The sequence below is a fragment of the Shewanella sp. A22 genome (genome assembly GCF_053850585.1).
In genome coordinates this window covers 1-42,723 of sequence record NZ_JBSQBN010000023.1, presented here as the reverse complement: position 1 = coordinate 42,723, position 42,723 = coordinate 1, and the positions used below count along the sequence as shown (strand labels likewise).

Annotated in this window: 38 protein-coding genes and 2 pseudogenes; 16 read left to right on the top strand and 24 right to left on the bottom strand. The window is 40.0% G+C overall.

The window, feature by feature from the left end; genetic code table 11:
• Positions 1-408: 408 nt before the first annotated feature.
• From ACWXWT_RS06455 to ACWXWT_RS06445, 3 genes are all read left to right on the top strand, one after another.
• Entirely contained in the window at positions 409-738 is a 330-nt protein-coding gene (locus tag ACWXWT_RS06455; RefSeq protein ID WP_456040796.1) for a hypothetical protein, read from the top strand.
• An 812-nt stretch (positions 739-1,550) separates the two neighbouring features.
• Positions 1,551-2,546, top strand: a complete 996-nt coding sequence (locus ACWXWT_RS06450) for an ABC transporter substrate-binding protein (RefSeq protein ID WP_456040795.1) — start codon at positions 1,551-1,553, stop codon at positions 2,544-2,546.
• A 3-nt stretch (positions 2,547-2,549) separates the two neighbouring features.
• The gene (locus ACWXWT_RS06445; protein ID WP_456040794.1) at positions 2,550-3,848 is read left to right on the top strand and encodes a diguanylate cyclase domain-containing protein; all 1,299 of its coding nucleotides are present in this window, start codon (positions 2,550-2,552) and stop codon (positions 3,846-3,848) included.
• Here the strand turns inward: ACWXWT_RS06445 and ACWXWT_RS06440 are convergent.
• The gene (locus ACWXWT_RS06440) at positions 3,839-4,426 is read right to left on the bottom strand and encodes a hypothetical protein (RefSeq protein WP_456040793.1); all 588 of its coding nucleotides are present in this window, start codon (positions 4,424-4,426) and stop codon (positions 3,839-3,841) included. The genes ACWXWT_RS06445 and ACWXWT_RS06440 overlap by 10 nt on opposite strands.
• Before the next feature lie 157 nt (positions 4,427-4,583).
• Between ACWXWT_RS06440 and ubiD the strand changes: the two genes are divergently transcribed.
• Positions 4,584-6,065, top strand: coding sequence for a 4-hydroxy-3-polyprenylbenzoate decarboxylase (gene ubiD, locus ACWXWT_RS06435; protein WP_456040792.1), 1,482 nt, complete (start codon positions 4,584-4,586; stop codon positions 6,063-6,065).
• 77 nt (positions 6,066-6,142) lie between these two features.
• Positions 6,143-6,841 carry an NAD(P)H-flavin reductase gene (fre, locus tag ACWXWT_RS06430; RefSeq protein ID WP_456040791.1) on the top strand — a complete coding sequence of 233 codons (699 nt, stop codon included), beginning with the start codon at positions 6,143-6,145 and terminating at the stop codon, positions 6,839-6,841.
• A gap of 181 nt (positions 6,842-7,022) precedes the next feature.
• On the opposite strand, the gene ACWXWT_RS06425 is transcribed toward fre, so the two are convergent.
• From ACWXWT_RS06425 to ACWXWT_RS06375, 11 genes are all read right to left on the bottom strand, one after another.
• Complete coding sequence (locus tag ACWXWT_RS06425) at positions 7,023-8,300, bottom strand: winged helix-turn-helix domain-containing protein (protein WP_456040790.1); 1,278 nt, start codon at positions 8,298-8,300, stop codon at positions 7,023-7,025.
• A gap of 169 nt (positions 8,301-8,469) precedes the next feature.
• Positions 8,470-9,321, bottom strand: a complete 852-nt coding sequence (locus tag ACWXWT_RS06420; RefSeq protein WP_456040789.1) for an ABC transporter permease — start codon at positions 9,319-9,321, stop codon at positions 8,470-8,472.
• A gap of 9 nt (positions 9,322-9,330) precedes the next feature.
• The gene (locus ACWXWT_RS06415) at positions 9,331-10,233 is read right to left on the bottom strand and encodes an ABC transporter ATP-binding protein (protein ID WP_456040788.1); all 903 of its coding nucleotides are present in this window, start codon (positions 10,231-10,233) and stop codon (positions 9,331-9,333) included.
• Between the two features lie 13 nt (positions 10,234-10,246).
• Positions 10,247-11,518: a nitrous oxide reductase family maturation protein NosD gene (nosD, locus tag ACWXWT_RS06410; protein ID WP_456040787.1), complete on the bottom strand. Its 1,272-nt coding sequence runs from the start codon at positions 11,516-11,518 to the stop codon at positions 10,247-10,249.
• 78 nt (positions 11,519-11,596) lie between these two features.
• Positions 11,597-12,112 (bottom strand): nitrous oxide reductase accessory protein NosL, encoded by a 516-nt coding sequence (locus ACWXWT_RS06405; RefSeq protein WP_456040786.1) that lies wholly within the window; start codon positions 12,110-12,112, stop codon positions 11,597-11,599.
• 94 nt (positions 12,113-12,206) lie between these two features.
• Entirely contained in the window at positions 12,207-13,154 is a 948-nt protein-coding gene (gene nrfD / locus ACWXWT_RS06400; RefSeq protein ID WP_456040785.1) for an NrfD/PsrC family molybdoenzyme membrane anchor subunit, read from the bottom strand.
• Position 13,155: 1 nt separating this feature from the next.
• Positions 13,156-13,863 carry a 4Fe-4S dicluster domain-containing protein gene (locus ACWXWT_RS06395; RefSeq protein WP_456040784.1) on the bottom strand — a complete coding sequence of 236 codons (708 nt, stop codon included), beginning with the start codon at positions 13,861-13,863 and terminating at the stop codon, positions 13,156-13,158.
• Between the two features lie 69 nt (positions 13,864-13,932).
• Positions 13,933-14,673, bottom strand: a complete 741-nt coding sequence (locus ACWXWT_RS06390; protein WP_456040783.1) for a tetratricopeptide repeat protein — start codon at positions 14,671-14,673, stop codon at positions 13,933-13,935.
• Between the two features lie 45 nt (positions 14,674-14,718).
• Complete coding sequence (locus tag ACWXWT_RS06385; RefSeq protein ID WP_456040782.1) at positions 14,719-15,504, bottom strand: FKBP-type peptidyl-prolyl cis-trans isomerase; 786 nt, start codon at positions 15,502-15,504, stop codon at positions 14,719-14,721.
• Positions 15,505-15,573: 69 nt separating this feature from the next.
• Positions 15,574-16,005, bottom strand: a complete 432-nt coding sequence (locus ACWXWT_RS06380) for a rhodanese-like domain-containing protein (protein WP_456040781.1) — start codon at positions 16,003-16,005, stop codon at positions 15,574-15,576.
• Positions 16,006-16,091: 86 nt separating this feature from the next.
• Positions 16,092-18,116 (bottom strand): cytochrome C, encoded by a 2,025-nt coding sequence (locus tag ACWXWT_RS06375; protein ID WP_456040780.1) that lies wholly within the window; start codon positions 18,114-18,116, stop codon positions 16,092-16,094.
• Positions 18,117-18,581: 465 nt separating this feature from the next.
• On the opposite strand from ACWXWT_RS06375, the gene ACWXWT_RS06370 reads away from it, so the two are divergent.
• From ACWXWT_RS06370 to ACWXWT_RS06355, 4 genes are all read left to right on the top strand, one after another.
• The gene (locus ACWXWT_RS06370; RefSeq protein ID WP_456040779.1) at positions 18,582-20,549 is read left to right on the top strand and encodes a heme lyase CcmF/NrfE family subunit; all 1,968 of its coding nucleotides are present in this window, start codon (positions 18,582-18,584) and stop codon (positions 20,547-20,549) included.
• Complete coding sequence (locus ACWXWT_RS06365; RefSeq protein WP_456040778.1) at positions 20,546-20,983, top strand: cytochrome c-type biogenesis protein; 438 nt, start codon at positions 20,546-20,548, stop codon at positions 20,981-20,983. Before ACWXWT_RS06370 ends, ACWXWT_RS06365 begins: the two co-directional genes overlap by 4 nt.
• Complete coding sequence (locus ACWXWT_RS06360; protein ID WP_456040777.1) at positions 20,976-21,560, top strand: TlpA family protein disulfide reductase; 585 nt, start codon at positions 20,976-20,978, stop codon at positions 21,558-21,560. The genes ACWXWT_RS06365 and ACWXWT_RS06360 overlap by 8 nt, the downstream gene beginning before the upstream one ends.
• A 160-nt stretch (positions 21,561-21,720) precedes the next feature.
• Positions 21,721-22,299, top strand: a complete 579-nt coding sequence (locus ACWXWT_RS06355) for a nucleoside triphosphate pyrophosphohydrolase family protein (protein WP_456040776.1) — start codon at positions 21,721-21,723, stop codon at positions 22,297-22,299.
• A 70-nt stretch (positions 22,300-22,369) separates the two neighbouring features.
• Here ACWXWT_RS06355 and ACWXWT_RS06350 read toward each other — a convergent pair whose 3' ends face one another.
• From ACWXWT_RS06350 to uvrD, 4 genes are all read right to left on the bottom strand, one after another.
• Positions 22,370-23,389 carry a hypothetical protein gene (locus tag ACWXWT_RS06350; RefSeq protein WP_456040775.1) on the bottom strand — a complete coding sequence of 340 codons (1,020 nt, stop codon included), beginning with the start codon at positions 23,387-23,389 and terminating at the stop codon, positions 22,370-22,372.
• Between the two features lie 280 nt (positions 23,390-23,669).
• The gene (locus ACWXWT_RS06345) at positions 23,670-24,212 is read right to left on the bottom strand and encodes an alpha/beta hydrolase-fold protein (protein ID WP_456040774.1); all 543 of its coding nucleotides are present in this window, start codon (positions 24,210-24,212) and stop codon (positions 23,670-23,672) included.
• Positions 24,213-24,245: 33 nt separating this feature from the next.
• Positions 24,246-25,106 (bottom strand): 4-hydroxybenzoate octaprenyltransferase, encoded by an 861-nt coding sequence (gene ubiA / locus ACWXWT_RS06340; protein WP_456040773.1) that lies wholly within the window; start codon positions 25,104-25,106, stop codon positions 24,246-24,248.
• 37 nt (positions 25,107-25,143) lie between these two features.
• Entirely contained in the window at positions 25,144-27,333 is a 2,190-nt protein-coding gene (gene uvrD / locus ACWXWT_RS06335; RefSeq protein WP_456040772.1) for a DNA helicase II, read from the bottom strand.
• A gap of 359 nt (positions 27,334-27,692) precedes the next feature.
• On the opposite strand from uvrD, the gene ACWXWT_RS06330 reads away from it, so the two are divergent.
• On the top strand, positions 27,693-28,565 hold the full coding sequence (locus tag ACWXWT_RS06330; RefSeq protein ID WP_456040771.1) for a LysR family transcriptional regulator: 873 nt from the start codon (positions 27,693-27,695) through the stop codon (positions 28,563-28,565).
• A 130-nt stretch (positions 28,566-28,695) separates the two neighbouring features.
• On the opposite strand, the gene ACWXWT_RS06325 is transcribed toward ACWXWT_RS06330, so the two are convergent.
• From ACWXWT_RS06325 to ACWXWT_RS06315, 3 genes are all read right to left on the bottom strand, one after another.
• The gene (locus ACWXWT_RS06325) at positions 28,696-29,634 is read right to left on the bottom strand and encodes an SPFH domain-containing protein (RefSeq protein WP_456040770.1); all 939 of its coding nucleotides are present in this window, start codon (positions 29,632-29,634) and stop codon (positions 28,696-28,698) included.
• A complete protein-coding gene (locus ACWXWT_RS06320) occupies positions 29,634-30,563 on the bottom strand; it encodes an SPFH domain-containing protein (protein WP_456040769.1) in 930 nt (309 codons plus the stop codon). The genes ACWXWT_RS06325 and ACWXWT_RS06320 overlap by 1 nt, the downstream gene beginning before the upstream one ends.
• Before the next feature lie 100 nt (positions 30,564-30,663).
• Positions 30,664-31,119: an NfeD family protein gene (locus ACWXWT_RS06315; protein WP_456040768.1), complete on the bottom strand. Its 456-nt coding sequence runs from the start codon at positions 31,117-31,119 to the stop codon at positions 30,664-30,666.
• 383 nt (positions 31,120-31,502) lie between these two features.
• Between ACWXWT_RS06315 and ACWXWT_RS06310 the strand changes: the two genes are divergently transcribed.
• Positions 31,503-32,255: an outer membrane protein OmpK gene (locus ACWXWT_RS06310; RefSeq protein WP_456040767.1), complete on the top strand. Its 753-nt coding sequence runs from the start codon at positions 31,503-31,505 to the stop codon at positions 32,253-32,255.
• 112 nt (positions 32,256-32,367) lie between these two features.
• Here the strand turns inward: ACWXWT_RS06310 and udp are convergent, their stop codons facing one another.
• Entirely contained in the window at positions 32,368-33,126 is a 759-nt protein-coding gene (gene udp / locus ACWXWT_RS06305) for a uridine phosphorylase (protein WP_456040766.1), read from the bottom strand.
• Between the two features lie 501 nt (positions 33,127-33,627).
• Complete coding sequence (locus ACWXWT_RS06300; protein WP_456040765.1) at positions 33,628-34,803, bottom strand: type III PLP-dependent enzyme; 1,176 nt, start codon at positions 34,801-34,803, stop codon at positions 33,628-33,630.
• A gap of 354 nt (positions 34,804-35,157) precedes the next feature.
• On the opposite strand from ACWXWT_RS06300, the gene ACWXWT_RS06295 reads away from it, so the two are divergent.
• A complete protein-coding gene (locus tag ACWXWT_RS06295) occupies positions 35,158-35,991 on the top strand; it encodes a mechanosensitive ion channel family protein (RefSeq protein ID WP_456040764.1) in 834 nt (277 codons plus the stop codon).
• 202 nt (positions 35,992-36,193) lie between these two features.
• Here ACWXWT_RS06295 and ACWXWT_RS06290 read toward each other — a convergent pair whose 3' ends face one another.
• Positions 36,194-37,168 carry a nucleoside hydrolase gene (locus ACWXWT_RS06290; protein ID WP_456040763.1) on the bottom strand — a complete coding sequence of 325 codons (975 nt, stop codon included), beginning with the start codon at positions 37,166-37,168 and terminating at the stop codon, positions 36,194-36,196.
• 466 nt (positions 37,169-37,634) lie between these two features.
• On the opposite strand from ACWXWT_RS06290, the gene ACWXWT_RS06285 reads away from it, so the two are divergent.
• Both ACWXWT_RS06285 and ACWXWT_RS06280 read left to right on the top strand, forming a co-directional pair.
• Entirely contained in the window at positions 37,635-38,051 is a 417-nt protein-coding gene (locus tag ACWXWT_RS06285; protein WP_456040762.1) for a hypothetical protein, read from the top strand.
• Positions 38,048-38,242: a helix-turn-helix transcriptional regulator gene (locus ACWXWT_RS06280; protein WP_456040761.1), complete on the top strand. Its 195-nt coding sequence runs from the start codon at positions 38,048-38,050 to the stop codon at positions 38,240-38,242. The genes ACWXWT_RS06285 and ACWXWT_RS06280 overlap by 4 nt, the downstream gene beginning before the upstream one ends.
• A gap of 52 nt (positions 38,243-38,294) precedes the next feature.
• On the opposite strand, the pseudogene ACWXWT_RS06275 reads toward ACWXWT_RS06280, so the two are convergent.
• A pseudogene (locus ACWXWT_RS06275) lies at positions 38,295-38,981 on the bottom strand (radical SAM protein); the annotation flags it as partial.
• A gap of 369 nt (positions 38,982-39,350) precedes the next feature.
• On the opposite strand from ACWXWT_RS06275, the pseudogene ACWXWT_RS06270 reads away from it, so the two are divergent.
• Positions 39,351-40,001, top strand: a pseudogene (locus tag ACWXWT_RS06270) (IS110-like element ISShfr7 family transposase); the annotation flags it as partial.
• Positions 40,002-40,559: 558 nt separating this feature from the next.
• On the opposite strand, the gene ACWXWT_RS06265 reads toward ACWXWT_RS06270, so the two are convergent.
• Positions 40,560-41,792 (bottom strand): hypothetical protein, encoded by a 1,233-nt coding sequence (locus ACWXWT_RS06265; RefSeq protein WP_456040760.1) that lies wholly within the window; start codon positions 41,790-41,792, stop codon positions 40,560-40,562.
• A 402-nt stretch (positions 41,793-42,194) separates the two neighbouring features.
• On the opposite strand from ACWXWT_RS06265, the gene ACWXWT_RS06260 reads away from it, so the two are divergent.
• Positions 42,195-42,723: IS1595 family transposase (locus tag ACWXWT_RS06260; RefSeq protein WP_456040759.1), on the top strand; the 529-nt coding region annotated here is incomplete at its 3' end.

Below are 42,723 nucleotides of genomic sequence, written 5' to 3'. Positions count from 1 at the left end.
CTCTCAGGTATTCCACTTCTGTGTTACATCGATTTAAAAGGCAACAACCATTTCTACATCAATGTGCCTTGAATTGAAAAACCTGAGAGACTCTGAACTGACCAGATATTTAATGGGATTGGTATAAGTTACTCAATATAATATTGATTTTAAGATGTCGTTAGCATCATAAAACAATAACAATTTTGTTGAGATATTTATCTCAAGCAGGACTTTGCATCATACTATGGACAGTTAACATTATGGCTAAAAACAGTCAGTCCATTGAAGCGATGGGGTCAGAAGATAATCAAAAAAACAATCCGATTTTACTTACAACATAAAATTGAATACCAGCGAGTCTTGATTAATTTTAATGGCAATACATCCAAATACTTAAATGCTCTTCAATTGTTTACTGATGAGTTAATGCGTTACATCAAGCAAACCATGACAACGCCATTAATCCCGAGCAATCTGTCACTCATGCTTCATACGTTAAAAACCTCTGCAGCAACATTGGGGTTTACTGAATTAGCGTGCTATACCAAAGAGAATGAAAACCAATTAATACATTACTCACCAGCTGAATTTAGCCAATTTGTTGAGCTACTATTAGAAAAACTCAACGCCACTCTCGCTCTAACAACATTCATTCCAATGTTAAAAGCAAGCTTAAAAGCGCAAAGCGAACATGTAGATATGCCACGGCTAGAAATTAACAACACATTTTTGATGATTTATACCAATCCTGATTAAAATAGGATCTATTTTAGGCTGCGTCACTAGGCCCAGTACAATGAAAATGGCTGTAGGTGTAGTCCTCTACATCAAAGTCATTTGAAGCCGTAATGGGGGTTGTGACACCGCCCCGAAGGGCGAATTTATCAGCGTGGTCCTCTTTGTTAGCCTTTCTTAACGTACGACTGCATGGATGCTGGAGGTAGAGCAACGCAGGAGCAGTTGCCGACGACTGCATGGATGCTGGAGGTAGAGCAACGCAGGAGCAGTTGCCGACGACTGCATGGATGCTGGAGGTAGAGCAACGCAGGAGCAGTTGCCGAGAATGACTAGGTCTTCAAAAGGCTGCCTTGAATACCTCACTGATAATTTTCGCTAAAAGAGCAAATTCTAATGCGGATTGGTATTACTGCAGGCTAATGGAAGAAGTCAGCCACAACAATATGAATGCCATAAATACTTTTATGAAAATAGCCAACACTCTTGAACTTATAGCGCCACAACATATCGCGTTATTAACACTTTCAATAAACCAATTATCATTCACGCAGCAGAAAAAATATTGGCAGAGATTTACCCCTTACTCATTCAATTACCGTCAATAGAATCTGAAAAAGATAACATCATCTAAATGGGTAAACACTCATCCAATCCCATTGGGCTTCAATTGATACTCACCCTTCCATAGATTAGTTTCGTCAGTTGTCATACCTTCGTACTATGATTATTAATGAATACGATTAAAACATGCGTTTTTTTTCTAATTTTTCATCCAAAAAAATATACGTTCACTACACTTGATATTATTAAATTCTTTATTGAAGTATTTTATGATCAAAGTGTTGAACATTTTTCTCTTGGCTTTTATGGTAATCAGCGTTGCCAGTTGTGATCTTGGAGCAAGCCAATCACTTGTCGTGTCCGCTCAAAAAGATCCCATCAAAATAGCGGTATCAGACACCCCACTTTCATCACCCTTTTTTATTGCACAACAGCAAAATTATTTTTCAAAAAATGGTTTAAATGTTGAGTTAGTGAGATTCGATAGCGGGGTAAAATGCTTTGAAGCGCTTAAGAATAATCAAGTTGATCTGGCAACGTCTTCAGAAACCGTTGTAATGTTCAATAGCTTTAAACCAACAAAATTTTCCGTTTTGGCGAGCTTTGTCGAATCAGATAATGATCTCAAACTACTGAGCTTAACCCCGCAGAAATATCATCAGCTAAATAATCTCGCGCACACTCGTGTAGGAATAGTAAAAAGTAGTGCTAGTGAGTTTTTTTTCGATAGTTTACTGATTATGTATAACAAAACTAAAGAGCCGATTGAACGCATATATTTACGTGCAGATCAGCTCATTCCAGCTTTATTGCAAAATGAAGTCGATATGATTTCAGCATGGGAACCATTCGGCTATTTATTAACACAACAAATGCCCTTAAACCCACAAGTGATTAATAGTCGAGGTTTAAATCTCTTGTCCTTTAATCTAATCGAACTTAAAGAGACGTCTTTATCAACAAAAGAAAAATTAGCTTTACTCAAAGCCATTAACGATGCGACAGAATTTATTCACAACCACTCTGAACAGGCTCAAGCACAAATCAGTAATACTTTACGTATTGATCCTTCACAGCTGCATTACTCCTGGAATGATTATACTTTTAGACTCTCTCTCAGTAATGCATTCTTTTCAAATATCCAAACTCAAAGCCAATGGGCCATCGACAACCAATTGGTGGCCGAAGAGAGCGGCTTAGATTTTAGGCAAATAGTCGATCGACAGCTGCTTGAAACATTCATGAATCTAGAGGCTGGATGGTAAGTTATGATGCTATCCAAACGCCTTAAACTCACTGCCTCACTTTGCTCACTGCTTACACTCATTGTTGGTTTATCATTGATACAAATTCATCATTATCAGCAAAAAATATATCGCCAACTTAATTATTCAATGAAACTACAAATCAGCATAGATAGTTTGCGAAGTCAGCTATGGCTTTACCAAGAATATACCGATGATAAAGGGTTATCCGCACTCAACAATAGCCAAGGCGAATTGGCCAAAGCTCTTTCTGAAGAGATAAACTGGGCTACAGAGCAAAAACAGATAATTGCTAATTTAAATCGATTTAATACTAATATCAGAGCATTAATTAATACCCAAAATAGTTTCTACAATAAGCAAGTCGATGTTTCGTCAACACTTACTGCTGAACGATTGTTTAATGCGAAATACAGTATGCTCATTGAAGAAATGACCGAAGAAATGTTTCATCTTCATCAATTATCCATTAAACAAGCAAGTCAAAAACAACAAACATTATTATATTTAGTGGGAGTCGTGCTGCTCATATTAGCGATTCTGGTTACAGCTTGGTCTTTTATGACACTGATTCGATTTAAAAAAGGATTCACTTCGCTCAACCAAGGTATGGAAGCGTTGGCGGCAGGAGATTTAACCAGTAAAATTAACTTCAATGATACCGATGAGTTATCGGCACTGGCTGACAATTTTAATAAGATGAAACAATCACTTGCTCAAATAACCATCAAAAAAGAAAAATTGAAACAAGAAGTTGATAGCCAAACCCGCAAACTGTTTGAACAGCAAGACAAGCTCATCTTCCTAGCCGAACATGACGATCTAACCGGTATTTACAATCGTCGAGCATTTATTAAGAAAATTGATTCTGCCATTGCCAGGGATTTACGCGGAATCAATCAAGCCGCATTATTATTTATTGACCTTAATAAATTTAAAAATATTAACGATACCTTAGGTCACAGCATTGGTGATGAAGTGATTATTACCATAGCAAGACGTTTGATGAAAAATTTACGGTCTACCGACATTCTAGGCCGATTAGGTGGAGATGAGTTTATTGTTTGGCTCGATATGCTCAGTGAACCTATTGATATTGAACAAAAAATACATCAATTATTAGCCACAATTAAACAACCTATAATTATCGAGCAACACACCTTGCAGGTTGGAGCGAGCATCGGCATTAGTTTATTACCTAAAAACGGCCTAAATAGCCGAGAGCTTATCAGCGCTGCAGATACCGCGATGTATCAAGCTAAAGCCGATAATAGCATTGAGTTTTGTTACTATCATGGCTGATCTGCTTTAACCACTTTATAGGTTTGAGTGTTCCAATCAAAATAATATTCGACACCTTGCCATTCATAAACAGTACCGTTGTCACGTTGAATGACTTTGGCATTTTCAGGTAAATGACGTAAACCCGGAGCATATTGAATACTGGTTGTAGTACGCTGTGGCGGTGCAACCACAACAGTGTCAACAAGCTCAACTTGCCGTGGCCGGTACTCTGTACCCAACTGACTTTGATAAGGATAAAAACCATAACGACGTCTACGATAATCATTATTTCCCCATGCCAAGCCATATCGCCAGTTGTGACTATTGCTCCAACTAAACCCAATGCTTGGCCCCCAACGCTGATTAACTCCCCAGCCTTGATCCCAACTGACTCCCCAACGCCAAGGATCGATATTTCGATAATAAGTATTATGTTGACGATGATGATTATGTTGTGAGCCAACAGAATGAGAAACACGATGAGAAGACGGAATAGATAATGGTGGCTGAGCATTAGCAAAACTCACCATCGTTAAGCCCGTAATCCCGCCAAGCCCTAGAATTGATAATAAAGCGCACTGTTTATTTATCCGCATAAGTCACCCCACAACATGGTATTCAAACATCAGTTTACGCTAAGCAAGGCCAAAGTCGATATCAACAATATAGGTCTATCAAATGGCTTAACCCTATATTAGAAAAATGCTATAGTGCGCCTCATAACGGTTTGGATTTGATTTACAGGCGGTAAGCATGAGTTTTAAAGATTTACGCAGCTTCATCGATCATTTAGAAGTAAATGGCGAATTAAAGCGCATTAAACACCCTGTTGATCCTCACTTAGAAATGACGGAGATCGCTGATCGTGTTTTACGATCAGGTGGCCCCGCTTTGCTATTTGAAAATCCAACCAATAATACTATGCCTGTACTTGTAAACCTGTTTGGCACACCTAAGCGTGTTGCGATGGCCTTGGGTAAAGACGACCCAATGGCACTACGTGAAGTTGGTGAGTTACTCGCATTTTTAAAAGAACCAGAACCACCTAGCGGCTTTAAAGACGCCATAGCTAAAATCCCCATGTTTAAACAGGCATTGAATATGCCGCCTAAAACAGTGCGCAATGCACCTTGTCAGCAAGTAGTTAAAACCGGCGATGAAGTTGACTTGACCTCATTGCCAATCCAACATTGTTGGCCTGGAGATGTTGCTCCCTTAGTGACTTGGGGATTAACAATCACCAAAGGACCTCGTCAGAAAAGACAAAACTTAGGTATTTATCGCCAACAATTATTAGGCAAAAATAAACTTATTATGCGCTGGCTTGATCACCGTGGCGGCGCTTTAGATTTTAAAGATTTTAAACAGCTTAATCCAGGTGAGCGTTATCCTGTCGTGGTTGCATTAGGTAGCGATCCTGTGACCATTTTAGGTGCAGTCACTCCCGTACCTGATTCAATGAGTGAATATGCTTTTGCTGGCTTATTGCGCGGTGAGCGCACTGAAGTCTGTAAAGCGATTAGCTGCGATCTGGAAGTACCAGCCACCAGCGAAATTATCCTTGAAGGCTATATAGACCCTGACGAAACCGCAGTAGAAGGCCCATATGGCGATCACACCGGTTACTATAACGAAACCGACTCATTTCCAGTATTTACCGTCACGCATTTAACTCATCGTAAAGACGCCATATACCATAGTACCTATACCGGCCGTCCACCCGATGAACCAGCAATGTTGGGGGTGGCGTTAAACGAAGTATTTGTGCCTATTTTACGTAAGCAGTACCCAGAAATTATTGATTTTTACCTGCCACCAGAAGGCTGTTCTTATCGCATGGCAGTGATTTCAATTCGTAAGCAATATCCCGGCCATGCTAAGCGCGTCATGATGGGTGCTTGGTCATTCTTACGTCAGTTCATGTATACCAAATTTATCGTTGTCGTTGATGAGGATGTTAATTGTCGTGATTGGCAAGATGTTATTTGGGCCATTACCACTCGAATGGATCCTATTCGCGATACCATGATGGTTGATAACACCCCTATCGACTACCTAGACTTTGCCTCGCCTGTTGCCGGTTTAGGCTCAAAAATGGGCTTAGATGCCACTAATAAATGGCCAGGTGAAACCACACGAGAATGGGGAACCCCTATTGTAATGGACCCTGAAGTTAAACAAAAAGTCGATCAAATCTGGGATGATCTCGGCATAGACGATATACCAACATTATAATCACAATGATCTAATTAGGCGCAAGTCGCTCTATTTAACTCATTGATAAAAATAAAAAAGGCCTTAAAGGACGTTAGATGAAAACCATTCGTTGTCAGATTGAAAAAATCACCCCGTTTAATGACGCTGTGTATCAGGTGTTCCTTAAACCCGAAGCAGCTTTCGATTTTAAAGCAGGCCAGTACTTATCTGTGGTCATGGGTGAAAAAGACAAACGTCCTTTCTCTATCGCTTCAGCCCCAAATGCTGCCTTAATTGAATTACACATTGGTGCAGCGGTCAGCGAAAGCTATCCAATGCAAGTTGTGGAACGCCTACAAACCTCAAGTTATATCGATATCGAAGCGCCAGCAGGCGACGCGTATCTTCGAAGTGAGAGTCATAAGCCACGTATCTTAATTGCCGGCGGTACAGGTTTCTCATACATAAAAAGTATTGTTGAAGCACAAATAGCTAACGGTGAAACCGTAAGTACTAAATTATATTGGGGCTGTCGCAACCAAGAAGCCATGTATTATCAAGATATTGCTCGTCAATGGAACGACGACTACTCATGGTTAGAATTTATTCCTGTAATTGAACTTGCAGATGATAAATGGACAGGTAAACAAGCTAATTTACTCGAACAAATTAAGCAGGATTTTGTCAGCTTAAACGGTTATGACATTTATATTGCGGGTCGCTTTGACATGGTTGGTGCTGCTCGTGAGCTGTTCCGCGAACTTGGTGTTGAAGAAGACCATTTATATGGTGATGCATTCGCATTTATTAAGTAAACACATAGAGTGTAATACTACATTTACTGGCTAGTTGGCTAAACTGACCAAACTATAAATCGGATGATAATCTTTCATCCGATTTTTTATTATTGTTAATCGATAGCAGCCTAATACCAATTCCAATAATTATTTGGTCATTCAACAGAAATGAAATAACTAATGACATTGGTATAGCATATTAAAACTGCACTCTTTCATAACGACTCCACGCAACTAAATCGCCCATGAATGGCATAATCCATACTGCTGTATTTTCAGTGGTATGAACCCTAAAAAAGACAAGCTCTTCCTCTTGAATATCCATGCGTTTCACTTCACGATAAAAACGCATTGCCGATTCGGTCACATGCTCGGGCTTAATGAATTCTTTTTGATCGATCTTGGTAAAAAACACATCGACATCTACATCGCCAATTGATTGTTGATATTGATTAAATGTCCCACGGGTTTTTAATTTGATCGGTGTCGTTATACAGTCTTCATCAGTAATGCATGTCGTGGTGTATATCTGGCCAGTATTTTCACCTTGATACACTAATGAAATGCTTAAATCAGCGCGTATGAGCTTTTGCCCCGCGATAGGAAAATATACATCTGCATGGTAATGATGCTCGACAATATCTCCGACATCCCCTTCTGGAATAAGCACCCGATTATAACGAATTCGAGTCTCCATTTTTTTAGATAATGGGATAAAACTTTCCATGTTAATTCCTGCGGGTTCAGGGGTTAACATAGTGATATTAATAATGCCTTGGCCATCACAATCATTCAAAGCATATCCAGGACAAGTCGCAAATGAATAAGAACGGCCATTCGTCAGCGCAAAACCGCTAAACCCCTTTAAACCGTGAAGTCGATTTGTTTTTGGTGCAATGTGCTTCTGCCATTTAGATTCATGCAACTGATCCGTGTCATTTTTATAGAACACTTTCGCACTTTCACGAATACCACCAATATTGAGCTCAATTTCTTTATCACTTTTCCATTGCGATGTATTTTTCAGCACTTGGTGGTATTCACAGCCATACCAAAAAATAATGAGTATCCCAAGCAAAACCAATGCACCAGCAATTTTAACCAACAAGCTCACGTCAAAAAAAGCGGCGCGGATCGTGTCACTGTCACTCAGAGAAACAACTTTTACATGGCTTTGCTCACTGATATGGAGCTGATAACCACGCCTTGCGACCGCTTTTAGTTGAATTTCTTGAAAGGGTTCTAATTTACGTCTTAAAGTACTAATGCATTGGGTGAGTGACGTTGGTGCAACGACTCTGTCAGGCCAACCAGCTTCTAACAATTCTTCTTTGGTGTAAATTTTACAATCAAAATCAAGCAGTTTGGTGAGGACAGCATATTCGGAAAAAGTGAGCGGAATTTTCTCATGGTTTAGATGATTAATCAGTTGTTTGGCTGAAGTATCAAGTGATAAATAATGAGTAATTTTTAACACCGTATGCACCTAAAATAATTAACATGAGACCAATTTAATTGTTACAAAATGATACCGTTAAAAACAATATTATAATGTGATAACAAACTCAATCTGATACATTTAAATTACTTTATTACAATAACTTATGTTTACATTGATTCGATGACACCTTCAAAATGAAATGTTCTTATAGGCATTTACGACTAAATATTTGCTGCCCCACTATCAATAGAAGCGACACCCATAATAGTAATCCACAATAAAGCCCTGCGATTGGCATCTGAGCAATACTTAACATGCTAGTACTGCCTCTGTGTTGCACCACATCACCTTGAGATAATATGTCTGGTAATACGACACCACTCATAATGGCCCTAAATAAATCGCTAGGATTGAGTAAAATTAATACTTGAAAAACTGTATTTGAAACGCCTTGTAAATCAGCCACCATGAAGGTGAGTAAAACAAGATCGTATACCAGCACAATCATTACCCACATAAATAACAGCACCGCTATCGCTTTGGCTTTCTCAACCACCAGCAAACTCACTATATAGCCCAACAACACAAAGCATAACGTCAGCAATATACTGCTCAATATTAAGTGAATAAAAGCCACGACAACGTCTTGTATCGGGAAGGCCGTCAACGTCCAAACAGAAATAGCGGTCAGAGAAAAAGCAAAACCTATTGTACAACTGAGCACCCAAAGATGGCCGAGTAACTTACCGAATAAGATGTGTAGACGTGTAACAGGATAAGATAATAGTAGTAACAAAGTGCCTGATTCTTCTTCACCAATAAAGCTATCGTAACTCAATAATATTGCAGTCAATGGTAAAATATACACGCACATTGAACTCAAACTGGCCATGAGTAATGGTAAATCAGCCACAATTAATTCACCTGAAACGGCGGAACCCGCAAAAGTGATAAGCAGTGATAAACATGTCAGCATTAAACCAATAAACAAAAACCATCGATTGCGGAAGTTATCTTTTATTTCTTTTAGTGCAATGGCAAGAACCGCTGTAAACATCACTGCCCCTTATGCCGCTATATGTTGATGAAGCTTCATGAAGTGATGATAAATATCACTTAAATCAGGTTCTTCAATTGAAAAATTATAAGCTCCACTATGCGATGTGAGGTACTTAATAATCCTCGGCTTATCCACTTGATGAACCCATAACTGATTATTAATTGCCAACCTTGATAAAAAATCGTCATGGGCAATGGCATCAAGGATATCAACTCCAGTAAAATGCACCTTAAGATCTGCGGCCTGACGTAATTCCTCTAACCGACCACTTGCTAGCTTTTTACCATTAGCCATAATAAATGCCCGATCGATATTATCTTCAACCACGGCAAGCTCATGAGTGCATACAACAATAGCGCAGCCTTGTCGTTTAAGTTCGGCAATTTTTTGATACATAAATAACGACGCTTGAGGATCAAGCCCTACTGTAGGCTCATCAAGTAATAAAACATCAGGCGCAGACAAAATGGCCTGTGCAAAGCCTAAGCGTTGTTTCATGCCTTTAGAATAGGTTCTAACAGGCTTATTTTGCGCTTGCCCCAAACCAAAGTCTTCAAGCACCCTAACCACCTGATTTTTAGCAACGCCTTTCAATGAAGCAAAATATTCCAGTACTTCTTTTCCGGTTAACTTTTCGTAAAGCGAAATATTTTCAGGTAAATAACCCAAGTTAATTTTCCGGTGGTGCTTTTCATGTTTAAGCACCTTTCCTAACATCGAAATCTCACCAGAAGTGGCAGGAACAATTCCAAGCAACATTTTGATTAAACTAGATTTACCTGCACCGTTATGACCGAGTAAAGCCAATGTTTCGCCAGCATTAACAGTGAAACTAATATCATCAACGGCCAAAAAGTCGCGGTATTGTTTAACTAAATGAGTGACTAAAATTGCTGGGGTATCTTGCATATAATGATTACCTTTAAAATTCATCCGCTTGGGATGGGTTCATCATAGGGAAACTGTCGATGACCCCGGCTTCAGGCATAATATTAAATTGTTGTTGTGTCCACCGAAGTAGCTGCGCGACTGGACTTTTTAATAGAAATTGCGCCTCTGGATAAAGCCAATACAAACGATCTAACTGATCACTTGGCTGGTAAACCTGCTCACTAATACCATTGCCCGTCAGATCCCAACCAATAAAACTACTCCAATAATTCCCCTGACGCTCATAACTCCACTCGACAAGGCTTTCACCAACATATTTAACCTGAATCTGGTTATTTATAAATTGATTACGGTAAATCTTATTACCTTCACCGCCCATCGCCATATAAATACCCACCTCACTATTAGAAAAATCATTACCAAACACGGCATTATCACGTGCACCGTAAATAAACATGCCACGGCCTTCACCTCCCGCAACTTTCGCGTGTGAATTAACAATGTTATTGACTCGGTTTGCAGATACTTCGGAGTGATTAGTCATATTCAGTAACACGCCAAAACTTTGAGCTGATTCAACTAGATTATGATGTAAGTTGATTTTCTCAGAACTCATTAGTGCAAAACCACCATCAACATCTTTTGCATAATTATTAAATGCTTCATCATGAGCGGTATACATATAGTGCAAGCCATATTGCTGGTTAACAAAGTCATTACCGCTCACCAAACTATACTTACCTGACTCAAGATAAATGCCATCCCTAACATGTTTAATCTCGTTGAATTGAATGATGGCATTATCGACCCGCTTTAAGTGAATACCATCACCTCTGTCTAAAATATGTCCTTGGCTGCTTCCAGTAATCACATTGTTTTTAATTGATAAAAAATCACCATTATCGGCTCGAATACCAAAGCTTGGCCCCAGTAATTCGTTATTTTCAATCAACACATTGCTAATGTCGTCGTTAATTAATATTGCGGCATTTAGCGCATATTGGTCTGCCCCCCAATTGACAATTTTTAACGATCGCAGCTTAACATCTGAGCTTGCTATCGTTATTGCGCTGCCTAAACCTAATGCGTCGATTTCTGCGCCGGGCTTACCAATAATACTGAGCGGTTTATCTATGATGAATTGCCCCTGATAAACAGCGCGATGCAAGACTAATGTGTCATAAGAATGCGCTTGCTGAATTTTCAGTTGTAAGCCTAGTGGATCTTTCACCGGTATTTCAGCTGCAGTACTTGGCAGAGTGAGTATGGCCAAAAAAATAGATAACAAAATCGTAAATCTCATTGTCATACCACTCTATTCAAACCTTATCGTACACAATGAAAGTGACCTTATAAAAAGCCGCTTTATTTGAGACGATCATTAATGATTCATGCCTTTTTCGTGCGACATTCCTTCACCTAATACTTCAAGTGAAATCTCATCATATGCCAACACTGCACCACCAAATTCATTCGCAAAATGTTGCGCTGCATCAGCACTACTAAATGCGCCAACTGAAGGCCCCATAACACCTTTACGATTCGAACCATAAACATACCAAGCCTTTGTTCCATCAATAAAGGAGTCATCATTAGGCATCTCCCATGATGTTTTTGCCATATCATGTACATAAACTTGACTTACTTGTCTTTGATTCTCTGGTTGTAAAATAAAATTGAACATGTCTCTAGTTGAGCAAAACTTGGGGATTACATCACTATCTTTTAAAAATACCTCACCTTTAGGACCAGGGTATTTTGTGATCATCATGCCACACATATGACAACGGTCATGATCGTCAATAGCCTGAGAGTCATGCATTGTTAGCCCATCATGTTGTGGGCCACAAGCAAATAACATTGGTATAAACAACAGTAAAAAATAAATTCTATTCATATAATTCACACTTAACAGTAAACAATCACATTGATAGAGCTCCCCCTTAAAGCACCGGGGGAGTCAATTAGTAAAGGGCAGCCCTCAAAACTGATTAAATACCGTAAGTTTGCCCCGCATATAAGATGAACAAACGTAGACACATCATGCCACTAATGACACATACGCCCGATAAGTAAAACGCTTTGGCTGAATGGCTAAAGGTTTTACCTGTGGCAAAGTTAAGTAAGATGGGGCCTAAAAAACCAACCCCAATAACCCCAACCCAGAACAAGTTAGCCCATACACCACTAGTAAAAGCAGAAAATGCAGATTGCGCACCTTCATTACCCGTCGCAAGCGACATGGCTATCATCACAATAAATAAAATTTCAGTAATCATGATCGGCCATTCAGCACCGTGTAACAGCGTTAACTCACTACTGTGTAAGTCTTCTTTGAACACTAAAACCGACACCATTTTTGATGCAGCTGCACCCGCAGAAACTCCTGATACGATAAATAATGCAGGTAACACAGCAGTATTGATCAATGGGAAACGAATGAGTGCTGAAATTAAGAAGCCTGTATATGCACAAACCGACATAGCAAGAATCAACGTTAATAATTCTAATGGACGTCGAATTGGCTTCAACATACTAATAAGTGGTAATAGTCCCCTTAACCCCTTAATAGCTTTTATGTCATCTTCAAAGGCATAAAGACACAACACCGCAGTTAATGGGATATAAGCACAAAGTGCGATAACACCAAGCGACATTACTGAGGTGAAATTATAAAACACCAAAATACGCCAGAAGAACAGAGGGTTAGTTAAATCTAGCACTAGACATAACATACCTAAACTTATCGTAACAAACGAAATTAATGCGGCAGACTTATACAAAGGTGTGTTAGCGGTTTGGCCTTTAATAAACCGAATCGCTAACGCAACAACTAAAGCTCCGCCAGAGATCCCTGCTAGAAATAAGTACACTGCAATAGGCCATGGCCACGCTATCCCTTGGGATAACCCCATGGTGAACTCCATTGAACCGTCCATCTTATACCCCCAATTTAACGACTGGTATGTAACGTAAACTCGGCTCAGTACCAAACTGAGGTTTCATACGAACCGAGTCTTTGACTGCCAATAATTTATTCACATATGAATTTGGATCGTTAATATCACCAAAAATCAATGCGTCATATTTACATTGCTGTACACATGCTGGTAACTCGCCTTTTGATAACTTGCTACTTAAGCAAAAATCACAGTGATCAGCGACATTAGTATCTTCATTGATGAAACGAGCATTATAAGGACAGGCGCCAATACAATATTTACAACCGGCACACTTACTCTTATCCATAGTCACAATCCCAGTTTTAGGATCTCTATGCGCAGCACCCGTTGGGCATACACTGACACATGGTGCATTTTTACACTGCTGACAAGAAACACGTACAAACTTGCGTTCGCAGTTACATTTGTCTTTACCACAGTGTGGGCAAGCTTTACCTTCTACTCCACCCGATTGATGCTCCATCAAACACTTTGACTTACCCACAGGTAAGCTGTTTGCTGTATTACAAGCCAGCTTGCACTCTCCACAGCCAGTACATTTGTTTTGATCAAACACCATGACATAATGAGGCTTATTCGTATTAGAACTGTCATCTTCAACTGAGGTACAACCCATCGGACCCCAAATTAAAGAAGCAGCACCAACACCTTTTAGAAACCTCCGTCTCTCTATATTCTCACTCACAACACCCTCCCTATATCAGCCTTGACTGACAGGTATTTATTGGTTCGGCTGTAAATTCAAATGACGAAATTATCGATTCACTTCGTCCAATTGAAATTCGGCTTTTATAATTGCATTAGTAATAGATTGTCGATTAAAAGGTTGAGATTGGTTTGTTAGTAAAATCCGCCAATGCTTGATGGCTATTGCATACTGACCATTTAAGTAAGCGTTTGTTGCAAGTAGCATTCGAGTATGAAGTTCGTCATTTTGGATAGACAAAGCGGTATCAATCACATGCTTTGTTTCAGGCCCGAATGTGCGAGCATCACGGTAATACATTGATGTTGCTTTCATCCCTAAGAGTTCAGCGTCGTTGCCAACCAAAGAAATAAGCTGGGTTAACGTGTCGACCGAGCTAGCATATAAGCCACCTTCGGCATAAGACTGCGCTAACGCCATAAGTGCCATTTCATCTTGTGGTTGTTGCTCAACTTGCCTCCGTCCTTTCGTGATGTTGGCAGCAACAAGATAATCCACATTGTCATCAACTCTACCTTTGTCCCAACCTTGAAAATGTCCTCCACTGGCATAAATTGATATCGAAAAGATCAACACGATGACTGACATCCCAAAAGGATAATAAGCGGTAGCAAGACCATTGAACTCATCAAGTTCAACGTTGACAGCCTTGCTAACCCCTTTAGTCACTCTGCTATTATTTTTCACCACAGTACGGCTCAAATTACGGTTGTATGCACTGTGATGAAGCCAGAAGAGTCCGATAAATATACTCAGACATATTGCAATACCTAAGGCCAGAATATTCATAAGTGTCTCTTCTTTTAATTGAATAAGTTGTTACATTAACTGGGGCTATTTACCCGCCATTGCGTGATTCATCATGCCTTCCATTCCCATACCACTCAGTCCCATTCCTTTGGATTTTTCACTTGGTTTTTCGGACAGAACTAATTCAACCTCAAACACTAAAGCTGTTTCACCTGGAATATTACCCGCCCCTTTTGCGCCGTAAGCCAACGCTGATGGAATGGTGAATCGAAAAGTTGAACCAACAGGCATAAGACGCAAACCTTCTTCCCAACCGTCAATTGCCGTTAACAATGCAAAACGCACAGGCTCAGTGGTTTCTTCAAAGACAGTTCCATCAATCAATGAACCTTTGTATTTAACTGTCACTACATCTTCAGCCTTAGGTTTAATACCATCACCAAGGACTAACACTTCATATTGCAAACCAGTGCCTGTCACTTTTACACCTGATTTATCTTTGTTTTTCGCCAAATAATTTTCGCTAGCCTTACGACTGGCTAACACCATTTTTTCAACTTTTTGAGTGTTTAATACATTCAGTAATTCACTTCGCTCATTCAAGTAAGTGATGACGTCCTCATCAGTTATTTTTTGCTGATCTTTTAACGCATCAATCACCCCATCAATAACGTCTTGAACGTCGACTTTTGCACCTAACTCTGTTTGATTAAAAATTTGGTTTGATAAATAATTACCTACCGAAGCGCCTATACTATAAGACTGTTTTTCAACATCATTCTCCAAACCATCACTCGCAACACTGCTAGCTGATAGCACTAACGAAATACACGTCGCAATGGTTAACGCACTTTTGTTAAGATTTTTCATAAAGTATTCTCACATTATTGAGTTCACCTATCAGTAAATTACCAATAGCTATTAATCTGAAATAAAAGGTTATGGTTTCTCTGTTGGCCTACCCGATAAGCGCCACCCATAAATGCCCTCACTCATATGCCTAACGCCGGTATAACCGATTTTCACCGTTTCTCTGGCTGCCATTGCGCTGGAAGTGCATAAAGGATTTGCACAGTAGAAAATCATTACGGCATCTTTATTTTTTGGAAGTAGTTTTTTCCAATTTTTAACGTTGAAATAAATGGCACCCGGAATGTATCCTTCTGCCCATAACTCCATCGTGTTTACATCAAAAAAATAAACACCCTCTTTGCCTATTAACGACTCAGCCTCACGCATTGAAATCGGGTTAAGCTGAATGTCATACACTGGAGCAAGAGTCATCTCTCCGCCGCCGCCAGCGAATACTGGTGTGTTCATTACGATTAACAACGATACTGAAATCAAAATGGTACTAAGTCGTTTTTTCATTGCATTCTCTCTACATATCTTGTCATCACAGTAATGCCGGAATATCGGTAAATGGCTTCCCGCTGTTGCGGGAAGCCATTATTGATTTATATACTGTTTTTATTGATAATTGCTTGAGCCTGAGTGACATACGTCATCGCAGCATCGATACGTTTTTGGCTATAGCGAGCACCATGTACCCCCCAAGAGCCGTCTTTCTTAAGAAGCGTTACAGCATCTTGAGCTTTATCAGTAAGTAGCAACACTTGTGATTTAGCTTCAACAGATAACTTAGTGACTTCTAGCAGTTTATCGATACCATCGAGCGCAACCACAACCTGCGCGTAGGTGTCTTTAATCGGTGTTTGCCACTTCATCACTTCACCATAAATCTCTTGTTGATCTTCGTAATGTAAGCTTGGATCAAGTTCAGATTGGAACTGACTATGACAACCTTTGCCATTAACAACGTTATCATCTGAGATTGAAGTGCGAGCACATGACCACATTAAGTCTAAGTAGTTATTACCATTTGCATTTTTAGCAACAGTCCAACCTTTAGTACTTGATACACGAGGTTCACCTTCAGGCGGGTTAAGAGTCTTATTCGTTGGATCTATTTCAATCTTCCACATATGAGACTTACGTACCGCATCGAAGCCAGCTTGGTCAGGGAACTGCATAGCAGTAAAGTTTTCACAGCTCCCCATGTTCGGCATATGACAACTAGTACAGGTTTGTTCGCTATGAGACTTAGTGTTCTCTACGATTTCAGCTTGTGCAGCATGACAATCCGTACACTCTGTCTTCATTTTTGGTTTGGTATAACCCGATTTCCAATCGTTGCTTGTGACTTCATGTGGATCATGACAAGTAGAACAACGCATGCCTTTTTCATAGTGCATAGACGCGAACATTTGTGAACCTTCGGTTCCACATGATGGACATGAGGACTTCATTTTCACACCAAATGCATATTCTAACTTTTCTTGACCTTTCTCTGTTTTAGCTAAATCAGGTACAAAATTAAAACGTTGATGGCAACGCTCACAGTTAGAAGGCATTCCACCGCCATTCCCCCCGTCTAAATGACCACCAGCACCATGACACTCTTCACAGGCAATGCCTCTAGAAATAGTATGTTCTTGTAGTGTTTTAGGGTCGCCTAAGGCGGCAAAGTATTCATCTTTAGATTGGAAATCAAACTTGAAGCTATGGCACACTTCACAATAAGAACTTGCTGGCTGGAACAGCATTTCTTTTTCGTATTTAGCGCCGTATGAGCTCATGCCTATTTGATGAGAACCACTTGCGCCAAAAGCTTTACCGTCGTTAGTGGCAGGAAACTCTGGGATAACAGCATTGATTTTTGCCGCCATGGCTGGGGTTAACCATTCAGCCCAACCACGTGAAAATTGGTTACCACCAGCAACCATTTTACCGGTGCCTTCAATAAGTAAACCATCACGAATATGGTATGTACCACGAACAAGATAGCTGTCAATAAAACCGTATTTAGTGCGAGGTGTACCGATTGTTGCATAAATAGCATCTGGGGTAATACCATCAGCGAGAATGGACGTGTCTTTAGTACCGTACATTGGTTTTTTAAGATCATTGTCCACTTCTGGATGCTCACCAGGGAACCGAACTGTTTTCGCATGACGAGAACGACTCCATGCTTCATATTGAACAGCATGACATTCACCACATTTTTCTGGACCCACAAACTTATTCGGATAATCGAGAATGGATTTCGCACCTAAACGATATTGAACCGCACTTGGGCGGCCTACCATTTCACTATATACAGGGCTGTTACCAGTATCGAGATATTCTTCACCCCGGTCACTTACATGGTACTCACCAATTAAATTACCTTCTTCATGATATTTAAATAAAGGGTGATTTTGAAAAAGGAAATCAAATAATTCTTTTTCCTGAACAATATAATCTTGTAGCGTTTTAACACCTTTAGTTTTTTCAACACCATTAGAATGTTCAATTACTTCTAATGCGGTATGCCCCATCGACTTTTCACTTGTTGCCTTTCCGCCTGCATTAACAGTACCTACAGCGCCAAGACAAAGCAGCACGCTGAGTGCAGCCAGCTTGTATTTACCCTGTTTCATTGTCCCACTCCTCATCATCATTACTCTATTTTTCTCCGCTAAACCTGGCAGTTCAGCGAACGATATAATTAATTTGAGCAAGAGACATTCTAAAGGCAAAAACGGGACTAACCATGCGCAAGATCACATAGAAAAACGACTCACAAATAACAAAACATAAAACAACACAAATCCAATACTTACAATAACTTAAAGTTCGACTCAGATTATTTTTTATATAAAAACACGCTTTTTTTAGTTATAAAAAAAACTAAAAATATATTTATTAATATAAAAAAACATCCTCTTTAAATAATTGAAATACTAACAAGATCAGCCTCACAGAAAATAGAGTCCAACAAATATAAGGTTTATTTTACTTTATTAATTAATTTTTTTAACTATCAACTTTAGCGACTCAACAGGCCAAAACCTATGAGTAAAAACTAACACCCAACATCATTAATATAATTAGGTATAAATAAGATGATCCCAGAAATTGGACATTTTCTGATAATAATAGCCACAAGCCTTTCATTATTATTGGCCACCATTCCATTATTAGGGTTATATAAAAAAAACCGATATTTAATCAGCTATTACCGTCCATTAAGTAATATGATGTTATTAGCTTTCTCGGCTGCAGTTACCTGCCTAACCCTTAGTTTTATTTTTAATGACTTCTCTGTTGCTTATGTGGCAAACCACTCTAATACTCAACTGGCCACCTTCTATAAAATTGCCGCTGTTTGGGGAAGCCATGAAGGATCAATGCTTTTTTGGGTCAGTGCTATTGCATTTTGGACGGCCTTAATCGCCAATAGAAAGACAGAGAATAATGAGGCTTTTTTTGTCCGTATCATATCGGTATTAGCCTTGGTCATTTTGGGGTTTAGTTTATTTATCATTTTTACATCAAACCCCTTTGTGAGGCTTTTACCTGACTTTCCAATTGAAGGCAGAGACTTAAATCCGATATTACAAAACATCGGTTTAATTATTCACCCGCCGCTGTTGTTCCTCGGTTATGTCGGCTTAACGGTTTGCTTTGCAAGTTCAGTTTCTGCTTTGCTCGGAAAACAATTCACCCAACAACAAGCACAATATATGCGCCCTTGGGCCATTATGGCATGGGTGTTTCTAACCGGTGGCAATGCATTTGGTTCTTGGTGGGCTTATAACGAACTTGGCTGGGGGGGGTGGTGGTTTTGGGATCCTGTAGAAAATGCTTCATTTATTCCATGGCTGGTGTCAACCGCTTTAGTACATTCAGTAACCGTGACTCAACGCTTAGGACAATGTAAAAGATTCACGTTATTCTTAGCGATATTGGCTTTTTCACTTAGCTTACTTGGCACCTTTATCGTTCGTTCTGGCGTTGTACAATCCGTACATGCTTTTGCTGCTGATCCTACCCGTGGTATGTCAATTCTCTTTCTGCTTGTGGTGTTATCGGGGGGAGCGTTAGCGTTATTTGCTAGCCGTAGTGCTTATATTACTGCAACAGACAGCTTCAATCCCTTTTCCAAAAACACACTTATATTACTTGGTAATCTATTGTTAGTGGTAGCCGGACTGTCGGTGCTACTAGGCAGCTACTATCCAATTATTTATAACGTCATAACTCACAACACAATCTCAGTCGGGACACCTTATTTCAACAGTATTTTTGTGCCCATTATTTTCATGCTGAGTTTCCTAATGGGATTAGCACCTTTAATAAGTTGGCAACAAGAAAAATTACCCAGCCTAAAACGTCCACTGATTTTACTATTGGTTTGTGTTGCATTAGTGATACTTATCAGCATCAATTCAGAGCGTACTAATGCATGGTTTTGCTTTGGATTACTGGCCACAATATGGATTATGGCTTGTACTTGCCTCGCGCTTTATCAACACCTTAAAAGCAAAACAAAAAACACTCAATCATACCGCTTTTTTGGCATGTGCTTAGCGCACTTTGGCATTGCAATAGCAATTCTTGCGGGTACTGTTGTCTCTCATTTTGAACAAGAAGAAGTCCTAAGTATGGGGCCTGGCCAAGGCAGGGCGTTGGCTGGATATATCTTTGTATTTGAGCAAACCCAGCAGATATCGACAACAAGCTTTGATGCTCTACAAGCCAATATCCGTATTATGGATTTAAACGAAAAAACCGTGGGTTATGTTTATCCTCAACGTCAAACTTTTAAAACGAATGGTATGCAAACCACTGCCGCTAGCGTTTACTCTACGCCGTTTCAAGATTTATATGTATCAATGGGTGCCAAGTTAAATGAGACTGAATACTTAATCCGTATCAGCTATAAACCGATGGTGAGTTGGCTTTGGATTGGTGCAATATTAATGATGTTTGGTGGTATTTTTATCGTATTAACAAGCCACCATCGACAACTCTCCACATCGTTAAATACCGCACCATCGACTTTCACTTTACAGGACCCCATCTCATGAATTTAAGAGTCATGATGATAACAATATTACTGTGTGTGTTCATTCCGTCAGTACTTGCTAATACCGCAATGTATAACCCAGAAGAAAAGCGAAAATTGGGTTTTGAAATTGCCCAAGAACTTCGCTGCCCTTCTTCTGATAACCGCAGTCTTTTTGATTCACAAACACAAATTGCAAATGAGTTGAAAGGCCATATTTTTAAACAATTAGATGAAGGTCAATCTAAACAGCAAATCATTGACTTTATGGTGGCTCGCTTTGGTGAAAGGATCCGTTACAACCCAAGCATCAATAGCGGCACATTAGCGTTATGGCTTATACCTTTTATGTTAATTATGCTATCCATTGTCGGCGGTATTTGCTGGGTAATGACACAACACAAACGGCAATCAGCTAACAAACACTCTGAAATAGACGAGAAAAATTATGAATAAATTGCTTTCTTTAACACTGTTAATCCTTACCGCCAGTATTCATTTAAATACGTCTGCGTCAGCGGTGGATGTTAGAGTATATAAAACTGGTGATCCTATAGAAAAACCGTTGATAATGTCGCGCTTTGTTGAACTGCATCATGCTAGAAAAATTGCTGATATACACTTTATGGATCAACAGAGAAATAAAGTAGATTTGCAGCAATATCACGGCAAATTAGTCATGGTAAATTTGTGGGCAACATGGTGCGCCCCCTGCGCTAAAGAAATACCAGCTATGCAGGAGATACAGCAACGCAATAAAGATAAAGATTTTGTCCTTTTACCCATATCTATCGATGAAGATACCAATGCAATTGCCCCTTTCTTTAAAGAACACGGTATTACAGGTTATGAGACATGGCTAGACCCTGAAAAAAACATCGACTACATCATGCCTGCAGATTTAATTCCCGCCAGCTTCATTTTGGATGGGAAGGGTAATCTGGTTGGTTTTGTTCGGGGTTATATTGATTGGACCGACGAGGGTATACAGCCTTTTTTAGACGGACTTATTGTTAAGTATGCCAAACGGTAATTGTATCGCTCGAGACCATGTTCAGCGAGGGTTCAATTCCAACAGTGCTAGAGTTATGTCATATTAATAACGGCGATCGAAGGTCGCCGTTATGCTTGTAGAACCCGCCTTTATTCATTACCATTATCACCAGTTTTCCATTTCCTAGGCTTATTTTTTAATGAAGTTATCTGTTTTAAACCAAACGATTTTTAATCACTTATATCGCGACATTTTTGAGTTTCGCAGCACCTTTGATTTACCGGTTAACGACAGTGCTAGCCTAGACAGCAAAGCTGATACATTACACACCTCTTTAATTATTGAAGAAATGACCGAGTTGGCAGAAGCGGACTCTCGTATTGAGCAAGCAGATGCCATCGTAGACTCAGTGTATGTATTAATGGGCCGTTTAGTACACCTAGGCGCTTCTCAAGTGAGCGATCGCATCGAGATAAGCTATCTTATCGATTTACTATTAAACGTGGCTAAAAACCGCAAAATCGACTTCATAAAATGTTGGGATGAAGTCCACTCAAGTAATATGAGTAAAGTGTGCCGTAATCAACAAGAGTTAGATGAAACCATCGCCCATTATGCTAAACAAGGTGTTGAGATAGTCGGTAGCACTAAAGGTGAGTTTATTATTGCTAAGTGCGCTAAAGATGTCGATATGGCCGGTAAGGTAGTTCGCCAAGGTAAAGTATTAAAATCTGTTTACTATCGCCCTGCGGACTTAACCACATTAGTGCGAGATTAATGTAACTAAAGTCAATTACCCCAAAATGCGCTAATGACTTAACAGCGCATTTTTTTATGGGTATTTCTGGCTACGCAGCTTCGCGTGCTTTCTCTATATCAAGCGCCTCAATTACCCCCTGTGGATTATCCACACTCAAATGTACCGTTTTCATTGGTTCAGGTAATTGCCCCATCCCACCATGATAAATGGTAGCCTTAGTCAGCGTGATGGTCATATTACTATGACCTCGCCCAATCGCGAGGGTTTCAGCTTGATCTTTAGCAAATGCTGTGGGTTCATGGCTAACAACACAATCAATATCGGCGACATCTATGACCATAAACCCCCACAGAGAATTATTAATTACCAAGTTATTCCTAATTAAATACATAGAGTAATGACGCGAAATCCGATGATTAGCAACGATAGACATTAATGAGTAGGTAATAATGCTCGCACCAATAATGGCAATCCATTCACTCCAAGGCATGATTAATACGTAACTAATATAGGCTGCGAAAATACAACCAAAAATCATAAAGCACACATGCCACCTTTTAGCACTAACAAGGTTTATATTGGCGATAACTTGTGGATGTTTGCGTGAAAACCATGGGATAGAGTAAAACCAGTTAGTCGCTTCGCTGGCCAAAATAAGCGCGACGGTTAAGCTTTTCTCCTCACCATCTCGATAGGTTTCAACTGCACCCACTCGAGGGTCGCCGGTGAGCTTTCTTACCTTCAGTAATCCTCGCACAACACTCACAATCAAATACAGCTCTATAATCAACAATATTGCAATAATGGGATAACGTAACCATGCAACAAACTCAAAATAATGCGCGATATCTGCAGGAAAACTAAATCGTGCCACTAAGCTACTTAAACTGAAAATAACAATGATTTTCCACAACTTTTGCTCACCAATTTTGATAACGCAATACCAATACAAAAGCGGTAACAAGACAAAATATGCGGCCGAAATAATGCCTAAAGATAACGCCTCAGCATCGGTAGTCAACGACAGAGGCGTCAGTTTCACACCCATAATAAAACAACACAACATCAACGCCAAAAAGACTAATCGATACTTAACCTTGGCTCTCATCTAATACTTATCCTTGTAAATGTTATTCATTATATCAATACGATTGGGACATAATCTTGAAGATACAAAATGTTAACATATCAGAAAAAATGAGTGTCACGGCAATTAATGGGGGCAAAAGTGTTATTAAATATTGCTGTGAATAGGTATCACGATAGATTGCGTTTGAACAACCACGTCAACCGATGAGTGCAGCAGTTGGGAAAGCCATTGAATGATCGGCCTCGGGGATGACCAGTAACTTAAGTACTAAATCACCAGATTGCACCGAGTAACCCGCCTAGCGAATTGCCCACAAAGGTGTTTTGTTGGGTATCGACCCGATAGTTTTTTCAACGAAGGGCATAACAACCTGACTGATATACGCAACGTGTCGCCTGGCCTCGCCAGTGGGTAGTTTCCAACTCGCATCGTGACTTGGGGTATAGTCGCGGATCCGACTCGCCGAACCTTTGCTAGGCCTCTGATAGCCTATGGCGACTAAAATGGCTTGCTGCATCATGTTACTGTTCATTGGGAATCGCGTCGCACCAGACACAACTTGCAAGCTATACATGGAGTCGGTCATATAGATTACAGGGTAACGATGGTTACTATTGTGGCGGTAATCTTTAGGCAGTTTGATCATCACTTGATAATGGCGATCGCCATCTTTAAGCACAAATTGGCGGGTACGAGGAATATTGACTACTGCAGCGGTGGAATGCTCATCGACAGCGTTGCTTGTTAAGTCAGCCAGTACAGCATCATTGCTAGCTGACGCACTGGCTAGAGATAACCCACAACACATTATCGCACCGATTAACCTATAAATTGTTTTCATGCATCCCTGCCCTGTGGTAATAAACCACAAATGTTAAATCATATAATCCAGTGATAGCGCAATAAACAGTATCATCCCAGCCCAATTATTATTTAAAAAAGCGGTAAAACAAGATGCTCGTTCACGGCCGTAAATTAACTTTTGCTGGTATATAGCAAACGCAACAAAACCAATCATACCTAAACCATAAATGACACCACGTTCAGCCACCTGCCCCGCCATAAAAAAACACCCTAGTGCTGCAAGCTGGAATAAACCAATAATCTGCCTGTCATAGCGACCAAATAAAATAGCGGTCGATTTAATACCCACTTTGAGATCATCATCGCGATCTACCATGGCATACATGGTATCGTAGGCTACCGTCCAACACCAATTGGCCATAAACAACCACCATGCTTCAGCGGGCACCTCACCAAGCTGTGCAGCATAAGCCATGGGGATTGACCAACTCCAAACAATACCTAAGAACATTTGCGGCATGTTCGTTACCCGTTTCATAAACGGGTACATCACGGTCAAGACAATTCCCACAACCGACATTTTAACGACTAGTGGGTTAAGCAATAACACTAAACTAAAAGCTGCAAGCCCTAATAGTACGAATAGACTCAATGCCTCTTTAACCGACACCTCACCAGACACCAACGGCCGCATACTTGTGCGCTCAACATGAGCATCTAATTTACGGTCGGCAAAGTCATTAATAATGCAACCATTTGCACGCATAATCACCACGCCCACAATAAATATCAGCAACACTTTTGTATCAGGCAACCCTTGGGCCGCTAACACCAACGCCATTAAACATGGCCATAATAAAAGTAAGGTACCAATGGGTCTATCAATCCGCATTAATCTTGCATATGCACACAACTTTTCTTGCAATGACATTGGTGTCGCATCTCCATGATTTAACTGGTGGAACAGATTAACAACGCTCTAATTTTGCTAGCGATACCAACAGCCATTTACTGCCAAAATCGTGAAAATTAACTTGTACACGTCCTTTCTCTCCTGAGCCTTCAAAGCTAGTCACAACACCTTCACCAAACTTAAAATGTTTCACTTTAGAACCTACTTTATGTCCCGTGTCATTAAAACCATGCGGTTTCTTAGTGGCAACCGCCGCTGCAGCACGAGCGGGGAAACGTTGACTAATTGACGGTGTTACCTGTGCACGGATCCTAATTTGTTCAACGAACTTTTCTGGGATCTCGTTAATAAAACGAGATGGACTGGCATAATCTTCACGACCATAAATACGGCGAGACTCAGCATAACTGATGTATAATTTCTGCATTGCACGAGTCATACCGACATAACATAAACGGCGTTCTTCGTCTAAACGATCGCCTTCATCCAATGCCATCTTGCTCGGGAATAATCCTTCTTCAACGCCCGCCATAAACACCATTGGAAACTCAAGTCCTTTAGCCGAATGCAAGGTCATTAATTGCACTGCATCAGTAAAGGCATCTGCTTGCCCTTCGCCAGCTTCTAATGCTGCATGGGACAAAAAGGCATTAAGCTCACCCATGTCTTCAAGCTCTTCGGGCATTTCAAAACTGCGTGCTGCTGTAACCAGCTCATTTAAGTTTTCAATTCGCGCTTGGGCTTTTTCGCCTTTTTCAGCCTCGTACATGGTACGCAAGCCTGAACGCTCAATCACACTATCGGCCATTCGATACAACAACATATCGGCCGTATCTGTCCGCATCGAAATAATCAGTTCCATAAAGCCATTGATGGCATTAGCCGCACGGCCAGCCAGTACTTTTTCTTCGATTAACTTGACGCAGGCTTGCCAAAGCGTCAGTTGATGCTGTCTGGCGGTTGAGCGCACAATATCCAAAGTACGGTCGCCAATACCACGGGCAGGAGTGTTCACTACACGCTCAAATGCGGCATCATCATCTTTATTATTGATAAGGCGCATATAACCCATTGCGTCTTTAATTTCTTGACGCTCGAAGAAACGCAAACCACCGTAAATACGATACGCTAACCCTTTGTGCAAAAAGGCTTCTTCTAATACTCGCGATTGCGCATTTGAACGATACAAAATAGCGCATTCACTCAAACTACCGCCTTTTTCATGCCAATCACTAATGCGGCCAACAATAAACTTGGCTTCGTCCATCTCGTTAAAGGCACAGTAAACAGAAATCGGCTCACCATCTTTATCTTCGGTCCACAACTCTTTACCCAAACGCTCTGGGTTATTGGCTATCACGGCATTAGATGCATTCAAAATATTGGCAGTTGAACGGTAATTTTGTTCCAAACGAATTGTGGTTGCACCAGAAAAATCTTTTAAGAAACGGTGTAAGTTTTCTATTTGCGCACCACGCCAACCGTAAATAGATTGATCGTCATCACCCACAATCATCACATTGGCGGTATTGCCCGCTAACACACGGATCCACGCATATTGAATCGCGTTAGTATCTTGAAACTCGTCAACCAAAATGTGACGAAAACGCTCTTGATAATGCGCGAGTAAATGCGGTTTATTGAGCCATAACTCATGTGCACGTAGTAGAATTTCAGCAAAATCGACCAACCCAGCACGATCACAAGACTCTTGATAGATTTTATAAATATTCAGTAAGTTTTGCTCAATAGGAAAACTGCCCGCATCAATGTGCTTAGGGCGAAGACCTTGATCTTTTTTACCATTAATATAGCCCTGCGCTTGACGAGGAGGGTACTGTTTTTCGTCTAAGTTAAGGCTTTTAAGGATACGCTTGAGTAACCGTAATTGGTCGTCAGAATCAATAATCTGGAAACTTTGTGGCAAGTTGGCGTCTTGGTAATGGGTACGTAATAACCGATGAGCTAAACCATGGAAAGTACCAATCCACATCCGCCCCATATTAGTGCCTACAACCTTTTCGACCCGCTCACGCATTTCGGCGGCGGCTTTATTGGTAAAGGTTACGGCTAAAATTGAATAAGGACTTTGTTGTTCTACTTGCATTAACCACGCAATACGATGGGTTAATACGCGAGTTTTACCGCTGCCGGCTCCCGCTAACACCAACATATTTGAAAGTGGCGCGCCGACGGCCTCACGCTGCTTGTCGTTTAGGCCATCTAATAATGATGATACGTCCATTCTTCCTCCCAGAAATCTGCGAGGCATTATATATCAAATAGCGAAGGTCTGTTTACCTTTCGTGGGCCAAAGCGAGTCTCAATAACCAAGTTTATGTCTTAATCTAACGGTTATACCCAGCAATTGACACCACGGAGAATAACAAAAGTAAAACACAATGAACGGATCATTTTGCTAGGTTTAAGTTTCATTTGAGTCTTCGTTTTGATGAACGCATGACCAGATACTAAATGCGATTGATATCATGTTGAAAATGGATAAAACAAATTGAAATATTGTCGCGGCCTAGTAAGCCGTAAATTGACAAAGGAGTACACGAAAATTACTATACAACAAGATTAGTTACTTAGGTTGTCATATTGAATATCAAAGATTTAGAGCTGTTTATGGCTGTCGCAAAGTTAGGTAGCTTCTCTAAAGCGGCTCAATCGCTTGATACTCGCCGAGCATTGGTGAGCCGCCGTATCGCCGATTTAGAAAAACAACTCGGTGCACCACTATTTACCCGAACAACCAGAGCGATGACATTAACCACTTCTGGGCAGCGTTATTTAGCTCAAATTACCCCACTGGTTAGCCAATTAAATCATGCGGGAGAGGTGTTTAAACATCGTCATGATGATGTACAAGGTAAGCTTAGAATTGGCTTACAACCCTTTGTAGACAAACTAATGGATAAGCACATCGCTAATTTTATTCACGCCTATCCTCAAGTGCAGTTAGAAGTGTTTATTGTGCCAGGTCAAGTTCAAGATATTAAACGCTTAAACATAGATTGTATGCTCAATGCTGGTGAAGTGGGTAAAGGTAATATATGCGCTGAAAAACTCATGACATTTGAACGAAAAATGTATGCCAGTAGCCTTTACCTTGAAAAAACGTCGTTAATCGAAACAATTGATGATTTACATTTCCACTCACTGCTGGGGTATCGCTCTGCAGATGGGGTGTTAGAAGACAAATGGGTATTTCAACATGCCGAAATCAGTGCAAACCATAAAGTCATTTGCAGTGATTACAACTCCTTGTATCACTTTTGCTTAGGCGGTGCAGGCATCACTTTATTGCCACAAGTCATTGCTGTTGCTGCCGTTGAGAGCCAACAATTAATCAATGTGTTACCCGAACTCAGTGCAGGCTTTAAAGATATTAATCTCCTCTATCCAGCAGATGCGCCCTTATCCGCTGTCGCAAAAGTGTTTGTCGAATACCTTACTCAAACTGTCAAATAGCATACTAAAGCGTAAAAAAATAGGCCAGCAATACTGACCCATTTTGCTAACCTCAATTTGAGTAAAATGGCGTTCAGCGAACCAAGATTTCACTGACCCCACCCAAGTTGAGGTTACTTACACTGCAAGTTTATTTCTTATCTTCTTTTAAACCAATGCTGTCCATCCAGTATTCAAAATTGACCAGATTACCAGGTAATACAATACGACTGTCTTTCTTACTTAAGCCATCAAGCTGTTTCATGTATTGTTCACCTAACTGCATACGCAATGCGCTTTGCCCGCCTTCAGATGAAATAACAACGGCTAAACGCTCTATTGACTCAGATGTGGCTTTGGCTAAAGTTAGAATCTCTTGCGCCTTACCTTCGGCCTCATTAATTCGGCGCTGCATTTCACCTTCTGAGCGATTGATGGTTTCAGCCATTACACCTTCAGAACGGTTAATTTTACTTTGCTTATCACCTTCACTTTTTGCCAGTAATGCCCTACGTTCACGCTCAGCATTCACCTGCATTTCCATCGCATTTTTGACGGTTTCTGGCGGAGTGATATTTTTAATTTCGTAACGATGAACCCGTATACCCCACATCGAACCCGCTTCATCGAGCACCTCAACCACTTTGGCTGAAATTAAATCACGCTCTTCAAAAGTACGGTCAAGATCTAGTGTGCCGATAACCGAACGAGTAGTCGTTTGTGCCAACTGAATTGCCGCATAACGGTAGTCAGTAATGCCATAACTGGCTTTAACGGGATCGGTTACCGAAATATAGATAACACCATCAACTTCCACATTCACCTCATCACTTGAGAAACACTCTTGCGGTGGCACATCTATTGTTTCTTCTTTCAAGTCATGAATATAAGCCACTTTATCGATAAAAGGGATTAATGCATGAAAACCTGCATCCAAGGTGCTGTGATATTTGCCTAAACGTTCAACGATATAGGCAGATTTAGTCGGAACCAGACGAATAGACTGAAATAATTTAAGTACAAAAATGGCAAAAATTGCCCCCCAAATCACCATAACAATAAAATCGGTATCAATTCCGTTAATCGACATTAGCGTGCTCCTTTGGCTGATGAGTTGGTTACGGCATGAGTCACTTGTTCCATACCTTCAAAAAAGCCTTCTAGTTTTGCCATTTCAGCAGGCACCACAGAAACTTGAGACTCAGATAAAATCTTACCAACTTGACCAATAAACTGCTCTTTAAGCAACATATTCATCGCGTCATTACCACCATTAATCGTCAATGCTTTACAAATCATTTCCATGCCTTCAGCTTTGGCATTAGCAACAATGGAAATCTCTTGCCCAGTACCAACCGCCTCATTAATACGCTTTTGTTTTTGTCCTTCAGATAAATTAATCGCTTCTTGACGCTCACCTTGTGACATATTAATCATCGCGGCTTTTTCCGCATTGGCTAAGGTAATTTCTGCACGTTTACGACGCTCGGCTTCCATTTGTTTTTCTAAGGTGTGAATAACATTGCGCGATGGCGTAATATTTTTAATTTCGTAACGTAACACCTTAATACCCCAAGGATCAGAGGCTTTATCAATTTCACGTACGATAGACTCATTCAAACTGTCACGCTCAGAAAATGTTTGCGATAAGGTTAACTTACCAATTTCAGAACGCATTGTTGTTTGAGCAAGGTTAACAGCAGCACGGCGATAATTTTCAATCCCATAACTGGCTAACTTACCATCCATCACTTTTAAATAAACTAAACCATCAACTTCGAGTTGGGTATTATCTTTTGAAATACAACTTTGCGGCGGTACATCGAGCACCTCTTCACGAGTGTCATGCCGATAAGCAACACGGTCAACAAAAGGAACAAGAAAATGAAAACCCGGCTGGAGCACTGTACGGAATTTACCTAAACGTTCAATAACATGCACTTCACGCATTGGTACAATCAACATAAGTTTGAACAAAATAAACATTACAAATAAAAAAACGATTGTTAACACAAACATATCTACTCCCTTTTACCTTGACATTCCTGATAATGCTTAGCAGCGATAACCACTAAGCCATTGAATTTGCTAAGCAAATATTAATAAACACGGGTTATATTCAATCAATGATAGGTTCAACAACAAACGCAATATTATCCCGACAAATAATCCTGACCTTGGTGCCCTCTTCTATCACAGTACCATCGCCTAACGCTGTCCAGTCGGAACCCAGACAGCTAATTCTCCCGGTCTGTTGTCCTGGCCCAATGGCTTGTTTTACGATGGCGACTTGATTATAAAGATCAACTTCTTCATCGGTATTATCTACATGGGAATCACCACCAACTAGGCGCTGGGTCACATGGCGAAAGCTCAGTAATAGCACCATTGACACCATAAACCATAATGTCAGACTTTGTACTAGCCCATCAATAATGCCAACGGCCAGTGCTGAAGCAACAAGAACACATGCTGCGCCAAGTAAAATAACAATACCACCTGGAATAATAATTTCCGATATCATCAGTAACAGTCCAATGACTAGCCAGATGGTAATAGGATTTGAAAGCTCCATATTCTCCCCCATAAATGAGAATGACCTTAAATTCACTATAACAGCTTTATCGATTAATGCGACATATTATGTCACTTATCATCATACACAATACGTAAACGAATAAATACTCGATAATACTAAAATATCAATTAGTTAGTATTCTGAGTCTTACCACATTGCCATTGTTAATAGCGATAAAATCAGATATTTCTGTGAACAAAACGCTGAAATCTGCTGTGCCACCATTGTTTTTATTGTACTACGTCTCATTTTTGAATATATTGCGCCCCATTGTGCACGATCGGGAATAATAAGTGCGAAAGTATCATCCCAGTGAGCGTAAAATTTACAATACACTTGTCATTATGACGTCATAGCCAACTTCACCAACCGGAAGAAAAATGAAAAAAATCTGCCTTTTAGCCACACTTGTCCTTTCACCAAACGTTTTTGCTGACGATTTAGTTCAATGGTGGGATGTTAGCGCGACTGTCCTGCATGGCGAAAACTATGACTTAGCGCCCTCAGAAAGACAAACAACCATCACCCTTGAAACAGCAGGTGGCTGGAAATACGGCGATTGGTTTATGTTTCAAGATTTTATCAACTTTAATGGTAACAATAATGGTGTTGATAGCACGACTTATGGCGAAATATCACCTCGGTTTAGTGCGAGTAAAATATTGGGGCAACCCGTTAGCTTTGGGGCAATAAAAGACGTCTCTTTAGCCTTCACCTACGAAGAGGGCGAAGGCCCAGTTAAAAGCATGCTTTATGGTATCGGCCTCGACTTTGACGTGCCATTATTTAGTTATTTACAACTGAACACTTACCGTCGTGATGCAATAAGCAGCGGTAACATCAGCGATGGTTGGCAGTTTACCCCAGTGTTTAGAATTGACATGCCTGTGGGCAATGCCAATATTGTTATCGATGGCTTTATCGATTGGGTATTCTCTGCTGATAACAACGGCTATGATGAAAACTTACACTTTAACCCACAAATTAAATACGATTTGGGCAAGAGCTTGTTTGGCGATCACAAACAAAACAAATTGTTAGTGGGTTTTGAATATGACTATTGGCAAAGTAAATACGGTGTGGCGGGTATCGACCAAAACACTTACTCAATCATTGCACAATATCACTTTTAATCGACACGGCTATTCATTCAAATTAGCTAACAAAAAAGGTGCCTAAGCACCTTTTTTAATGATTATATTTCAATACAACCACTTATAATAACGCGATTGTTAACATGTTAATTTACGCTAGCAATTTTTTCGCTGCTGCAACAACAATAGACACTGCATTTACTTCAGTTTTCTTCATTGTCGCTTCATCAGGAATTTCTTGCTCTGTACGGTTAACAATAACGCCAGCCACACACGCAGCACGCCAACCTTGAGTCGCACACATTGTAAATAACGTAGCCGATTCCATTTCATAGTTCAGAACGCCCATTGACTGCCACTCTTTCATAGAGCCAACATAACGCTGAGTAATGCGACCAGAAACAGTATCGTAACGCTCTTGACCTGGATAGAAGGTATCTGAAGACGCGGTAATACCGATATGAGGCTCTAGCCCCGCATCACGACAAGCTGCAACCATAGCGGTAGTACAATCAAAATCTGCTGCGGCTGGGAACTCAAGCGGAGCAAAATGTAAGCTGGCACCGTCTAAACGTACAGATGCATTAGTCACAATAACATCACCAACATTGACATGTGGCTGAATTGAACCTGTCGTTCCTACGCGTAAGAACGTTCTTACACCAAGTTGAGCTAACTCTTCAACCGCAATAGAAGTTGATGGTCCACCAATACCCGTTGAACAAACAACAACGGGTTTACTGTCAATATAAGCTAAATAGATAGTGTATTCACGATGGCTAGCTAAGAACGTAGCATTATCCATTAACTCTGCAATACGCTTAACACGCTCTGGATCACCAGGAACGATTGCCAAGGTAGCGCCGTCTAACATTTTTTTAGTCAATCCTAAGTGAAATACATCGGACATTATGAAAACCCCTTTCAGTTTTGAATATTAAATTCTTATAACCCAGACTTTAACCTAGTCTTTAGGGGGATAAGGTTAACTTGATCACATATAAATTCATAATAGTTAATATTCTTTCGTTAAATTATTACTAATACATGTCCAAATCCCGCCAAATACATGTGTTTTAGCATAGTTTAAGGTCAATAAAAACAACAAACTATTTATCTAAATCAAAAATGGTTAACGTGATTTACATCAAATTAACTATCCAAGAATGTCCCTTCGTAAATGACTAGAAAGCAAAAAGGACGCTAAGCGTCCTTTTGTAACTCGATGAGCACTTAACCTCAATTCAGGTTAAGAGGTGATATGAGTAAGCTAAAATAACAACTGTGGCCGATTCCATATCAAAAAATGTGATTTAGTTTACTAACAAGGCACATTCTCTGATCACTCGCAGCGCCCATTGCAAGCCAATACCATTAGCGAAGCAATAACCGTTTACCGAGCCGAGCAATATTACAGGTAGTAATCTTTCAATGGTGGAAAACCATTAAAACATACCGCTGAATATGTTGTAGTATAAGCACCTGCCGTTAACCAATACATGCGATCGCCAATGGCCAAATCTACCGGTAAACCATAACTGTAATGCTCATACATAATGTCAGCACTGTCACATGTTGGGCCAGCAATAACGCATTTATCTAACTCACCTGTACGTTTAGTATAGATAGGAAACTTAATTGCTTCGTCCATGGTTTCGATTAAACCAGAGAACTTACCCACATCGGTAAATACCCAACGCTCTAATGCTGTGTGTGACTTGCGTGAAATCAATACGACTTCTGATACAAGTACACCTGCATTTGAAAGCAATGAACGACCAGGCTCTAAAATAATTTCGGGTAATTCGTCACCAAAATCTTCTTCTAAGAAATGTTTAATCTGTTGTGCATAAACACCTAGCTCATTGGTTCTATCCATATAGTTGGCGGGAAAACCACCACCTAAATTAATCATTTTAAGAACAATACCGTGCTCTTCTTTTAAACGGTCATAAATACTTTTTACTTTACCAATAGCAGAATCCCAAGCACCAATATCACGCTGTTGTGAACCCACATGGAACGAAATACCATGGGGTTGTAAACCTAACTCTTTGGCTAATACTAATAAGTCGTAAGCCATTTCATTTTGGCAACCAAACTTACGCGACAAAGGCCAATCAGCAGTATGTGTCCCCTCAGTTAAAATACGCACATACACTTTTGCACCTGGTGCTTCTTCGGCAAGCATTCGTAAATCGGCTTCAGAGTCTGAGGCGAACATACGTACGCCTTGCTGGTAGAAAGAGCGAACATCTACACGCTTTTTAATCGTATTACCGTAACTGACACGGTCAGTCGACACACCAATGGATGTCACCATTTCAAGTTCGTAAATTGATGCAATATCAAAGTTTGAACCTTTGTCACGCAGCAAGGTTAACACTTCTTTAGCCGGATTTGCCTTTACCGCATAATATACATTTGCAAAAGGAAAATTCTTAACCATGTCATCGTATTGTTTTGCAATAATTTGGGTGTCAATAACAACAAATGGCGTTGGCTTATCTTTAGCAAATGCCTCAATGCGGTCAAACGTATCCTTGTCATAATAGTCTGCTACATCAATCGATTGAAATTGGCTCATTAGGCCGGTGCCTCCAGTTAGTAGGGTAATAAAAATGCGTTTATACGTTTAAAAAAAGCATGCGCAGTAAACGATATTTTTCACTAATACGCAACGAATTTTTATGCAAAAAGTATACTTTTTTATTCCTAAAAAAATATCAAGAATGTTGAACTCTCAATCCAATATATCCGTCACCATTTTAATGTGTTTTTCTTTATCGAAAGTATAGACATTAGTAAGAAAAAAGCGCGCTAATTTAACAAGATTTAGTCTAAAGAGATATTAACTCAAGAGGCTGATTTCCCTCTCAGTGTGAAAAGTTGTTATCATCCAAGCCGATAACAATTCAAACGCGTTAATGAGGAACAAAGAATGAACGAGCCCAGTTTAGAGCAAGAACTCCAGCAACTGCAGAATGTCTATAACGTCATCACTGAGTTTGTTATCCAATATAGCTTTCAAATCGCTGGGGCGATTATTATATTTTTATTGGGGCTTTGGGTTGCCAATAAAACCGCCAATATTGTGGCTGTTCAACTTAAAAAACATAATATTGATATCACCTTAAGTAACTTTGCGACTAACTTAGTTAAAATCATCATTATTGTAATGGTCGCAATAATCTGTTTAGGTAAGCTGGGGATCAGTGTAACCCCTATGGTAGCAGCCATTGGCGCAGCTTCACTCGGTGCAGGTTTAGCATTACAAGGTATGCTTTCTAACTATGCTGCTGGCATCACCATTATTGTCACTCGACCTTTTGTGGTGGGTAATACGATTGAAATTAAAGATGTTAGCGGTGTTGTTGAAGTCATTAAACTCGGCCAAACCATTCTCACTAATGAAGAAGGTGAGCAAATTAGCATACCCAATAAGCATATTGTTGGGGAAATTCTACATAACTCATTCGCTTATAAACTGGTTGAGAGCAAATTTAATATTGATTATCAAACAGATGCCGACCATGTAATCCAACTCGTTAATGAAGTACTGTCTAGCGCACCGGCCATTTATCAAGACAAAAAACCATTAGTAGGCATCAATGGATTTAACCCCATTGGTATAGAGATAGGCGTACGTTACTGGGTACCAACAACACGCTATTTTGAGGAGAAATATCAAACCAATTTAGCTATTATTAAAGCACTTAACACAGCCAAAATCGTTATCCCTTGCCCAGTAAAAGAAATTCATTTACAGCACTAATATTTGTAACGCTAATAATCCAATCCTAACGATTCTGTCCACCATAGCTCAGCCGCGTATGGTGAACAGAACATAAAACAACAATAAAACAAGTTGCACAAACAAATTGGTATAACGAGCTAAAGGCGTGACGATGTCATACGGCTAATCCACAAAAAATATCATCACGCCGCCACAATCTAGCCATAAACAAACGCAGCTATTATTTCAAACTGATTGCATAATCAATAATGCTGCTTCGATATAATGCCAATAACTCGGCATCTTTCACCGCGACAGCAACCTTTTGTAATGCTTTATCCGACCAATCATCATGGGGGTAAATGCGGCTATCACATTTTTGAATGGTCATTCCTTGCGCAGGACCATCAGTAACGACTCGAATAGGCCCTTCCCTAAGAGTGAACAAAGCAGGATTAATCACATAAGCAATAGCAGAGGGATCATGTACATGGCAGGCCTCTAAGCCCACTTTTTCGCTGTAAAATCTCAAATAAAAACGACTAATATCCCAAATAAATTTCCCAACCTCACCAGCGTCATCACGCAGTTGATCAAGATACTCGCGGGTGAAGAAGCTTTGTTCAGTCACATCTAAACCAATCACAACGACATGCCATGAGGCTGTTAACACGATGTCAGCTGCATGGGGATCATCATGGATATTCGCTTCAGCAAATGGGGTCACATTACCATGATGATTATTTTCGCCAAATGCGCCACCCATGATAACGACCTTTTTAACAAGATTAACAATGGTGGGATCTGCCTGAAGCGCTAGCGCAAGGTTCGTTAGCGGACCAATGGCAACTAAGGTTATTTCATCAGGCTCAGCCTTTACGGCATCGATTATGTATTGATATGCAGGCCTACGATCAGCTTGGCCTTCGACCTTTGCTGGCACATTTACATCACCAAATCCACCTTCACCGTGCACTGCGACTGTTGGCCCCACAGGAGGACGAACTAACGGTTGGCTCGCTCCTGTGACAATATCGGCCTGCAATTTATATTTCTGTTTAAGATACAGGGCGTTATGAGTTGCATTTTCGATTGTCACATTGCCATAGACAGTCGTGATAGCCTTTAGCTCAATATCTGGATGCGCTTGGGCAAACAGAATCGCAAATACATCATCAATACCGGGATCTGTGTCTAAAATAATTTTGGTTGTCATGGGATTACTATCCTGCTCAATTGAAGGTGAGTCAATTCATTGCAATATTTATAGAATATTCCACGACTATACAAAAAAAATGATGATGTAAGTGTGATAAGTCGTCAAACTTCTCTCTGTAAGTGAGCATATTAATACACTTAAATGGGTGCGTGCTATGACGCATGCACCCATTATCGTTGGCCAAAATTAAGAAAGTGACGTATTTGTAGAGCAAATATCATACTCACCTATAACTCAGTCGAATGGTCACTTCGGGCAGTAAATCAAATTAAATCAAACAGAGGCTGAAAATAATCAACAGCAAAGCAAAATAATTCATTCACCCAATCATTTTTATATACCCCATTAATTACAACAGCCAACAAAAGTAAAGCTTACTTGACAATCTAATTGATACATCATAACCTAAAGTCAAGTTTGTTTTACATTATGACGGATAATCACGACTTTTGGAGTATTAAACATGTCACCTCAGGCGCACAATAAAGATTGGAGAACAACCAATACACATAATACTGCTCGCTTAGCTAAGTGGACCTTAGCATGGGTGATCACGATGGCCATCGCTAACTTTGGGCCACAATTGATTTGGCAACAAGATGTCATCACGATCACGGCAATTGCCAGCAACTTCATAATTGGTATCGGAATGATTCTGGCCAATAGGCGTCAACTACTTGGACTCGATGAACTGCAGCAAAAAATTCAATTAAATGCGATGGGGCTCAGTCTGGGAGTGGGATTAATTGTTGGCTTGAGCTATTCAAATTTAGACACAACAAACTTGATAACGGGTCATGCTGAAATCTCGCATGTAGTGATTATCATGGGACTAACCTATTTAGTCGGGATAATATTAGGACATAGGAAGTACCAATGAAGAATCGATTAAAAGTACTCAGAGCGGAGCATGGGCTCACCCAAGCACAATTAGCTGACTTACTTGCTGTGTCTAGACAGACTGTCAATGCAATTGAAACCGGTAAGTTTGATCCCAGTTTAACATTGGCCTTTAAAGCCGCACGATTATTTAAATTACCAATCGAATGTATCTTTGAAGACGAGCCATAAAAAACATAACGGTTACTGAGCGAGTCGATTAATTCAACTGATGTTTATTGAATTATAAGCCTCGTTGCCACTCTTGTCGCAACGGGATTATACCGTTTAATCCCTGTTCAACTTGGGCTATCAAAGCGAACTTATCTTTACCCAGCACCCCCTTTAGCACGAGGTAATTTGAGGCGTGATCAGAACGAAAAATAGTTTTATTCAAGTCAAGGTGGCTCAATAACGTGTGCATTTCTGCCAGTAAACCCGTTTGGTCTGGCAATAAAAACTCACCATCAAATGCACTATCCATTCGCGCAGTACCCAGGGGTAAGGTTACCACCAGTGTAGATAAATAATCGGGTTGAGCAGCATTCATTAATTCCGCAGATGCGATCGCATGTTGACGCGATAATGCTACCCCACCCAAGCCAATGAGAATCATCACAGAGGACTTTATACCAGCTTGGCTAATTTTGTTTAGCGCAGCTAAAGATGAGGCATACGTTTCGCCTTTTTTAATCCGATCTAATACTTCATCATCCCCACTTTCACAGCCAATATACAAAATGGATAAACCCATCTGTCGCAATTGCGTCAATTGCTCGACCGTTTTATTGGTTAGATTGCGCGGTAAACAATAGCTACTAATCCGAGTCACATGGGGCAGATACGTATTAATTAATTCGCAAATAGCTTTTAAACGATTAAAGGGTAACGTCATAGCATCGCCATCAGCCAAAAAAACACGACTAAATGGATAAGAATTGAAGCAGCCTAGGTCTGGTTAATTTCTTACGAAGCACTTCCCTCCCCGCATAGTTATGCGCAATAAGATGAAATGTGCTTTACCTAAATCAATTCCTATAACACGAGAGTTAGACATGATGATCACCTCTTCTTGTATGACCATATTAAAGTTTGATAAAAAATTAAGGTTGTCATGAGTGGTAACAACGCAATAGTTTGATAATTTATCTGAGGACGAATGTCATTTCTTGATAATAAAGTTTGATCATTTTCAAGCTCACTTTTGGACTGAAACTTTTTAGAAAAAAGGCTCTAAAGGTAGGTCTTGGGATTAATAGATGTATGGAATTCAAGTAACGTTTACACTGACCCCACTAAATTACGTCGTAGAATGAAGATTGTCCGTCACGGCGCTATGCTCAAAGGTCATGTGGTTAACACTAATAGCCAATACAACTTACCTGCCACGGAGTTAAATCTAAAAAATATTTCAGCAAGAAAAAAACTACGCGAGCAATATCAAGATCCTATCGTGCAGCGCAACATTGATTTAGACATGGCACTACTGGATTGTTATGCAAAGGAACTCGCACAGGTTGAATGGTTCATCGAAAAACAAGCCAAAAACCATAACCCCGTCTATTTAGAACTACTGAAAACAGTACCAGGTATTGGTAAGATTTTGTCACTGACAATCCTCTATGAAATCGGTGATATCAGTCGATTTGAGTCAGTACAAAAGTTTGCTTCATACTCTCGATTGGTCAAATGCAAAGCAGAATCAGCGGGTAAAACCTATGGCACCAATGGCAATAAAATCGGTAATGCTCATTTGAAATGGACATTCTCAGAAGCAGCGGTGCTGTACCTACGTGGTAATGACAAAGCACGTAACTACCTTAATCGATTACAAAAACGAATGAGTAAAGCAAAAGCGTTGTCTGCACTGGCACATAAGCTTGGCCGCTGCGTCTATTTCATGCTGAAGAACAAAACGGTGTTTGATGAACAACGATTCTTAAAAGGATAAGTCGCGCAATAAGGTGAGCTGAACGTCTAGCTAGATACTCTTAAAAAGAGAAGCGAGCATGAACGTGAATGATGTGGCTAATGAAGCAATGACTTCTCACCATCATCACTATGCAAAATGCTATTTAAGCTACATTGCCTGCTGTTGATTTTACAAAGAATGACACCTTATTGGAGCGCATTAATAAATGCAATCAACAAAGTCGTTTACACCCTAAATGAGCCTGAAACTAACTGTGCAAAAAGCACCTCTGACTTGAATAGTGCCATCTTAGGGTTAACCGATAAATGTCTCGGCTTTGGCCTCCTGCGTCGCTCTACCTCCTAAATCCATTTAGTCGTAGTGCCCCTGATATTTCAACGGATTGAAAAGAGTCAGGCAGCGATAAGATCGCACTAAGAGAGCCTCTATATGTGTTTGCTGTAAACGATGATTTGACAGCTAAATGACAGACGAAGTAGATGAATTTGTTGATTGATTTTAATTTGACTGCAAAAGCAGTCAAATAAGTTAGGCTCGCCTATTGACTGGTGGAAGACTCATATGTGTTAGCTAACTTTAATTCTGAATCTTGACTTTATTAATCTGATTGCCACTACTATCAGTCATCACTATAATATTATCACCTTGCGATAAAAAGACTGACTTGTGGTCGTTGTTAGATGAAATTAGCACTCTATCCAAGGGAACTTCATCTTTATAGTTAAATTTAAAAACGTCAACCATACAAGGGTACGAATTTTTACAATCATTTGCACTTACGTTGTAATTAACTCGGCCTAATGAAGCCCACTTTGGGCGTCCATTAAAATAACTTGTCCTTGGCCAAAAAATTGAAATATCCCATTTATTCGAATCAGAACTCCAAACTTCGTTACCTTTTACAAATATAAATGGTTCTTGCAATTCGACGTTTTTAACAGCTCTAGAATACGTAGGATGTTCATACTTAGTATTACTTCGTTCTATACGTGTAGTTTGATCGATGGTCAGAGTTTCTAAACCTGTGTACTTTTTAAGTTTACTTGCTAGCCATTTTTCCTCATTTATATGAGAGTAACCAACATGGATAATGATTTTTGCGTCGGGGTCTTTATCAAAGACTTTCTCTTTGAGGGTTAATGCAGAATTAGTTTCCCGCTCATCAATTGTATTAAGTTTACTTGGCTTATGTTGGTCATATGAAACAATTTCAAATCCAACTGCTTTTGCTGAAAGCACTAAATTTGCGTATAGGGCTTCACGTGTATAATAGCCAACTTGCTTAGTTATAAAGCCTCTATCAATTTGCATAGTAGCGGAGCTACTTAATGCTTCAGCGGCAAAGTAGCGATAGCCTTGTTTCCATAACCCCTTTAGTAGGCGGTAAGTTAAAACTCTGTGTTGTGCAATATCATGGGCTTCATTGACCATAACGATTTGATGTGTTTTAGCCCGTTCCAAAATTTCGACTACAGCACTTTTTGCATTATAGTTAGCTAAATCTTCAACACTAGAGCTTTCTATTTCAGCAGTTTTATCTCTAGTAATTAAGGCATTACTATGTGAACCCGCAAAAGAATACTCAACACTAAGCCCTTGCATAATAATATCTAAAGCGATGGGATTGTTAGAAAAATCTTTGGCAAAGCCTTCAGTGAATGAGATTTTCTCAACTAAAGTTTTATCTTTCGTTTGTTCTTGTATTTGGTTGCCGATTTTTACTGCCTGTAAAAGAAATTGTTCGTGATCATGTTCTTCAGAGAAAGCGGGACTAGAAGCAAGTAGGCAAAATAGTATTATTTTTTTCAAGTTAAATCCTTTTATTCGAAATTTAATGCTCAACGGTATGGCAAGTTAGCTAACGCTTAAAACAAAGGTTATTTATAGCATTAAGCGTAGCGAATATAAATAATCCTTTGATTTTACTTGCTATCTGGCTGCCAGAGCGTTAGCTCGCTTTGGCGGCGAATCAAAGAAAATACGGAAATAAACGGCACTGGCGGGATATTCGTAGCCTTAAGCTAATCGCTAGGTCTGATTGTGAAGAACCACGCACTCTTCCAACAGCCTAGCGATTAGCTTAAGGGCATAGAAATGAGTATAGTCCCGTCAAGTTCATTTATTAGATTTCATGGTGATAAAAACAACCTTACTTATGCTGTTTAAATATAAGAGCTATCCACTTAGCGCCACCAGTGTCAATATGTAGTAATGAAAACTTCATCGTATTTATTAAAAGCTGGCGTTGATTACCCTACAAGTTGGGACGAGTTTGTAGATTGGTTTCATGATGAACAATCTTGCATCAGCTACCTTTACGCACTTCGTTGGCCAAACGGATTCATTTGTCCAAGCTGTTCAAGCCATCAATCACCTTATCAGTTAAGTAATGGCAAGTTAAAATGTCATGCTTGTCGTTCTCAGTGTTCAGTAACATCAAGTACACTTTTTGACAAAACAAGAACCCCCATGAAAAGTTGGTTTGCTGCGGTCTGGTTTATTACAAATCAAAAAAATGGTGTCAGCGCTCTTGGAGTTCAAAGGCTATTAGGTCTTGGGAGTTATCAAACCGCTTGGTCATTAATGCACAAGTTAAGACATGCCATGGTTGATCCTGAAAGGGATAAGTTATCCGGTATCGTAGAGGTTGACGAAACACTAATAGGTGGCGTCGTTCCCAAATCATCTATTAAAAATCAACAGGGTAAGCGTAAGGCTGTAGTTTTGGTTGCTGTTGAGC

Excerpts from the sequence above, each read along its gene's own strand:
- ACWXWT_RS06455 (WP_456040796.1), top strand. The coding sequence starts at position 409 with ATGCGTTACATCAAGCAAACCATGACAACGCCATTAATCCCGAGCAAT.
- ACWXWT_RS06450 (WP_456040795.1), top strand. The coding sequence starts at position 1,551 with ATGATCAAAGTGTTGAACATTTTTCTCTTGGCTTTTATGGTAATCAGC.
- ACWXWT_RS06445 (WP_456040794.1), top strand. The coding sequence starts at position 2,550 with ATGATGCTATCCAAACGCCTTAAACTCACTGCCTCACTTTGCTCACTG.
- ACWXWT_RS06440 (WP_456040793.1), bottom strand. The coding sequence starts at position 4,426 with ATGCGGATAAATAAACAGTGCGCTTTATTATCAATTCTAGGGCTTGGC.
- ubiD (WP_456040792.1), top strand. The coding sequence starts at position 4,584 with ATGAGTTTTAAAGATTTACGCAGCTTCATCGATCATTTAGAAGTAAAT.
- fre (WP_456040791.1), top strand. The coding sequence starts at position 6,143 with ATGAAAACCATTCGTTGTCAGATTGAAAAAATCACCCCGTTTAATGAC.
- ACWXWT_RS06420 (WP_456040789.1), bottom strand. The coding sequence starts at position 9,321 with ATGTTTACAGCGGTTCTTGCCATTGCACTAAAAGAAATAAAAGATAAC.
- ACWXWT_RS06415 (WP_456040788.1), bottom strand. The coding sequence starts at position 10,233 with ATGCAAGATACCCCAGCAATTTTAGTCACTCATTTAGTTAAACAATAC.
- nosD (WP_456040787.1), bottom strand. The coding sequence starts at position 11,518 with ATGAGATTTACGATTTTGTTATCTATTTTTTTGGCCATACTCACTCTG.
- ACWXWT_RS06405 (WP_456040786.1), bottom strand. The coding sequence starts at position 12,112 with ATGAATAGAATTTATTTTTTACTGTTGTTTATACCAATGTTATTTGCT.
- nrfD (WP_456040785.1), bottom strand. The coding sequence starts at position 13,154 with ATGGACGGTTCAATGGAGTTCACCATGGGGTTATCCCAAGGGATAGCG.
- ACWXWT_RS06390 (WP_456040783.1), bottom strand. The coding sequence starts at position 14,673 with ATGAATATTCTGGCCTTAGGTATTGCAATATGTCTGAGTATATTTATC.
- ACWXWT_RS06385 (WP_456040782.1), bottom strand. The coding sequence starts at position 15,504 with ATGAAAAATCTTAACAAAAGTGCGTTAACCATTGCGACGTGTATTTCG.
- ACWXWT_RS06380 (WP_456040781.1), bottom strand. The coding sequence starts at position 16,005 with ATGAAAAAACGACTTAGTACCATTTTGATTTCAGTATCGTTGTTAATC.
- ACWXWT_RS06375 (WP_456040780.1), bottom strand. The coding sequence starts at position 18,116 with ATGAAACAGGGTAAATACAAGCTGGCTGCACTCAGCGTGCTGCTTTGT.
- ACWXWT_RS06370 (WP_456040779.1), top strand. The coding sequence starts at position 18,582 with ATGATCCCAGAAATTGGACATTTTCTGATAATAATAGCCACAAGCCTT.
- ACWXWT_RS06365 (WP_456040778.1), top strand. The coding sequence starts at position 20,546 with ATGAATTTAAGAGTCATGATGATAACAATATTACTGTGTGTGTTCATT.
- ACWXWT_RS06360 (WP_456040777.1), top strand. The coding sequence starts at position 20,976 with ATGAATAAATTGCTTTCTTTAACACTGTTAATCCTTACCGCCAGTATT.
- ACWXWT_RS06355 (WP_456040776.1), top strand. The coding sequence starts at position 21,721 with ATGAAGTTATCTGTTTTAAACCAAACGATTTTTAATCACTTATATCGC.
- ACWXWT_RS06350 (WP_456040775.1), bottom strand. The coding sequence starts at position 23,389 with ATGAGAGCCAAGGTTAAGTATCGATTAGTCTTTTTGGCGTTGATGTTG.
- ACWXWT_RS06345 (WP_456040774.1), bottom strand. The coding sequence starts at position 24,212 with ATGAAAACAATTTATAGGTTAATCGGTGCGATAATGTGTTGTGGGTTA.
- ubiA (WP_456040773.1), bottom strand. The coding sequence starts at position 25,106 with ATGTCATTGCAAGAAAAGTTGTGTGCATATGCAAGATTAATGCGGATT.
- uvrD (WP_456040772.1), bottom strand. The coding sequence starts at position 27,333 with ATGGACGTATCATCATTATTAGATGGCCTAAACGACAAGCAGCGTGAG.
- ACWXWT_RS06325 (WP_456040770.1), bottom strand. The coding sequence starts at position 29,634 with ATGTCGATTAACGGAATTGATACCGATTTTATTGTTATGGTGATTTGG.
- ACWXWT_RS06320 (WP_456040769.1), bottom strand. The coding sequence starts at position 30,563 with ATGTTTGTGTTAACAATCGTTTTTTTATTTGTAATGTTTATTTTGTTC.
- ACWXWT_RS06315 (WP_456040768.1), bottom strand. The coding sequence starts at position 31,119 with ATGGAGCTTTCAAATCCTATTACCATCTGGCTAGTCATTGGACTGTTA.
- ACWXWT_RS06310 (WP_456040767.1), top strand. The coding sequence starts at position 31,503 with ATGAAAAAAATCTGCCTTTTAGCCACACTTGTCCTTTCACCAAACGTT.
- udp (WP_456040766.1), bottom strand. The coding sequence starts at position 33,126 with ATGTCCGATGTATTTCACTTAGGATTGACTAAAAAAATGTTAGACGGC.
- ACWXWT_RS06300 (WP_456040765.1), bottom strand. The coding sequence starts at position 34,803 with ATGAGCCAATTTCAATCGATTGATGTAGCAGACTATTATGACAAGGAT.
- ACWXWT_RS06295 (WP_456040764.1), top strand. The coding sequence starts at position 35,158 with ATGAACGAGCCCAGTTTAGAGCAAGAACTCCAGCAACTGCAGAATGTC.
- ACWXWT_RS06290 (WP_456040763.1), bottom strand. The coding sequence starts at position 37,168 with ATGACAACCAAAATTATTTTAGACACAGATCCCGGTATTGATGATGTA.
- ACWXWT_RS06285 (WP_456040762.1), top strand. The coding sequence starts at position 37,635 with ATGTCACCTCAGGCGCACAATAAAGATTGGAGAACAACCAATACACAT.
- ACWXWT_RS06280 (WP_456040761.1), top strand. The coding sequence starts at position 38,048 with ATGAAGAATCGATTAAAAGTACTCAGAGCGGAGCATGGGCTCACCCAA.